The following is a 56347-nucleotide window of genomic DNA, read 5'->3' as shown; positions in this document are numbered from 1 at the left end:
ATTGCGCGCGATGGCGTCCGAGTCCGCCGCCTCGAGGTTGGACCAGGCGTATCGGGACGATTCGATCCGATCCGATGCACTGCAATTGGGCGAGCTGGTGCTGGTCGAACAGGACGGCGTGCTGCGCTTTCGGCCGGCCCCGCAACCCGCGCGCCGCAGACGCGGCCACGAACAGATACGCTCGTGAAGAACACGCTCGTGAAGAACACGCTCGTAAAGAAGCAGGCTGTGGTGCCGGCGAAACCCGTCAGGCACCGAACAACTTCGCCGCACCCACATTGAGCGCGTAACCGCCGACCGTCAGCACGCCGAACAAGATCGCCGCCAGCAGCATCGGCTTCGCCCCGGCCTGCTTGATCGCGCCGACATGCGTGCGCAGCCCCAACGCCGCCATCGCCATCGCCAGCATCACCGTGTCGATCTGCACGATCGCGGCCTTCCACGCGGCCGGCAGCAGATGCAGCGAGTTGAAACCGCTGACCACGACGAACAACAACGCGAACCACGGGATCACGATCTTCGCCTTGCCCGCGGCGCCCTCGCCGCCCGCGCCGATGCGCGAGGACAGGATCAGCAGGAACGGCGCCAGCAGCATCACCCGCAGCATTTTCTCGATCACCGCCGCCGAGGCGGCCGATTCGCCGATCGCGCGGCCGGCGACCACGACCTGGGCGACCTCGTGGATGGTCGAGCCGGCATACACGCCATACGCGTGTTCGCTCATGCCCAGATACGGATACAGCCACGGGTACACGAACATCCCGAGCGTCCCGAACACCACCACCGTGGCGACCGCGACCGAGACCTTGTGCGCCTGTCCGCGCACCACCGGCTCGGTGGCCATGACCGCGGCCGCGCCGCAGATCGCGCTGCCGGCGCCGATCAGCATCGAGGTTTCGCGGTCGAGCTTGAGCCAGCGCGTGCCGATCCAGGTCGCCAAGCCGAACACCGTCGCCACCACCACCACGTCGATCGCCAGCCCGGCCCAGCCGACCCCGGCGATTTCCTGGAAGGTGACGCGAAAGCCGTACAGCACGATGCCGGCGCGCAGCAGCGTGCTCTTGCAGAAGTCCACGCCCGGGCCGGCCTGGGCGGCAAGGGCCGGGAACACCGTGTTGCCGACCGCGATGCCGAGCACGATGGCCAGGGTCAGCGCGCTCAGGCCGAAGGATTGCAGCGCCGGCAGCGAGGCCAGCCCCATCGCCGCCGCGGCGATCGCCGCCGCCAGACCCAGCCCCGGCCAGAACCCGCGCTGCCGATGGGCGCCCTGCGGGGCGGCGGCGGGAACGGGCGAAGTCGGATTCAGGGCGGACACGGCGGCGGACTCGGTTGAGGAAGCGGCGCCAAGGTAGGCCCGCCCACTACGGGAGTCCAATACATATAATTCAACTATCCATGAGGTGAGCTCATAGCATGAACCTGCACCTGTTGCGCGTGTTCCTGACCGTGGTCGAGCAACAAGGCTTCTCACGTGCGGCCGAAACCTTGTTCGTCAGCCAGTCGGCGGTGTCCAAGGCGGTGCGCGAACTCGAGCTTCAGCTGGACCTGCCGCTGATCGAGCGCACCGGCGCCGACGGCAAGGCCGTGCGCGGCATCCAGCTGACCGACCACGGCCGCGCCGTGTTCGAGCACGCGCGCGCGATCTTCGCCCTGGAACGGATCGCGATCGAGGACGTGCGCGACCGGGTCGAACTGCGCCAGGGCCGGCTGCGCATCGGCGCCAGCACCACCATCGCCGCCTATTGGTTGCCGCAGCAGTTGGGCCCGTTCGTGCGCCGTCATCCCACCCTGGCGACCGAACTGGTGGTCGGCAACACCGAACAGATCAGCCATGCGGTGATCGATTGCGCGGTCGATGTCGGCTTCGTCGAAGGCTCGGTCGACGACCCGCGCATCGAGGCGACGTTGTGGCGCAGCGAGCCGCTGCGGCTGATCGCCGCGACCGAAAACGCCGTGGGCGCCAGGCGCCGCGCGTCGATCGCCGAACTGAGCCGCCAGACCTGGCTACTGCGCGAACACGGCTCGGGCACGCGCCAGGTCGCGCAGTCGCTGTTCGCCGCGCGCGGCATCGAACCGGCGCGGGTGATCGAGATCGGCAGCAACGAGGCGATCGCGCGCGCCGTGGTCGCCGGCGCCGGCATCGCCCTGCTGCCGGCGACCGTGGTCGCCGACCTGATCACCATGCAGCGCGTGCGCGCGGTCGCGCTCGGCGACGACGACGGCCTGACCCGGCCGCTGTATCGGCTGGAATTGCGCAACCGGCCGCGCGCACCGGCGTTGCAGGCGTTCTTGCTCGATGAGGTTTAGAAGCGAGGAACGACTGCACAGCAGTGAGGAACGGGTCCAGCGGCGAAGCTGCGCAGCGCTCGAGCCATGCGGCTCGACTCGCTGCTCACTCCTCCCAACGCTTTACTCGCTTTAAAGCGCGTCGCCGTCCAGCTCGCCGGTGCGGATGCGCACCGCGCGCTCCAGGTCCCACACGAAGATCTTGCCGTCGCCGATCTTGCCGGTGCCGGCCGCCTTCATGATCGCCTCGACCACGGTATCGACCTGATCGTCGGTGATCGCCACTTCCAGCTTGATCTTGGGCAGGAAGTCGACCACGTACTCGGCGCCGCGGTACAACTCGGTATGCCCCTTCTGGCGGCCGAAGCCCTTGACCTCGGTGGCGGTGATGCCGGCCACGCCGGCCTCGGCCAGCGCCTCGCGCACATCGTCGAGCTTGAACGGCTTGATCACCGCCATGACCATCTTCATTCGTCTGTCTCCGCACCGCCGATTCGATTCGCGCGCAGGATAGCGCGCCGCCGCCGTCGCGACCTAGCCGGCGCCCCAGGCCCGGCGGTCGCCGGACCGTCCGTCCGGCGACGTTCACACCGCCTGCGCGCGCGGCGTTGGACGATCATGCAACGCCGTCCGAAGACCTGAACGCATGCAGGCCGCAATGCTTGCGGGGCCGGTCGAGGGCGTGATGTAGTGACCGCGTCATCCACTTCGGACTTTTCCGACAGCCCGCCACGGCCCCGGCCGACGGCGCGGTCCCGGTCCGGCGGTCAAGCTGACCCCAACACCGGAGGAGCTTCTTCTACATGATCGACCTGAACACCATCGACGACCTCGCCCGCCGCCTCAGCTCGCTGGTCCCCTCGGGCCTGCGCGAAGGCCGCGAGGAAATGCAACAGAACTTCAAGTCCGTGTTGCAGACCGGGTTGTCCAAGCTCGATCTGGTCACCCGCGAGGAATTCGAAGTCCAGCGCGCCGTGCTGCTGCGCACGCGCGAAAAGCTCGACGAACTGCAACGCGCGGTCGCCGAACTCGAAGCGCAGCTCGATCACGCCGACACGCCCCAGCACTGACTCTGCCGCCATGAATCTGGCACTCGTGCATAGCCGTGCGCGATCGGGCGTCCGTGCGCCCGCGGTCAGGGTCGAGGTGCATCTGGCCGGCGGCCTGCCGAGCATGTCGATCGTCGGCCTGCCCGAGGCCGCGGTGCGCGAAGCCAAGGATCGGGTGCGCGCGGCGATCCAGTGCGCGCAGTTCGAATTCCCGCAGCGGCGCATCACCGTCAATCTGGCCCCGGCCGACCTGCCGAAAGACGGCGGCCGCTACGATCTGGCGATCGCGCTCGGCATCCTCGCCGCGAGCGGGCAGATTCCGCTCGACGCCTTGAACGGCTGCGAGTTTCTCGGCGAACTCGGCCTCACCGGCGAACTGCGCGCGATCGACGGCGTACTGCCGGCGGCGCTGGCCGCGGCCGATGCCGGGCATCGCCTGGTCGTGCCGGCCGGCAACGGCGCCGAAGCCGCGCTCGCCGGCCGGGTCGAGGCGCGCACCGGCCGCACCTTGCTGGAAGTGTGCGCGATGCTCAGCGGGCAAAAGTCACTGCCCGAGGCGGTCGCCTTGCCGGTGGTGCGCGTCGCCGGGCCGGACATGCTCGACGTGCGCGGCCAGGCGCAGGCGCGGCGTGCGCTCGAAATCGCCGCGGCCGGCGGCCACCACCTGCTGCTGATCGGCCCGCCCGGCTGCGGCAAGACCTTGCTCGCATCGCGATTGCCCGGCCTGTTGCCCGAAGCCAGCGAGGCCGAAGCCCTGGAAACCGCGGCGATCGCCTCGGTCAGCGGCGGCGCGCACGGGCGCGGGCTCGATCCGGCGCGCTGGCGCGAGCGGCCGTTCCGATCGCCGCACCACACCGCCAGCGCGGTCGCCTTGGTCGGCGGCGGCGCCGATCCGCGGCCCGGGGAAATTTCGTTGGCCCATCAGGGCGTGCTGTTTCTCGACGAATTGCCCGAATGGGAACGGCGCGCATTGGAAGTGCTGCGCGAACCGCTGGAGTCGGGCATGGTGACGGTGTCGCGCGCGGCGCGCAGCGCCGAGTTCCCGGCGCGGTTCCAGCTGGTCGCGGCGATGAACCCCTGCCCCTGCGGCTGGGCCGGCGACAGCAGCGGCCGCTGCCGTTGCGCCGGCGACGCGATCCGCCGCTACCGCGCGCGCATCTCCGGCCCCCTGCTCGATCGCATCGACCTGCACATCGAAGTGCCGCGCCTGCCGCCCTCGCACCTGCGCCCGGATCAACCCGGCGGCGAATGCTCCGAAGCCATTCGTGCGCGCGTCGTGCTGGCGCGGCAACGGCAGCAAGCGCGCAGCGGCCGCATCAACGCCCAGCTCAATCAAGCCGAGACCACCGCGACCTGCCGCCTGCACGAACGCGATCACGAACTGCTCGAACGCGCGGTCGAAAGCCTGCAACTGTCGGCGCGTTCGATGCACCGGATCCTGCGCGTGGCCCGCACCATCGCCGATCTGGCCGGCAGCGAGGCGATCGCCACCGCGCATCTGACCGAAGCGATCGGCTATCGGCGCGCCGATCGTGGGGTTCAGGCCGCGGCGTGAGCCTCGCGGCGGCGAAGGCGGCCTGGCGGGCGGCCGAGCTGCGATGACGACTCATCTCGCAGGATCGGGACGATCCTCCGAGCGGCAACTGCACGACGAGTCGCCGAGCCGGCTTCGTACGCGAACACACGAGCACGCCGCCTGTTCGCGGCTAACGATCGCCCATCGACACCTCGTGGAACACGCCATGCGGATCGTACTGCTTGCGCAGTGCGCGCAAGCGCACCCAGTTTTCGGCGGAGTAGCACCGGTGCGCACTGCCCGACCGCTCCTCCAGATCGACCTCGTTGATGTAGCTGCCCGACGCCACCGTCGACAGTTCGTCGTACAAGGCCTTGAGCCAACCGCGGTTGACCTCGTCGTCGGCGGCGTCGTTCCATTGCGCATAGGTCGAGAAGAACCAACGTCCCTCAGCCGAATAAGCCGCATCGGGCCAGGACGAAGCCCCGCGCCAGATCAACAGCGGCAACGTGGCCGGCGAGGGCTGGGTCGGCAGATGCGAGGCGAGGATCGCGACCGCGTCTTCGATGCGATCGGTCAGCACGTTGTCGGTGCGGTAACGCCTGGACACCAGCATCGCATCGCCCTGCCGGTAGATGGACTCGAAATCGCTGGGCTGATCGCGCTCGATCACATCGACCAGGCCGGGAGGCAGCCGCTGCGCGAGCGAGGCATGCAGCGCCTGCGCATGCGCCGGGCTGTCCGCGAACGCGATCGTGTTCAACATCACCTGCCGGCCGCATTCTTCGGCCGCGCCGTCGTCGGCCCGCGGCACGACCGCCAGCATCACCTGCAACGAAGGATCGGGCTGCGCCTGTTCGATCTGCGCGAGCAGTTGCGGCAGGCGGCTGAACTTCGCAAGGTAGCTGTCGCCGGTGATGCAGCCCGGCAGCGGCCAGCAATCGAGATGGAAGCGGGTCACCGCGAAGAACAGGCCGGGTCCGCCGCCGCGCGCGGCCCACAGCAGTTCGGGATTTTCCTGCGCATCGGCATGCAGCACCTCGCCTTGCGCGGTCACCACATCGATCGCGCGAACATTGAACGTGCTCATGCCGCCCCAGGCGCGGAAGTTGATGCCGAGCCCGCCGCCGAGCAGAAACCCGCTCAGGCCGACGTCGCCACCGTGTCCGGTCGGAAACGCCAGGCCGTGACGGGCAAGCGCGGCGCTCAGCTGCCGGCTGCTCACGCCCGGCTGGACCTGCGCCGATCGCCGGGCCGGATCGATCTGGATGTCCCGCAACGCCGACAGGTCCAGCACGATGCCGGTAGTGCGCAGAAAACAGCCGGCGTAGCTGTGGCCGCTGCCGCGCACGCTGACCGGCAGGCCGTGCCGACGCGCGAAGTCGATGGTATGCACCACGTCGGCGATCGATTCGGCGCGCACGATGTATTCCGGGTAGCGGTCGAAACCGCGCCCGTTCCAGCTCAGGTCGCGATGCCAGCCGGCATACTCGGGGTGATGGCGCGAGCGCGCCTTGCCATCGAGGCTGCGCGGAAAAATGCGGAAGTCGTCGGCGCTGAGGGTTTGATAATGCGATTGCACGGGTTGGCTCCGGCGATGAATCGGTGAGGGAATCAGTGCAACGCGCGACGCGCCGGATCGACGACCGACGAAACGCCCAGGCCCGGGCGCGAATCGAGTACCGCAGGCCGCAGGTCGCGGGCGATGAGCGAATACAGCGGCGTGGGCAGCAGGCCGAGCCGGCGCTTGATCCGCTCATTGAGACGCCCGCCTTCCAGTCGCTTCAGGCCGTGCGCGAAGGCGTAGCGGTAGGCGCTGGCGAAACACAGGGTGTAGGGGCTGAAACTGGAGCGGTCGTAGACGATGCCGGCCGACCACAGCTGGATACGCTCGCCCTGCTCGAAGCAGATGATGCCGCCGACCAGTTCGCCCCCGGACTGGACCACGACCAGCCGAACCAAGGCCCCGCAGCGCCTGACGAACCGCGCCAGCGGGACTGGCGGAAAATACTGCGGGGTTCCCTTCCTGGCGGTGGTCCGGAAACACAGTTCGGTCAGGCGCTCAAGCACCTCGTCGAACGGCGGGGCGATCACCGCGGCCGTCGCACCGCTCGCCTCGAATTTTCGCAGTTGGCGATTCATCTCACAGCGGCCGTCGCCTGGAAGCTCCTTGACGAACTGTTCGAAGCTTGCGAATCGGCCCAGATCGACGTCGTAGCGATCGACCAGATGGCAGCCGCTGAAGCCGTTCCCACGCGCCTGTTCGAGCAACTGCGGGTCCTGAACGCTCAACAGGCCCGCGTGCCGCGCGCCTTCGTCGCGGGCCAGCTGCTTGAACGCCCGCAGCAATGCGGTCCGCGCATCGGGGCGGCCGGCGAGCGCGGGCACGGTGCTGTCCCAGCAATGCATGATGTGGCTGAACAAGCCCAGGTCGCTGCCGCCGTCGCGCACGCCGGCGGTTCGTTCCAACAGCCCCAGCGGGTCGATCGCGGCGACGCGCTGCAGATACGCCGGCAGGAAACCGACCAGCTCGTCGCCGTCGTGCGCGCACAGATAAAAGACCTTCTCCACCGGCAGCAACGGCGAATGCTCGGCGGCGGCCAGAAAACGCCAGTCGTAGAATACCGGCGCCGCGCTCGCGGCATGCAGGGCGCGATACGCCTCCTCGTCGATGGACTGCAGGTAACGATGCACGTCGATGGTCAGTGCCATTGCGACTCCGCTGAACTTCGCGAAGCGGTCGCGCGACGCGACCGCTTCGCCGAGGGTTGGAACCACGCCGCAACCCTCGGCGGCGTATAGCGAGGTTCGCGGCGCTACGGATTCATCCATCTCGTGGTTCGCGAGCGACCGCGGCCACGAAGCGCGTCCGTACGCCCGATCGCAACTCCGCCGCCATCGATGGCGGCCGCCGAGCCTTTGCGCGCCATCACGCGACTGGCTCCGCGCGCCGGCAGTGCATGCAATCGCTTGCGGACATGCGGCGACTGGAGATCGCCACTCAGCGCAGGGACGTGCACTTGCTCGACACGACGCGGCGCGATGCAAATAACGCCGATAACCCACCTGCCCGGGCGCCCGCCGCCTGACGACAAGCCGATGGCGAAGGCCCGCGACCGGCGCTTTCGCAAACCCCGGCCCGGCAAAATAGTTGGTCCGCGCCGGTTCGAAAAACGTGATCGGCATTGCCGGGTGAGCGAAGGTTATTCCGCGCAGTCGCCAACGGTTCACCCGGGCACAGGCGCTTGATGCCGCGCGTCATGGATTCAGGCCGAGCCGCATTCATCGCCGGCCGTTCGCCGCCGCATTCATGCGCGTACTCAAGCGTTGCCGCGACGAACGTTGCGGCGATCGAAACCCCGCGCCTGGCGAAGCGAAGCGCTAAGCTAGGCCGTCGCATCCATTGGCGCGATCATTGCCGCGACAGCGGCGTTCGGCCCGGCCGCCACCCTCCACCGCACTGAGCCACCGGCAAGGGCATGTCCGAACTCACCGTCCACCACCTGCTGCAGACCCCGACCGTCACCGTTCGCGATGTGTATTGCGCCGGCACCTGCCGGGCGCAGAGCGAGGAGGAATGCGCCGACGCCACCCATCTGGTGTTTCCGTATCGCGGGGTGTACGTGCGCCATGTGGGCGAGGACCTGACCGTGGCCGAGTCCAGCCAGGTTTTGTTCTTCAATGCCGGCGAACGCTATCGGATCAGCCATCCGATCGAAGGCGGCGATGCCAGCCTGGCGGTCTGGGTCGAGCAAGCGATGCTGCGCGAACTCGCGCCCAAGGCCTTGCTGCGCGACGAGGATACGCTCGCGTTCCGGCTGCCGCGGCTGCGCATCGACGCGCGCGCGCAGGCGCTGGTCGCAATGGTGCGGCACAGCCTGCGCGAAGGCATCGCCGAGTCGCTGGAAGCCGAAAGCCTGACCCTGACCCTGGTGCAACGCGCGCTCGGCCCGCGCACCGCGCATGCGGCCGGGGCCAGCCTCGGCCGGCAGCGACTGGTCGAACGGACCAAGCTGGTGCTCACCAGCGACCTGTCGCGGCGCTGGAAACTGGCCGAGATCGCCGCCGAAGTCGGCGTGTCGGCGGTGTACCTGACCCAGGTGTTCCAGCAGGTCGAAGGCCTGCCGCTGTATCGCTATCAGCTGCGCCTGCGGCTGGCGCGCGCACTGGACCTGCTGGGCCAGTACGAGGACCTCAGCGCGCTGAGCCAGGACCTGGGCTTCTCCAGCCACAGCCACTTCAGCGCCGCGTTCCAGCAGACCTACGGCCGCTCGCCGTCGGAATTCCGCCAGTCCGCGCTGCAGCGCTGAGGCCCGCCGGGCCGGGTGCTCCGCGAGCTCGGCAACCGATCGCTAAAGATTCTGACAGCGCCGCCATCGCCGCGGTGGCCTACTGTGTTCGCCCGGACGTCGGGCGCACCCCGGAGAAGCCGTCATGACGAACAAAACCTGCGCTGCCTGCGATTGCCCGCTGGACGACAGCGCGTTCCAGGTCCGGATCGGCGGCAAGGCCGTCGAAGTGTGCTGCGACGACTGCGCGCGCAAGTTGAAGGAAGCCTACGACTCGGCGATCACGCCCGGGAATGACTGACATGGACGGCAACGCGCCCACTCTCACCCTGCAGCACGTCGACACGCCGTCGGGCTCGATCACGTACCGCGAACAAGGTCGCGGCCCGGTCGCGCTGTTCGTCCACGGCGTGTTGTTGAACGGCCATCTGTGGCGGCATCAGCTGGCCAAGTTGTCCGACCTGCGCCGCTGCATCGCCGTCGACCTGCTGGCCCACGGCGACACCGCGATCGCGCCGGACCAGGAGGTCTCGGTCACCGCCAATGCCGCGATGCTCGCGCAGTTCCTCGATGCGCTGGGCATCGATCAGATCGATCTGGTCGGCAACGACAGCGGCGGCGGCATCGCCCAGATCTTCGCCGCGCTGCACCCGCAGCGCGTGCGCAGCCTGACCCTGACCAACTGCGACACTCACGACAACTGGCCGCCGGAAGCGTTCAAACCGTTCCTGGCGATGGCCGCGGCCGGCGGCCTGCCCGATGCGCTCGGCGGCATGCTGGCTGACAAGGCCGTGTATCGCTCGCCGCAGGCGCTGGGCCCGGCCTACGAGCATCCCGAGCGCTTGTCCGATGCCAGTATCGAGGTTTACCTGCGTCCGTTCCTGCGCAGCCCGCAACGCACCCGCGATCTGCAGCGGTTTCTCGGCGAATTCGATCCGCGCCATACGCTCGCGATCGAACCGCAGCTCAAAACCCTGCAGGCGCCGACCCTGATCGCCTGGGGCACCGACGATGTCTTCTTCGACACGCGCTGGTCGCATTGGCTGGCCGAAACGATTCCGGGCACCCGGCAGCGGGTGGAACTGGAAGGCGCGCGGATCTTCTTCCCGGAAGAACGCTGGGCGCAGTTCAACGACCTGCTGCGCGCGCACTGGCTGGCGAGCGCCTGAGCACCCGACCTCGCGTCCGGCGAACCCGACTCGCGACGATTCACGACTGACCGCATAGCGGCGGCGCAGCAACCCAACCTTCGATCTTCGACGCGGCGGCAACGCGCGGCGATGGCAGCGTATTGCCGTCGCGTCGGGTCGATCGATCCAAACCGACCCGATTCCACGCCGGCGCGACCGCCGCTTTTAGGAGAATTCGCTCATGAACCGCAGACGTTTCCTGCAATTCGCCGGCGGCAGCCTGGCGACCGGCACCCTGGCCGCCTGCCTGGCGCGGCGTCCCGACCATGCCGCCGCGCCGGTGGTGAGCGGCGAGATGGACGCATCGAGTTTCCACGCCAGCCGTCGCTACGCCAAGCTGCGTTCGGGCGAGATCGCCTATGTCGAGCGCGGCAGCGGCCCGGCCGCGTTGTTCCTGCACGGCTTCCCGCTCAACAGTTTCCAGTGGCGCGGCGCGCTGACCCGGTTGTCGCCGTACCGCCGCTGCATCGCCGCGGATTTCATGGGCATGGGCTACACCCGCGTCGCCGCCACTCAAGACGTCGGGCCGAAGGCGCAGGTCGCGATGCTGATCGAATTGCTCGATCACCTGGGCATTCGCGACGTCGACGTGGTCGCCAACGACAGCGGCTGCACGGTCGCGCAGCTGTTGCTGGTCAATCACCCGCAGCGCGTGCGGACCTTGTTGCTGACCAACGGCGACACCGAACACGACAGCCCGCCGCCCGCGTTGCAGCCGGTGATCGACCTGGCGCGGCAAGGCCGCTTCGTCGACGAATGGCTGGCGCCGTGGTGGCAGGACCCGCAACTCGCGCGCTCGGCCGCGGGCATCGGCGGCATGTGCTTCGCCGATCCCACCCAGCCCACCGACGAGGCCATCGACACCTATTTCGGGCCGCTGCTGTCGAGCGCGCATCGCAAGGCGATGGCGCACGCCTACGCGGTCGGACTGGAACGCAACGTGCTGCTCGACATCGAAGCGCAACTCAAGCGCAGCAAGACGCCGACGCGGATCGTGTGGGGCATGGCCGATACGATCTTCTCCAGGCACAGTCCCGACTACTGGGCCGGCACCTTCGGCGGCTCGCGTGGCGTGCGCAAGCTCGAAAGCAGCAAGTTGTTCTGGCCCGAGGAGCGGCCGGACGTGATCGCCGAGGAAGCGCGGCGTCTTTGGAACGCGTGGGCGGCGCAGGCGGCCGATTGGCGGTGAGGTTCGACGCGACCGTGATGAACGGCGTTCGCTCATCGCGCATCGATGCGTCAGCGCCAATGCATTACAGCGAACGAACGCGTTCGCTCAACCGGCGCGAGTGCCGATCAACGTCAACGCCTCGCGCGCCAAGGCACGCGTCAACTCGTAGGTCGAAAGCTCGCGCCGATACCGCGCCTGCCCCGACCACAGCGGCATGAAATCCGCCGCGCCGGCGGCCTCGGCTTTCGCGCGCAAGGGCGCGAGCGCGCCGCCGGCGAGCGGAAACGCGGGCGCGAGCGGCGACAGCGGCCCGGCTTCGCGCATCAGGCGGTTGACGATGCCGCGCGCCGGCCGGCCGGTGAAGACATTGGTCAACGCGGTTTCGTCTTCGCGCGCATCCAACAAGGCGCGGCGATGCAACGGCGAGATCTTCGCTTCCGGGCAGAACAGATACGCGGTGCCGATCTGCACCGCCGCCGCGCCGAGCGCGAACGCCGCGGCGATGCCGCGCGCGTCGCCGATCGCGCCGGCGGCGATCACCGGCACATCGACCGCGTCGACGATCTGCGGCAGCAAGGCGAACAGCCCGACCTGGGTGGATACGTCATCGCCGAGAAACACGCCGCGATGGCCGCCGGCCTCGGCGCCCTGGGCGATGATCGCGTCGCAGCCGCGCTGCTGGAGCCAACGCGCCTCGGCCACCGTGGTCGCCGACGAGATCACCCGCGCGCCGGTGGCGCGCACGCGCTGCAGCAAGGCGGCGTTGGGCAGGCCGAAATGGAAACTCACCACCTGCGGCCGCTGCTGTTCGACCAGTTCGCACCACTGTGCATCGAACGGCGCGCGGTTCGACGGCGACACCGGCATCGCCGGATCGAGATCGTACTCGCGGTAATACGGCGCGAGCCGTTCGCGCCAGGCCGCTTCGCGCGCCGGATCGGGCGCGGGCGGGCGGTGGCAGAAGAAATTCAGATTGAGCGGCCGATCGGTGGCTTCGCGGATCAGGCGGCATTGTTCGTGCGCCTGCTCCAGGCTCAGCAACGCGCAAGGCAGCGATCCCAGGGCGCCGGCGCGGGCCGCGCCGATCACCATCTCGGCCAAGGTCGGCCCCGCCATCGGCGCCTGCACGATCGGCAGATCGATGCCGAACAATTCCTGGATACGACGATCGGGCCACATGCGGGTCGACCTCTCTCGGTGGATGCCGTGAGGATGGCATTGGCGCGCCGGCCGTGTCTTGATCCGGGTTGGCATGCTGCGTTGCGCCGGTGGGTTGAGGAATTGCGTGAAGGGCTGGCGTGTTTTGCGGTGCGGAGGAGCGGCGCGCGGTGAGGCCGGCTTCGTCTCACGGTTTTTTTGGCGTTGGGGTCCAGACTTCGTGGGAGGTCTAGAGTGTTGTTGCAGGGCGGAGGAACGGCGCGCGGTGAGGTTTGTCTCGTCTCACTGTTTTTCGGGCGTTGGGGTCCAGACTTCTTGGGAGGTCTGGCGTGTTATTGCCGCTCAGAGGAACAGCGCGCGGTGAGGTTTGCCTCGTCTCACTGTTTTTCGGGCGTTGGGGTCCAGACCTCTTCGTTTGGATCGAACTCCGTGGTTTCCATGCGCTGCGCGCGCCAGCCGAAACCGCACACCGCCAACGGCCCTTCGACCAGCGGGTCCAGGCCGAACCCGCGTTCGATATCGATCTCGTTGATCGCCGAGGTCACGAACGCGGCCAGGCCGAGTTCGGTCGCGCTCAGGTACAGCGTCTGCGACAGATGGCCGCTGTCGAGCACCAGCGCGCGATAGGCCTTCGGATGATTGCGGTACTTCCAGAAGCAGCGCGCGTAACGCGGCGCCAGCACCGCGAGCACCGGCGCGTTGGAGAACCAGTGCTGGCCGGCGAGCGCGCGGCGGGCGAAGGTCTCCAGCGCTTCGTCCGGCGCGGGCAAGGGCTGCAATGCGTGGTCGGCGGCGTGGTAGTGGTACAAACCGGGCGCGACGCCGTCGACGCGCTGCACGATCAGATAGGCCTCGGTCGGATGCAGGCCGCCGCCGGACGGCGTGTGTTTCTTCAGGAACACCGTGTCGTCGTCGATCCGCACCTGCGCCTGCGCGGCGAACACGCGTTGCAGCATGTGCGCGAACACCTCGAACGACAGCGAACGTTCGCCGTCGAAATTGCGGCAGGTCGCGCGCCGCGCCAGCAGCGCGTCGAAGTCGTTGCCGTCGGTGCGCGGCAGCGCCACTCGGCCGTGCGCGTCGCCGCGTTGCGGCGCATGCACCGGCGGCGGGCCGAGCTTGCGCCGCAGTTCGGCGGCGGTGGTCATTTCGTTGGCTTCCATGGCGCTGACGCTGTCGAGCCCCTGCCAGCGCGCGAGCCGGTGCATCATCGCCGCCGCCGGCCACCAGTGGCCGGCGCGCAGGGTGTCGTCGCGTTCGCGGTGGACCGCGTGGCCTTCGTCTTCGGCCACGATCAAGCCGTGCTCGAGCAGCCGCGGCAGCAACGGCGCGAAACGCGCGTCGAGCGTCGCGCTGTCGATCCAGAAACCGGGACTGAGCGCGCCGAGCAGTTCGCGCTCATCGCCGTCGACCTCGACTTCCGCGTCCAGATGCGCGGCCAAGCCCAGCCAGCGCAGCTCGCGGTGCAGGCCGGGGCCGCCGCTGAGCAGCGAATTGAGATCGAAGCCGATCTGTTCGCGCGGCTCGAAGAAGAGCACGGCGCAGCGGCGTATGCGCATGGAACGGTCCTGTGTCGTAGGCAAAGCCGGCGTGCGAGCGAGCGCGAGCCGCCCATCGCGGCTCGGGTCAGGACGTTATCACGCGATTGCGCCGTTCAGCGCCGACGCCGCGGAGCCGAGGCGATGCGTCCGTGTCGGCGCAATGCCGGTCGCCTGTCGATGCCTGCGCTGCAAGCTGAATTGGCATAACGAGACAGCTCGCGCCACGCTGCGGTCACACCCGCACGTTAGAAAACGCCGTCATCGAACGCACGCAACGCATGCGGCCAGGCATGGTTGACCTGTTCGCGCGGGTTGTCGCGTTGTTCCTACGGGGTTAGATTCGGCGCTCAGTACGCCCTTAACGGGCATCATTAGTGGGGAAATGGGGAAACTATGGCTACCAGAAAACCACCCGGCGGCGAGCACAAGCCGTTCGATCCGGCCGTCGCCGACAAGCTGCTGGAACTGCTCAGCACCGACAACGACTTCCGCGATCTGTTCGCGAAAGACCCTGAAGCGGCAGTGCGCAAGGCCGGCCACGACATCCCCGAGGGCGCCGCGATGGCGTGCATGAGCACGGTCCAGGTCGCGCCCAAGGAAGAGATCGCCCAAGCCCGCGCCTTGATCAAGGCCTTCCTGACCTCAGCGGCGGCCTACAACAACCCTCACTGCTTCGAAGCGGGCAGGATCGTCTCGACCCTCGAGAGCAAGTAAGCCGGCAACAACTTGGGAGGGCAGGCGGCCAAGAACGCCTGCGCCTCCTTGCGTGCGTCCTCGCTGCGGCCGAGCTGGTTCAGGAATTCGGCCGCGCGCAGCTGCGCCAGGCGCGAATCGGCGACGTTCAACGGCTGCAGCGACTGCGCGCCGACCGGTTCGATATAGGCCAGGCCGCGATGGCTGGCCAACCAACGCGCCTGGACCAACGCCTGCTCGTGCTGGTCGGCGGCGGCATAGGCCTCCATCAGCGCGGCGTGGCTCTGGTACAGCTCGTGCCCGGTCAGCAGGGCGCGCAGGCGGCGGATCGCCGCTTCGGGCTTGCCAGACAGGCGTTCCTGGCCGGCCAATACGATTTCGCGCAGTTCCGACAGCTTCGGCGTCGCCCACAGCTGCGGGCGGTCCTTGAGCGCGTCGAGCACCGACTGGGCCAGGCTCGAATCGCCCTGGCGCTGGGCCAGATAGGCCGAGGCCAGGGCGAAATATACGTAATCGACTTCGTCGTAGGCCGCATCGGCCGCGGCCGCGTCGAGCGCGCGCTTGGCCGACGCGCCCAGGCGTTCGCGGGCGTGAGCGCGGTCGCCGTTGAGCGAGGTCACGCTGCCGGCGGCGACGCCGAGCACGTGCTGCAGCAGTTCGTTGCCTTCCACCGGCAGGCGCGCGGCCGCGTCGATGTGGCGTTCGGCCTCGGCCCAGCGGCCCTGGTCGAGCAGCACCGAGGTCTTGTCCAGGTCCTGCACCCGCGCATAGCCCTGCTTGCCGCCGTCGGCCTTGCTCTCCAGCCGGCGCATCGCATCGGCGTAACCGCCCTGCGCCGCCGAGACATTGGCGCGGCGGCGCGCGGCGTCGGAGATATTGAGCTTGAGCGCCTGGTCGAAGGCGTTGCGCGCGGCGGCGAAATCCTCCTGGCCCAGTTCGCTGCGGCCGAGCTGATCGTAGCCGTGGCCGCGAAGCGGGTTCTGCGGCAGGGTGGTGCGCTCGGCGTAGGCCTGCGCTTCCTTGTAGCGGTTTTCCTGCATCAGGTTGAAGGCGTAGTTGGCCGCGCCGGCGAAGTAGTCCGGGTACAGGTCGGCCAGCAGTTTCCACTTGCTCGCGGCCTGATGGCCGGTGACGAACTCGGCCGACCACGCATCCAGGTACAGCGCGTCGCGCGGCGGCAGGCGGTCGCGGTGCTCGATCGCGCGGGCCAGGAACGGCTTGGCGTGGGTCGCGTTGACCGAGGCCACGCCGGTACGCACGCTGCCCAGGTAGGCCAGGGCGAAGTTCGGGTCCAGCGCGGTGGCGCGCTGGTAGAAATTGGCCGCGTCGTCGTAGCGGCCGGCGCCGAAGGCCTTTTGACCGAGCGCGTAGGAACGCAGCGCGTCGAGGTTCTTGGTCGCGACCTTCGGCAGCGGCTCGGAATCGCGTTCGATCGACTTCATCGCCTCGCCGAGCTTCTCGCGCAGCCCGGCGGTGACCGTGTCGATCGAGCCCAGCGCCGAGTCGGCGCCGGCGCCGTCGGCCGATTGCGCGTAGACCGTGGTCTGGGTATGCGGGTCGATCACTTCGGCGCTGATCCGCACCCGCCCGCCGACTTCGGCCACGGTCGGCAGGATCACCGCGCGCGCGCCGTCGCGCAGCGCGATCTCCGAGGCGACCGCGCGATCGAGCGTGGTGTCGGGCTGGCGCTGCATGCGTTCGAGGGTATCGCGCGCCTTCAGGTCGGATAGCACGTTGACGTAGCGCGACTGCTCCAGGCTGATGCGGAAGGCCTGTTCGAGCGAATCGTCGAGCACGCTTTGGCCGGTGAGGTTGCGCAGGTCGCCGACCACCACCCAGTCGCGCTGGTTGAACGCGATCGCCGGCTGCGGCCGGGTCGCGAACCACACGCCGGTGCCGATCACCGCCAGCACCGCGATCTCGGCGGCCAACGCGGCCGGACGCCGCCACAGCGGGATGTCGCGCCAGGCTTTCGGGCCGTTCGGCGGCGCGCGCAGCGGGGCGATGCCGGGCTCGCCGACCTCGTAGATTTCCTGCGGCTCGGGCACGCCCTTGAACCGCCAGCGCCCGTGCGATTTCCACAGCAGTTGCTGGCCGCGTTCGCCCAGTTCGCGCGCGGCGCGATGCGCCAGCGGCTCGGCCACCGCCGACAACAGGATCTGGCCCGGACGCGCGGTCGCCATCAGCCGGCCGGCCATCGGCTTGGCCAGGCCTTCGACTTCCACCGGCTTGGCCCCGACCTGCACCGCCTCGTCGCTGTTGCGCCAGGTCAGCACTTCGCCGACATGCAGGCCGGCGCGCGCCTTCAGCTCGAGCTTGCGCGCCGCGCCGAGTTCGCGCAGGCCGCGCGCGTAATCCAGGGCGAAGCCCAGGCCGTCGATCGGGCGCTCGAACAACAGCAGCAGGCCGTCGGAGCGGTCGATCAAGCGGCCGCGCCAGCGTTGCTGCAAGGCCAGCACCAGCCGGTCGTGGGCGCGGAACAGCTCCGCCGCCGGACCATCGCCCAAGCGCTCGACCAGGGTGGTCGAATCGCACAGGTCGGTCAGCAGCAAGGTACGCAGTTGCGGACCTTCGGCCAGAGGGCGGTGGGCATCGTTCATCGCGGCATCCTTGTCGGCGGAACTCACGCCGGCGTCAGTTCGGCGTCCTGCCAATGCACGCGATTGCCGCCCAGGCGCTTGGCCTGGTAGAGCGCGGTATCGGCGTGTGCGTACCAGTCGTTCCACTCGTGCTTGGCGCTGACCAGGCAGGCGCCGACGCTGACCGGACAGATGGTCGGCGGCGACTGCGGGATCAGCAGCAGGCCATGCACGGTGTGAACGATGAAGTCGGCGAAGCGCATCACGTCCTGGCGGGTGCGCGCGGCGACCAACAGACAGAACTCGTCGCCGCCCAGACGGCAGGCGATGTCCTCGGGCCCGGCGACCGAGCGCAGGATGTTGGCCACGCTCTGCAGCACGCGGTCGCCGGCCAGATGGCCGTGATCGTCGTTGACCTGCTTGAAGCGGTCGCAATCGATCAGCACCAGGCCCATGGTCTCGGCGATCCCGGCCGCGCGCGCGTCCTGCAGGTGCAAGGTCAGGCCGCGGCGGTTGTACAGGCCGGTGAGGTCGTCGGTGCGGATCAGTTCTTCGGTCTGGTTGAGCTGATGGGTGGTCGCGTACAGGCTGTCGAGCGCGGCTTCCAGATCCTGGTTGCGACGGCGCAGGCGCCGGATCAGGCTTTGTTCGTTGAGCACCACGCGCATGATCGCGCGGCGCAGGAAATACGAAACGAGCGAGGGGTCGCGATCGACCAGCCGCTGGAACTCCTCGTGGCGCAGCTCCACCAGCAGGCCGTCGGTGGCCGCGATCGCGTCCGCGCTGCGCGCGTGATCGCCAATCAGCAGGCCGAGCTCGCCGAAGAATTCGCGTACGCCCAGGCGCTTGGTGACCAGGTCGTCGCCGAAGTCCAGGGTGATCGCGCCGCGCGCGATCACGAACATGGTGGTGCCCAGTTCGCCGCGGCGGAACAGCACCTGGCCGGCTTCGATCCGACGCGGCCGTCCGATCTCGGCGAACAGTTCGAATTCGCCCGGGGTAAGCACCGCCATCGCCACATCCGTCGGCGCCGCGGTCACAGTCGAATTGTCGGTCTCGCGGCCCAACGAAGGCGCCGCCGTGTCGCGATTCATCCCGATCTCCCCGCGCCCCACGTCCTGTGGAGCCTTACCAGCAGGATAGCACCTGGTCTGAACTGCTAACGCCGCAAGAGGGCTGAAACGGCCAGTCAGCGAGGCGATGGTACGCGCTACCGCGTGCAGGGACGAGGTGCGTTTCGCCTTCGCAACATCGATGCCGGACCGCACCGCGGCGCGATGAATGCCAGGACATGCCGGCCGCCCCGTCCTGCGGCCTCTACCGCCGCCGCGCACGGGCTGTTCATACTCGGCTTCGCGCCATCCGATCGTCCCGTACCGCCACGTCGTCCCGTCTGTCACTGGAGCCCGTCATGTCGTCACGAACCCTCGCGCCCGTCGCCGCCGCCCTGCTCGCCGGCCTGTGCAGCCCCGCCTTCGCCGTGCGCCCGTCGGTCGAAGCCGAACTGATCCCGCGCTCGGCGCTGTTCGGCAACCCCGATCGGATCAACGCGCAGATCAGCCCGGACGGCCGCTACCTGGGCTGGCTCGCTCCGCTCGACGGGGTAATGAACGTGTGGATCGCGCCGATCGACCAGCCGACGAAGGCGCGCGCGGTCACCGACGACAAGGCACGCGGCATCCGCCAGTTCGTCTGGAGTTACCGCGACAGCACCTTGCTGTACCTGCGCGACCAAGGCGGCGACGAGAACTTCCATCTGTACGCGGTCGACCTGTCCAGGCCCGGCCCGGCGCGCGACCTGACCCCGTACCCCAAGACCCGCGCCAGCCTGGTGCGGCTGGCGCACCGCCATCGCGACAGCGTGCTGGTCGCGATGAACGACCGCGACGGCAAGTGGCACGACCTGTACCGGGTCGACCTGGCCAGCGGCGAACGCACCCTGGTGCATCGCAACGAGGAACGCATCGCCTCGTACTACGCCGACGGCGACCTGCGGGTCGGCCGGGTCAGCCGCGCGCGCGACGACGGCGGCATCGAACTGCTCGCGCCCGACGGCGACACCGGCTGGAAGGTGGTCGACACGATCGGGTTCGAAGACACCCAGACCACCGCGATCCAAGGCTACAGCGACGACGGCAAGACCCTGTACGCGACCGACTCGCGCGGCCGCGACACCTCGGCGCTGTACGCGATCGACCGCGACGGCAGCAAGACCCTGCTGTCGGACGACCCGCGCGCCGACATCGGCGAGCTGTTGTCCGATCCGCTCAGCGACGAGCCGCAGGCGGTCTCGGTGAACTACCTGCGCCGTCAGTGGCGGCCGCTGGACCCGGCGATCGCGGCCGAACTCGCTCGGCTGGAGTCGAAACTGGGCCAGGGCGAATACGCCATCACCTCGCGCACCCTCGACGACAAGACCTGGATCGTCGACTACAGCTCGGCCGAACAACCCTCGACCATCTACCGCTACGACGGCGGCGGCAACGGCACGCTGACCAAGCTGTTCTCGTCGCGCCCGGCCCTGGACGGCGCCGCGCTGGTGCCGATGTGGCCGCGGGAAATTCCCGCGCGCGACGGCAAGACCCTGGTCAGCTACCTGACCCTGCCGGCCGGCGCCGAACGCGACGGCACGATCCAGCGGCCCGTGCCGCTGATCCTGACCGTGCATGGCGGGCCGTGGGCGCGCGACGTGTACGGCTACAACGCCACCGCGCAATGGCTGGCCAACCGCGGCTACGCCTCGCTCAAGGTCAACTACCGCGGCTCGACCGGTTTCGGCAAGAACTTCATCAACGCCGCCGACGGCGAATGGGCCGGCAAGATGCACGACGACTTGATCGACGCGGTCGACTGGGCGGTCAAGCAAGGCATCACCACGCCCGACCAGGTCGCGATCATGGGCGGCAGCTACGGCGGCTACGCCACCCTGGTCGGCATGACCTTCACCCCGGACACCTTCAAGTGCGGCGTCGACATCGTCGGCCCGTCCAACCTGGAGACCCTGCTCAAGACGATCCCGCCGTACTGGGCCAGCCTCTTCGAGCAGTTCACCCGGCGCATGGGCGACCCGCGCACGCCCGCGGGCCGCAAGCTGCTGGCCGAGCGTTCGCCGATCACCCGGGTCGACCAGATCCGCAAGCCGTTGTTGATCGGCCAGGGCGCGAACGACCCGCGGGTGAACCAGGCCGAGAGCGACCAGATCGTCGAAGCGATGCAGGCCAAGAAGATCCCGGTGACCTATGTGTTGTTCCCCGACGAGGGGCACGGCTTCGCCCGGCCGGAGAATGCGATGGCGTTTAACGCGGTGGCCGAGGGGTTTTTGTCGCAGTGCCTGGGTGGGCGGGCGCAGGCGATCGGGGCGGATTTCAAGGGGTCCAGCATCACGGTGCCGGCGGGGGCGGATGGGGTGAAGGGGTTGGCGGATGCGTTGAAGGCGCATCGGCAGGAAGTGAAGAAGTAGGTTTATGCGCGCGACTGTGGGGCGCGTGCGCGGATGAAGACGCATGCCCGCATACACGGGAGCGCAGGAGCGCAGGAGCGCGGGAGCGCGGGAGCGCGTCTGCACGTCTGCACGTCTGCACGTCTGCACGAAGCCTAGTCCCTGTCGCGTCCCTCACTGCCCCCTTTGACAAAGGGGGCAAGCGCCTCGCGAATTCCGAAGTAGTTGGTGCACTCCAGCGCGGGGGATTTGCTGTTGCTGTTGCTGTTGCTGTTGCTGTTGCTGTTGCTGTTGCTGTTGCTGAGCTTGGCTCGCCCTCCACCCCAGTCAACGCTTCCAGCGCTGCGAAGCCTGTAACTCGCGAGAACAAAAGCACACCCGGAGGGCGGCGCGCAGGATGCGCGTCGCGCGCCACCGGGACATGGATGTCCCGTGTGGCGCGTGCCTGCGTCTGCTCCGCACTTGCGGGCCCTTGATTCAAAGAAAAGCGTTTTTCTTTGGTTACCTTTCTTTTGTCGCTTTTGACAAAAGAAAGTAACTCGGCCGCTTGCGGACGAAAGCTGTTGATCTTGCCTTAGGCTTCAAAAGCTCTAGAGCTTTAAAGCCTTTTAGGAGCTGCAAGCAGGATCAAAAGCTTCCGCCACTAAAGCGGCGGGTAACTTTCTTTTGTCCAGAGCCACAAAAGAAAGTCACCAAAGAAAAAGGCGTTCCTGTTTCGAATCAAGAGCCGCACGATCGATGCCGACGCGGGCATGCGCCACACGAGACATCCTGTCTCGGTGGCGCACGGCGCACATCCATGTGCGCCGCCCTCCGGGTGTGCTTTTGTTCTCGTGAGTTAGCGGCCTCGCAGCGCTGGATGAACTGCGCGGCTTCAAGCGTAAGCCCGCATGGCCTACCTGTAGGAGCGGCGCAAGCCGCGACCGCGCCAATACGGCAACGATGCAACGTTCGTCGTAGCTGCATTCCCGCGGTCGCGGCTTGCGCCGCTCCTACAGGGCTGCGATGTCGCCACCTCGAAACTCCGAGATCAGAAATCAGAGCATCGATTGAAAATGACAGGCCAGGCAACCTCAAACCATTCAAGCAACGAAGGGCCCCTCGCGGAGCCCTTCGCCTTACCCAACCTCGAAGACCGTCGTAATCAAATCACGCCGCAGCCTTCTTCGAATCGTGGAACTGCTCCTCCTCCGTCGACCCCTTCAACGCTACCGTCGACGACTGCCCACCCTGGATCGTCTGCGTCACCGCATCGAAATACCCGGTACCCACCTCGCGCTGATGCTTGACCGCGGTGAACCCCTTCTCCGCCGCCGCGAACTCGGCCTCCTGCAACTCCACGAACGCGCTCATCTGGCGGCGCGCGTAACCGTGCGCCAGGTTGAACATGCCGTAGTTGAGGCTGTGGAAACCGGCCAGGGTGATGAACTGGAACTTGTAGCCGTAGGTCGCGATTTCCTTCTGGAACTTGGCGATGGTCGCGTCGTCCAGGTTCTTCTTCCAGTTGAAGCTCGGCGAACAGTTGTAGGCCAGCAGCTTGCCCGGGAACTTGGCGTGGATCGCCTCGGCGAACTTGCGCGCGAATTCCAGGTCCGGCTTGCCGGTCTCGCACCACACCAGATCGGCGTACGGTGCGTAGGCCAGGCCGCGGCTGATCGCCTGGTCCAGGCCGTTGCGGGTCTTGTAGAAACCTTCGTTGGTGCGCTCGCCGGTGGTGAAGGGCTGATCGTTCGGATCGATGTCGGCGGTCAACAGGTCGGCGGCTTCGGCGTCGGTGCGCGCGACGATCAGGGTCGGCACGCCCATGACATCGGCGGCCAGGCGCGCGGCGACCAGCTTCTCGACCGCTTCGCGGGTCGGCACCAGCACCTTGCCGCCCATGTGGCCGCACTTCTTGACCGAAGCGAGCTGGTCTTCGAAATGCACGCCCGAGGCGCCGGCCTCGATCATGCCCTTCATCAGTTCGAAGGCGTTGAGCACGCCGCCGAAACCGGCTTCGGCGTCGGCCACGATCGGCTGCAGGAAGTCGATGTCGCCGGTGCCTTCGGCGCACTGGATCTGATCGGCGCGCAGCAGGGTGTTGTTGATGCGGCGCACGACCTGCGGCACCGAGTTGGCCGGGTACAGCGACTGGTCGGGGTACATCTCGCCGGCGATGTTGGCGTCGGCCGCGACCTGCCAGCCCGACAGATAGATCGCCTTCAGGCCGGCCTTGACCTGCTGCATGGCCTGGTTGCCGGTCAGCGCGCCGAGCGCGTTGACGAAGTCTTCCGTGTGCAGCGAAGCCCACAGCTTGTTGGCGCCGAGCTTGGCGATGGTGTGTTCGACCGGCACCGTGCCGCGCAGGCGCACCACGTCTTCGGCCGAGTACGGACGGGTGATGCCGTCCCAGCGCGGGTTGCTGGCCCAATCCTGGCGGAGTTGATCGGCGGTCGGCAGCGTGTGGCTCATGACTTCGATTCCTTGCGTTTGGGTCGTTGTGACGTGGGATGTCGTATGGATCGTTTCCGACTGTAGGAGCGGCGCGAGCCGCGACCGCGAAACCACGCTTGCCGCGTATGTGCGATGTCGCGGTCGCGGCTTGCGCCGCTCCTACAGGTAGTCAGTCGATGCGTTCGTAGGCCGGGAGGGTCAGGAACTCGGCCAGCGTCGGGGAATGGGTCAGCTCGTCGAGCATGGCGATGGCTTCATCGAGCTTTCCGCTGCCCGGCAACTTCGCGTCGCCGGCGAGCTTGCTAGGCAGGCCGATCAGCGCGCGTTCGAGCAGGGCGAAATCCACCGGCGTGCCGTCGTCGAGGAACAGCGACGGCGCGTGCAGCCACTGCCACAGCTGGGTGCGCGCGATCTCGGCGGTGGCGGCGTCTTCCATCAGCCAGTGGATCGGCACGCAGCCATTGCCTTCCAGCCACGCGGCGAGATAGCGCACGCAGACTTCGACGTTGCCCTCGAAACCGGCGCGGGTGACGGTGCCGAACGAGGGCTTGATCAGATCGTCGCGGATGATCAGCACGTCCTCGCGCAGCACGTGCTGCTGGTGCGGGGTCGGCATGCGTTCGTCGAAGATGCGCATCGCCAGCGGGATCAGCGCCGGATGCGCGACCCAGGTGCCGTCGTGGCCGGCGGTGACTTCGCGCAACTTGTCGGCGCGGACCTTGGCCAGCGCGGCCTCGTTGGCGGCTTCGTCGCCGCTGATCGGGATCTGCGCGGCCATGCCGCCCATCGCATGCGCGCCGCGCTTGTGGCAGGTCTGGATCAGCAGTTCCGAGTAGGCGCGCAGGAACGGCTGGGTCATGGTCACCTGGCCGCGTTCGGGCAGGACCTTGTCGCGGTGCGCGCGGAAGGTCTTGATGTACGAGAACACGTAGTCCCAGCGGCCGCAGTTGAGGCCGGCGATGCGGCTGCGCAGCGCGTGCAGGATTTCGTCCATCTCGAACACGGCCGGCAAGGTCTCGATCAGCACGGTGACCTTCATCTGCCCGGGCTCCAGGCCCAGTTCGGTCTCGACGTGCTCGAGCACCTCGTTCCACAGCGCCGCCTCTTCCATCGACTGCAGCTTGGGCAGGTAGAAGTACGGGCCGCGGCCCAGGGCGGCGAGCGCCTTGGCGTTGTGGAAGGCGAACAGGCCCAGGTCGAACAGGCTGGCGGAGATCGCCGCGCCGTCGACGCGCAGGTGCTTCTCGTCCAGGTGCCAGCCGCGCGGGCGCACCATCAGCACCGCCTGCTGTTCGAACGGCTTGAGCGCGTAGTGCTTGCCGCTGTCGGGCGCGGTCCAGTCCAGGCGTCCGGCGACGGCGTCGCGCAGCGCGCGCTGGCCGGTCAGCAGGTTGGCCCAGGTCGGCGCGGTGCTGTCCTCGAAATCGGCCATGTACACCTTCGCGCCGGAGTTCAGCGCGTTGATGACCATCTTCGGGTCGGTCGGACCGGTGATCTCGACCCGGCGGTCGAGCAGCGCGGCCGGCAGCGGCGCGACGCGCCAGGCGGAATTGCGGATCGCGGCGGTGTCGTCGCGGAAATCGGGTAGGCCGCCGGCGTCGAAGAACGCCTGGCGCTCGCGGCGCGCGGCCAGCCGGGCCTGGCGGGTGGGTTCGAAACGGCGGTGCAGGCCGGCGAGGAAGCTCAGGGCGGCCGGGGTCAGCAACGGCTCCTGTCCGGCCAAGGTGGCCGTGAGCTCGATGCCGTCACCCGGCGGACGTTGCGGCTCGGGTTGCGGGTCCTGCCATTGCTTGATCACTGCCGACATGCTGCGACTCCTGTGGGGATGGGGCGGCCCGCTACGAGCGCGTCCCTTGCCCCAGACCATGCGGCGCCGTGTTGTATTTGACAATCAAGTTTTTTCAATGCATATCATTTGGAAAACTTATATATGGCTTTCACGTGACATCCACGCGTGTGCTAAGTCCCCGATTTGCTTACAAAGGCGACCGCCTCAAGCCGCTGCGGGCGTTCTGCCAGACCGCCCGATTGGGCTCGGTCTCACGTGCGGCTGAGGCGCTGTACCTGAGCCAGCCGGCGGTAACCCTTCAGCTTCAGGCGCTGGAGCGCGAAATGGGGGTGCGCCTGCTTGAGCGCAGCGGCCGCCGTCTGAGCCTCACCCGCGAGGGCCAGGAGCTGTACGAACTGGCCCGGCCGCTGGTCGAGGGCCTGGACGGGCTGGACGGCGCCTTCCGCGAGCGCATCCGCGGCCTGGACGCGGGCGATCTCAATGTCGCCGCCGGCAGTTCGACCATCCTGTACCTGCTGCCGAAGATCGTCGAAGCCTTCCGCACGGCCCACCCTGAGGTGCGGCTGACCCTGCACAACGTCACCGGCGCCGGCGGCCTGGACTTGCTGCGTTCCGACGGGGTGGACCTGGCGGTCGGGTCGATGCTGGATGTGCCCGGCGACCTGAGCTACGCGCCGGTGTATCGGTTCGAGCCGATGCTGATCACGCCGCGCGACCATCCGCTGGCGAAGCTAGAACGAGTGACATTGCAGGATCTGAGTCCCTTCGGCCTGATTTTGCCGCCGCAGCGACTTACGACTTACCGCATGGTCGACTTGGTGTTCCAGCAGAACCGGGTGCCGTACACGGTCGCGCTGGAAGTCGGCGGCTGGGAGGTGATCAAGCAGTACGTGGCGATGGGGCTGGGGATCAGCATCGTCACCGCGATCTGCCTGACCGACGCCGACCGCGCGCGGCTGTCGGCGCGTTCGCTGGCCGACTATTTCCCCTCGCGCAGTTACGGCGTGGTGGTGCGCAAGGGCAAATACCTGTCGCCGCAGGCGCGTGCGTTCACCGAGTTGATCCAGCCGGATCTGTTCGTGCGTGGGGATTATTACGCGACCGGGCAGTCCGATCGCTGAGGATTTCGTCCGCAGCCCCTGTAGGAGCGGCGCGAGCCGCGACCGCGACACCACGGTTACGGCGCCTGCATCGCAGTGGCGTCGTTTTCACCCGTGGCGTTGTCGGTTTTACCGAAGTGACGACGTATCTGTGGTTTCGCGGTCGCGGCTCGCGCCGCTCCTGCAGGGGCAAACGTGGCTTCGGGCGATCTGCGGCACAACGGAAACGACGTCTGTATCGAATCGGCGACGTTCTTGCCCCTAGCGGTGTCGGCTTTACCACGGTGGCGTCGTATTCGTGATGTCGCGATCGCGGCTCACGCCGCTCCTACAGGGGCGTCCGAAGTGCTCTGGAAGCCCCTCTCCCGTGTACGGGAGAGGGGTTGGGATGAGGGCCGATCAGTACCGCGCCGTCACCCGCACGCCACTGAACGCACTCGCGCCATACAAGCTGACGTACACATACCCGGCCTGCGGCTGCGAGATCGTCACCGACTCGCCATTGCCGGCATTGGTCGAACGGTACTGGTACGACTCGCGCGTCGCCCAGTTGCGCATGCTCGCATACAGGTCGGCGTTGCCGCTGCCGCCGCTGCTGGCGAAACTCAACTGCGTGGTGCCGGCCGGCAGGTACAGATAGAAGTAAGCGTAGTTGCCCGCGCTCGCCGCGACATTGCTGCGCGCGCAGTTCTTGCCGAGCACCCGCACATCGTTGCCCACGCATTCGGGCAGGCCCGGCGCGCTGACCGCGACGGTCTTGCTGAGGCTGTGGCTGGCGCCGCGATCGTCGGTGACGGTCAACTGCACGGTGTAGCTGCCAGCGTTGGCGTAGGTCTTGCTCGGGTTGGTGGCGGTGGACGTGCTGCCGTCGCCGAAACTCCAGCTGCGCGAGACGATGCGGCCGTCGGCGTCGCTGGAGCTGTCGCTGAAGTTCACCGTCAAACCCGTGGCCGCATAACCGAAGCCCGCGACCGGCGGCTGGTTCGGCGTGGTGCCGCAGTTCGGCGAATCGGGCTGCGCGACGCACGGCAGCCAGGCGCGGAACGCCGCGTCGTTGCTGCTGCCCAGACTGCCCATGTAGGTGGCATAGCCGGTGTAATTGCCGGGGCGGAAGTACGCCAGGATCGCGTTCACCTGATCGTGGCGCTGCTCGAACATGAAGCGCACCGCCAGATAGCCCCAGCGATAGACCAGGGTCTGGCCGCTGTTGTAGTCGTTCTGGTAGACCCGGCTGAGCGCATAGGTCGCGCGTGCGGCTTCTTCCTGCGCGCCTTGGTTGGCGACGCCGCGGTAGCTGTAGGACAGGTACTCGGCGAAGCCTTCGATCCACCACACCGTCTTTTGCCTGATCGCGTCTTCGAAGTCGCCCCACATGTTGAAGCGGCCGTCGAGGTAGTGGACGTACTCGTGGGTGAGGTTCCAGATCTCGAAGGTCTGCGGACGCAGCCACTCGGCTTCATAGGCGATGAAACGCGCCTGGTTGCCGGGCAGCGACGGATCGCCTTCCAGGTACATGCCGCCGTTGTTGGTGTCGATGCCGTAGATCGCGCCGGCGTAGATGCCGTAGTCGTCGCTGCTGTCGAACACGGTCATTTCCAGGCTCGCGTTGCCGTCGCCATTGACCGGCACGCCGCCGGTGGCGAGCGCGTTGTGGAAATAGGTTTCCTGCCCGGCCACGGTGGCGCAGGTCGAGGCCAGTTCCGCCGCGCTCATCGATTGCGCGCGCAGCCGCAGGGTCGGGCTGCAGGTGTGGCGGATCGGCAGCGCCGCCGCTTCGACCCGGGCGACGAAACCGCACAGGCCGTAGTACGCGCAATTGGCTTGATCGTAGTAGTCGACCATCTCGCCGACGCCGACCCACAGCCGCGCGGTCGGACCGGTCACCGCCGAGCGATCGATCAAGGCTTTGACCCGCGCCCGCGCCAAGGTCTTCAAGGCGCCGTCGTATTGCAGGAAGCGACTGAGCTCGCGGCCGGCGTTGGCGACCAGGTACGCGTTGTCGCCGCCGAGCAGGCCGAAGTTGCGGTCGGCGAACCCGTACAAGGTCTCGACGATGGAACTGTCCGACTGCACCAGCGCGCGGAACGCCGCGTCCTGATGGCCGCGGAAGGTGATCGTGTAGGCGTTGTTGACCGCCACCTTCATCCAGTAGAACGCGTTGTAGCTGGCGTTGTAGCCGTCGAGCAGGCGCTTGACCACCGGCAGATAGCGCGCGTTCTCGGCCGAGCTGTCGATCAGGGTGACGAACTCGGCCAGCACTTCGCCATGCACGTCGTTGACCAGGCTGAAGCGCGCGTTGCCGGCGAACGCGTCCAGCGCCGAACGGATCGCGTTGCGCAGCGGCGCGCCGTAAGTACCGACGCTGGTGTCGTAGTACTGCACGTAGTAGCCGGCGCGCAGGAACAGCACCAGTTGCAGGGTGCTGTCGGCATTGGTGCCGTCGTAACTACGCGCCGAGGTCGCGAAGGCGTCGGCGATGCTGACCATCTGCGCTTCGCGGAACGTGGCGTAGGCGTTCGGGCCGCTGATGTTGAACAACTGGTTGATGCAATCGGCGCTGGCGGCCTTGACCGCGCTGACCAGCGCCGTGCCGCTGAGCGCGCCGAAGGTGTTGGCGTCGCAGGCGGCGGCCTTCGCGCGTGCCGAGGTGTGCGCGAACGACGGCCTGCGCAGCAGATCGCGACGCGACTGCGCGCCGTCGTAGGCGCTGTCTTCGCGATCGGCCAGGGTCGGCTGCTGCGGCGCGCGGCGCGACGGTGCGAGCGCGCGATCCTGCTGGTGTTCGCCGAACAATTGGCGCTCGGTGGCGGGTTGCCGCGGCAGGCCGATGGACGCGGCGACGCGCGATTGCGGCAACGCGGCCTGCGAGTTCGCTGCCGTCACGGCGCTGCGCGACTGCGTGCTCGCTTGCGCTTGCAGCGGTGCAGGCGCGGCGACGCGCGCCTGCACCGATTCGAGCATGGACGCCCACGGCAGGGCATAACTGAAACAACTCACGACACTGACGGCCAGGCCAAGCATGAGCGCTTGGCGCGTCCGCGGTTTGGGTGCGAAGGACATCGACGATCTCCTTGAAGGAAGACGACGCCCAGGCGGCGCCCGCGCGGATGCGCGGCGTGGCGGCCGGGGGTCGCGGTGACGGGATAACGGGTGGTGCGACGACAGGTGATGCGGGTGCTGCGCAGTGCGGTCGGACGGTTGGATGGCGGGCGGCTCTCCGGCGTCGGAACGGGCGCGTGCGGCGGGCGGCGCGGAAACGCGCAGCCGGCATGGCGATGCAGGGCATCGGGGTCCGGTTCCGCGATCGGTGGCACACGATCCATTGCGCCGGCCGCGGGCATGCGCCGGCCCAGCCATCGAGCGGCCGCGCGTGCGTATCCCGGTAACGGCGACTGCCCCCTCAGGCATGGGTCGCCCGACTGCCGCGGCCTTCCCCCTGCGTGTCATACGGCGGACACGGAAAGCTGCATATCGGTATAACGTATACGTTATATGCCTTATCAGTGCCGCTTCCGTGATCCAGGTCGTGGCTTGATGTGCCCGCGCCTGCCTGAAGTGACACGCCGACGAACGGTTGGAGGCGCTCGATCGGTATGAGTCGGTCGCTGCGGCAGGGCGGGTCGGACGCCATTGGCGTGGTTCGCTCAGTCCCTGTCCGCTCCCGCCATCCGTGTTGAGCTCTGGTCCGGCGCCAGGTAGATCGCAAGCGCGAAGTCTTTTGTGGGAGGGGCTTCAGCCCGATGCTTTTTCGATCCGGCGCGGCATAGGCTCGAAGCGATCTGAGACGAGAGCATCGGGCCTGAAGGCCCTCCCACAAGAGACTTCGGGCTTACGGGCGAACCGGCGGAAATATGGAAGCGCGAGAGCGCCAGTCGATGCCTGCGAACTGCGAGGGCGATGCCTGCCAGTCCGGAAGGCATGAGATCTCCGTGGGAGGGGCTTCAGCCCCGACGCTGTTCGATCCGACGCGGCATAGGCTCGAAGCGATCTGAGACGAGAGCATCGGGCCTGAAGGCCCTCCCACAAGAGACTTCGGGCTTACGGGCGAACCGGCGGGAATTGTGGAAGCGCGAGAGCCCCAGTCGAGGCCTGCGAACTTGGGGGGCGGTGCCTCCAGACCCGAAAGGCACGAAGTCTCTGTGGGAGGGGCTTCAGCCCCGATGCTTTTCGATCCGGCGCGGCATAGGTTCGAAGTGATCTGAGACGAGAGCATCGGGCCTGAAGGCCCTCCCACAAGAGACTTCGGACTTACAGACGATCCGGCGGGGATGCGGGGGATGTGGGGGATGCGAGAACAGTGGCTCCGGGGTCGTTGAAGCCCGCAACCTCGCAAAGCCGGCCCCCCACGAGTCCGAAAGGCACGAGGTCTCTGTGGGAGGGCCTTCAGGCCCGACGCTTTTCTCTCAGCCCAGGCCGTCCTGCGACCATCGCCTCCGGCACCGCCTTCAAGCCACCCGCACTCGCGCCCGCATGCCCCACCCCACACCCGCGAGCCCCCGGCGGTTGGTTAGACTGGCCCTATGAGCATCGTCCCGCGTTCGTTGTCCGACCAAGCCTTCGAAGTGGTCCGCGAACGGATTCTGTCGACCCAGATTCCGCCGCTGGCGCCGATCCGCCAGGAACTGCTGGCCGAGGAACTGGGCATCAGCAAGATTCCGCTGCGCGAGGCGCTGGGCCGGCTCGAACAGCAGGGCTTGCTGTCCTCGCACCCCAACCGCGGTTTCTTCGTGCCGGCGCTGACCTCGACCGAGGCCGAGGAAGTGTTCGCGCTGCGGCTGAAGATCGAACCCGAGGCCGCCGCCGACGCCAGCCTGTGCGCCGACGAGGGCGAACGCGCAGCCGCGCGCGCGGCGCTGACCGCGCTGGAAAACGCCGGCACCGCCGACGCGCACGCCACCGTCCGCTTCAACCGCAGCTTTCACCTGGCGCTGGTGCGGCCGGGCGGCAAGCACATCACCGCGCAACTGGTCGAACGCCTGCAGGTGCTGGCCGAACGCTACGTGCGCAAGCATCTGGAACCGGCCGGGCGCGAAGCGCGCGCGGCCAGCGAACACCGCGCCATCCTCGAGGCCTGGCTCGCGCGCGACGCGGCGCGGGTGAGCCGGCTGTTGTCCGAGCACATCGTCACTACCCTGCACGATCTGCGCGAGCAATTGGAAAACAGCGAACCGGACGAACCGCCCGCGGCCACGCGACGACGGCCGCGGCGGCGGGTTTCCGAGTAAGCCGCCTACAAATCTCAAAGAGCCGGCTTCAGCGGGCTCGCAAACAAGATCCACGCGCGGCGTCGGCACCCCGTCGCCAGCCTGTTGGCGGCCGCGGGTATTCCAGACAGATCCAACCACCCTCGCGCTGGCCGCGCCGAACCTTCGCACGGTTCGACGCAAGCCATGAAACCGCGCAAAGACCGCGTCGGTCCGGGCCTGCCGCAGACTATTTCGCCCAGCGGTTGTTCTTGTTATGCAGGTAGACGAAAACGTTCTCGCTTTTGTCTTTCGCCACGCCCAGGCGTCCGCCTTTGAACTGATCGATTGCAAACTCGATATGGCGTTTGAGCCAGTGGCCGTAGCGAACTTCTCGCTCGCCGACGCTGCGATAGAACTCGTCGGCCGTTTCATGGCGGCCGTCTATTTCATCCACGGTTATGAAACTCGAAACCAACACGCCCTGTTCGAATCGCAACTGCACGTTGACCGCGCCTTCCGCCGACTCTATCCGGGCCACCGCGAACTGGGTGGGCACCGGCTCGCCCAAAACCGAGCATTGGGTTTTTTCGCCGATCACGAAGCAATCGGGCAACTGCGACAGCCTTGTTTCGCTGCCGATTGAAAAACCGGCGGCCCGGATGTCGCCATCCATGCCGATCGCAAGTGATTTCATGACTGCATTCCAGTGGCGGCCCGAGCGGCCGGCCGCTCAAGCCGTACCGTGATGCTTACCCTGCCAGGGCTTGTACCAATCGCGGATGCGGCGCATGTCGGCGTCCATGTCCTCGCCGAGGTGGAACATCTCGCCGATCCCGATGATCTTGTCGGGGTAATGGAAATACGCCGGCACCACCGGCACGTCGGCGGCCTTGGCGATCTTCCAAAAGCCCGCCTTCCAGCGCTCCACCGCCTTGCGCGTGCCCTCCGGCGCGATCCCCAGCCAGAAACGCTCGGCGCCGCGGATCATCGCCACGGCCTGCTCGATCACCCCGTGCGCGGCGTTGCGGTTGATCGGGATCACCCCGAGCCGGCGCAGCAGCATGCCCAGCAGCGGCACCCGGAACAGCGACTCCTTGGCGATGATCTTCACGTCCAGGCCCATCGCGGCCTTGGCCGCGAAGCCCCACACGCCGTCCCAGTTGGACGAATGCGGCGCGCCGATCAGCACCGCGCGCGGGATGTCGGGAAACGCGCCGACCATGCGCCAGCCGCCCAGCCGCAGGATGCTGCGGCCGATCCAGCGGGTCAGGCGATTGCGCCGCACCTGCGGCACCTTCGGCGGCAACGGCAACACGATGGACAACTGTTCGTCGGTCGAATCGGTGTTTCGATCGCTAGACATGCACGCTCCGTCGTCAGTCCCAATCGCGTTGCGCGCGGCCGCGCTTGGTCGCGCCGCGCTCTTTCTTGGCCCCGATCCGGCGCTCCTTGGCGGCGCGGCTGGGTTTGGTGGCGATGCGCGGCTTGGGCACGTGCAGGCCGCTTTCGACGAACGCGGCCAGGCGCACGCGCGCGTCCTCGCGGTTGCGCTCCTGGGTGCGAAAGCGCTGCGCGCTGATCACCAACACGCCCTCCAGGGTCACCCGCCGGTCGCGCTTGGTCAGCAGACGTTCGCGCACGGCTTCGGGCAGCGAAGGCGACTGCGCGATATCGAAGCGCAGTTCCACCGCTGTGGCGACCTTGTTGACGTTCTGCCCGCCCGGGCCGGTCGAACGCACGAAGCGCTCGACCAACTCCTGTTCGGGGATGGTGATTTCCGGTTCCGCCATGCTCTCCTCCGCCGGCGATTGTAGACCGGCGCGCGTTCACGTCCATGACGCGGCCTTGACCGGGTCCGGCGTTTGCGACCCGCGTCGTTGACGCGACCGCCCCCGGGGGCGACCATGCCCGGACCGGTCCATGGAGGAACCCCGCATGCTGCGTCCATCCCGCCCGCTCTTCGCGTCCCTGTTCGCCGCTGGCCTGCTGGCCGTGCCGGCCCTGGCCTGCGCGCAAGGCTACGACCCCGCGCGCGTGCAGTCGATCAGCGATCCGCGCTTCCAGAACCAGATCATGCAGTCCAGCCAGGCCGTGGCCGAGGCGCTGGTCGGCCGCCGCGCGAATTCGACCGATCAGGAAATCCTGCGCAAGTTCGCCGGCCAGCAGAGCACCTTCCTGCGCACCTTGGAAAACGCCGCGCGGGCGATGCCGCAGAACGGCAACGGCGGCTACGGCAACGGTTATGACAGCGGCAACGGCTACGACGGCCGCGGCATGAGTTCGGGCGACCTGCAGGCGATCGCCGAGCTGTCGCGCACGCCCGAAGGCCGGCGCGTGCTCGAGCAGCTGACCAACCAGCGCTACAACAACGGCAACTCGGGTTACGACTCGGGCTACAACGGTTACCAGCAGGGCGGTTACCCGCAGAACAACGCGCAAAGGCCCGCGCAGGTATTGCGCGATGCGCTGCTGCAGGATCTGACCAATGCCGCGTCGAATGCGGCTTATGGGCAGCCGGTGTATCGCGGCAACGGCGTGCATCCCTGAGTTGAGCGGTTGGATCGGAGCGGATGGCTCGCTCCACACGCGTCATAAGGCCACGAGGCTGAGTCCTTCTCCCGCTTGCGGGAGAAGGTGCCCGCAGGGCGGATGAGGGCGCTCGCCATCTGAGTTGCGACGGCAGGCGGCAGCCCGCGCGCCCTCACCCCAGCCCTCTCAGCCTTGCACTCCCTCCGGTCGCCGTAAACGGGAGAGGGAGCAGATCTTCGCGGCGTGCCGCTCGCAGCGGATTGACGACATACGCCCGCGCGCCCGACCATGCGGCTCCACGCAAGGAGCACTTCGCATGAAATCCCCGTACCGCCTGTCCTCCGCCCTGCGGCCGACCGGCCTGCTGTTGACCAGCGCCCTGTCGCTGGCCCTGCTCGCCGCCACGCCGGCCCAGGCCGCGCCGCCGACCGACGCCCAGGTCGACAAGCTCATGCAGACGATGAACTACGAGCGCATGAAGCGCGAGATCGTCCAGCAGATGAACGGGTCCGCCCAGGGCATGGCCGAGGCGATGGCCGGCAACAAGCTCAGCCCGGCCCAGCGCCAGTCGCTGCAGCGCTCGATGGACAAGATCATGGCCCGCGCCGACCAGCTGCTGGCCTGGGAGAACGTCGCGCCGATCTACCACAAGGTCTACCGCGACACCTTCCAGGCCAACGAAGTGCAGGCCATGATCGATTTCTACGGCACGCCCGAAGGCCGCAGCATCCTGGAGAAGATGCCCAAGGCGATGGGCCAGACCATGCAGGAAATGCAGCCGTTGATGAAGAAGATGTTCGAACAGATCCAGCAGGATCTGCAGAAGGACATCCGCCAGATCACCGACGAAGCCCCGCCCGCGCCTCCGGCCCCGCCGGTCCCGGTCTCGGTTCCGGAACCGCCGCCGGTGATCGTCAACCAGGGCCAGTAAACCGGGCTATCGGTTCACGACGACGCGGGCGGTTCGAACAGGGCCAGCGCCTTGGCGAACTGCGCATCCACCGGCGCGACCACCTGCATCCGCTCGCCGCTGCGCGGATGCAGGAACGCCAGCCGCTGCGCATGCAGCAGCATGCGGTGGATGCCCATCATGCGGAAACTGCGGTTGTGGCGGCCGTCGCCGTGGCTGGTGTCGCCGATCAGGTGGTGCGACAGATGCTTGAGATGGCGGCGGATCTGGCGGAACCGCCCGGTCAGCGGCTGCGCGCGCAGCAGCGCGTAGCGCGAGGTCTCGAAGCCCGACGACGGCAGCGCCAGCTCGGCCCGGCCCAGCACCGCGAACCGGGTCTGCGCCGGCTTCTTGAGCGGCTTGCCCGGGCCGCCGTCGAGATCGTGATCGACCTCGAACACCTCCTGCGCCGGCCAGCCGCGGCACACCGCGAGGTAATCCTTCTCGACATCGCGCGACATCAGCACCTTGCCCAGGTCCGACGCGGTCTGCCGGTCGAACGCCAGCAGCAGGCAGCCGCTGGTGGCGCGGTCGAGCCGGTGGACCAGGAAGATCGGCCGGCCGAACTGGGCGCGCAGGCGGTCGGCGGCGAAGTCGGTCTCGCCGCGCGCCAGCGCGCTGTCGTGAACCATCAGCCCCGCCGGCTTGTCGATAACCGCCAGAGCCTCGTCGGCGTACAGCACCGGCAGCTGCGCCGGGACGGCGACGGATGCGTCGTCGCCGTCGAGGGCGTCGTCGGCCAAAGTCAGTTCATGGTTCATGCGGCCGTGGGTCCGAAACGATGGATCGACGGTCATTTTCGTCTATTTGCCGCATCTGCACCCACACTCGCCGCGCTGCTACCTTGATCGCTTCGCGTTTCATCGTTCACCGCTGCCCGCAACTCAGGACCGTTCATGCCCTTACGCCGATCTTCCGCCCTCGCCGCCTCGCTCAGCCTCGCCCTGGCGATCGCGCTGGGCAGCGCCCACGCCGCCACATCGCAGCCGCCCGCCGGCGTCAGCGCCGGGCCCTGCGTCGAAGGCATCTGCGAATACCGGCTGGGCAACGGCCTGCGCGTGCTGCTGTTCCCCGACGCCACCCAGCCCACGGTGACCGTCAACCTGATCTACAACGTCGGCTCGCTGCAGGAGAACTACGGCGAAACCGGCATGGCCCACCTGCTCGAACACATGCTGTTCAAGGGCACGCCGAGCCATCGCGAAATCCCGGCCGAGATGAAGAAGCGCGGCATCAACTACAACGCGCAGACCTCGCAGGACCGCACCAACTACTTCGCCTCGTTCCCGGCCAGCGACGCCACCCTGGACTGGCTGCTGGCGCTGGAAGCCGACCGCATGGTCCATTCCGACATCGCCCGCAAGGACCTCGACAGCGAGATGACGGTGGTCCGCAACGAGATGGAAAGCGGCGAAAACAGCCCGGTGTCGGCGCTGATCGAACGCGTGCGTTCGACCGCCTACCTGTGGCACCACTACGGCAACGACACCATCGGCGCGCGCAGCGACGTCGAGCAGGTGCCGATCGAACGCCTGCAGGCCTATTACCGCGCCTGGTACCGGCCCGACAACGCAACCCTGGTGCTGGCCGGACGGATCGATCCGGACAAGACCCTGGCCGCGATCGCGCAACGCTTCGGACCGCTGGCCAAGCCCGCCGAACCGATGCGCGCGTTCTACACCCGCGAGCCCGCGCAGGACGGCGAACGCGAAGTCACCGTGCGCCGGGTCGGCGACGTGCGCGTGCTGATGAGCGCGTACCACATCCCCGCCGGCACCCACCCCGACGCCGCGCCGCTGGGCGTGCTCGACGACATCCTCGGCCACGTGCCCGGCGGCCGCCTGCACAAGGCGCTGGTCGAAACCGGCCTGGCCGCGAGCATCGGCGCCGGCAGCGAACAACGCCGCGATCCGGGCCTGATGACCGCGCTGGCCGCGTTGCCGAAGGACGCCGACACGGCCAAGGCCGAGCAGGTGCTGATCGATCAGCTCGAACAGATCCAGCGCCAGCCGATCACCGCCGAGGAAGTCGCCAGCGCCAAGCAGCGCATCGCCAACGGTTTCGAACTGGCCTACACCAACGTCTCCGGCGTGGCGATGGGCCTGTCGGACGCGGTCGCCGCCGGCGACTGGCGCTTGTACTTCCACTACCGCGACGCGCTGGAAAAAGTCACCGCCGACGACGTCAACCGGGTCGCGCGCACCTACCTGCAATCGAGCAACCGCACCTTCGGCCGCTTCGAACCCACCCTCGCGCCCAAGCGCGTGGACATCGCACCCGCGCCGAGCGCGGCGAGCGTGTTGCATGGCTACACCGGCAAGGCCGCGTTGCAGGCCGGCGAACACTTCGACCCGACCCCGGCCAACATCGACGCGCGCACCCAGACCTTCACCCTCGACACCGGCGCCGGCAGCGGCCTGAAGATCGCGCTGCTGCCGAAGAAGACCCGCGGCGGCACGGTCACCGTCGCGGCCTCTTTCAATTTCGCCGACGCCGATGCGCTGACCGGCCACGACGTCGCCGGCAACGTCGCCGGCGCGCTGCTGATGCGCGGCAGCAAGGACCTGAGCCGCGAACAGATCGACGCGCGCTTCGACACGCTGAAGACCGCCGCGCGCATCGGCGGCGGCCTGCAATCGGCGCGCATCGACCTGAGCACCCGACGCGAGCAACTCGCCGACGCGCTCGCGCTGGCCGCGCAGGTGCTGCGCACGCCGAGCTTCCCGGACAAGGAATTCGAACAGTACCGCCTGCAGGCGATCACCGGCCTGGAAGCCTCGCGCCAGGAACCGGGCAGCATCGCCGGCATCGCGATGAGCAAGCACTTCGATCCCTGGCCGGTCGGCCATCCGCTGCATGCATTGGATCTGGACGAATCCTTGGCCGCGATCAAGGCGCTGAAGATCGAGGACGTGCGCGCGTTCCATCGCGATTTCTACGGCACCGCGGAAGGCCAGATCAGCGTGGTCGGCGATTTCGATCCGGTCGCGGTCAAGCAGCAGTTGCAGCGGTTGTTTGCCGACTGGCGCGCGCCCAAGCCGTACGCGCCGATCGCCACCCACTACACCGCGGTGGCGCCGCAACAGCAACGCTTCGAAACCCCGGACAAGGCCAACGGCGTGCTGCTGGCGCGCGCGAATATTTCGCTCAAGGACACCGATGCGGATTTCCCCGCGTTGATCGCGGCCAACTACATCCTCGGCGGCGGCTCGATCAAGTCGCGGCTGGCCGATCGCATCCGCCAGAAGGACGGCCTGAGCTACGGCGTGAGCAGCGATATCGACGCTGACAGCAGCCGCGACGGCCGCGACGATGCCGGCAACTGGTCGATGGAAGCGATCGCCGCGCCGCAGAACCTGGGCAAGGTCGAGACCGCGATGCGCGAGGAACTCGCGCGGCTGATCAAGGACGGCGTCGCCGCCGACGAATTGCGCGACGCGGTGTCGGGCCTGCTGACCCAGCGCGAACAGGCGCGCGCGTCCGACCCGGCGATCGCCGGCGGTCTGGTCAGCAATCTGTTCTACGGCCGCACCATGCAGTTCTCGGCCGAGCTGGACGCCAAGTTCAAGGCCTTGACCGTGGAGTCGGTGAACGCGGCGATCCGCAAGCACCTCAAGCCGGAGCAACTGAGCGTCTACACCGCCGGCGACTTCGCCGCGGCGAAGAACAAGACGGCCAGCCCCTGACGGACGAGACAATCCATGTCGATCATGTCCGATTTCATCGTCGCCACCGCGTCCGATGCCCGCGCGTATGCGCAGTGGACGGCAAGCGGTGAAACCGCCGCATCCAGCCGCTATACCGTCGCCAGCTACAACGGCCTGACCGATCTCGAGGTGAGCAACCTGTGGGCCATCCTCACCGACGAGGAATGGGACATCGACGTCCACGAGTTGCCGGGCGAGCCCGGCGACGAAGACGAGGACTCGATGCTGTCGCAGTTCCCCGCGCCGCTGGTGAATGCACTGGCGGCGTTGCAAGAAACGGCGCTGTCCGACATCGCGGCGCAATGGGCGCAGTCCGAAGAGCTGGATTGGGAACCCGAGGCACTGCTGCCGGTGGTGACCGACCTGCGGCGCCTCGCCGCTCAGGCCAAGGGTGAAGGCAAACACTTGTACCTGTGGTCTTCGACTTGACCGCGGCACGCTGAACCTGCGTGCCCGATCGAGGCGTTGCGGCGATGCACTCGCCGCAACGCTCGACGCGACTCGCGCTTGCCCCGCGGCCACGCCGCCGGCAACGTCCACATGCCGCCCGGCCCTGCGATCCACGACGATGCAGGAATCGACCACAAGCGCGGCCCGCCTGCTTCCAGTCCAGACAACACGGCCGCCACGATCGACAGGCGGCACCGAGAACGCCGCCACCGTGCGGCGTGGCCCACCGCGTCGCGGACAACGTGATCGGTCGCTCGCACCCTCGCGCCGCGAAGCCGCGCCTGCCTCGTCCTGAGCGAGTCTTACCCTCGGTCACAATCGGTCACATTCGGTAACGCTCATCTTCCGATGCGCTTCACCCTGGCATGCGCAGCATGCGACAGCGATCACGTGGTTGGCCGCTCGCGGCTGGATCGGCCCTGCGCGTCTCCGCCTTATGGCGGAGCCCGGCCTATCCGATGGGCCACGCCGCGCCCACCGTCGCACCGTGGCCGAATTCGAGCACGCGGAATGTCCGCAGGATTCCGACATTTTTACGACGAAATTTATTTTTTCCGGCGCCACCGATTAACAAAAAGATGCGACTTCGACTGCCACACTCTCTTCGCTTTCCCGCCCCACCGGGTAACGAGCCTGATGATCCGCCATGCGAATCCTGATCGCCGAAGATGATCCCGCCATCGCCTCGGGTCTGTCCGACTCGTTGATCGAAAGCGGACACGCCGTGGACCGGGTCAATCGCGGCAACGACGCCGACGCGGCGTTGCGCGACGACACCTACGACCTGGTCGTGCTCGACCTCGGCCTGCCGCAACTCGATGGCTTGTCGGTGCTGCGACGCGCGCGTTCGCGCGGCGAAAGCGCCGCGGTGTTGGTGGTGACCGCGCGCGAAGGCGTCGGCGAGCGCGTGCGCGCGCTCGACTCCGGCGCCGACGACTATCTGATCAAGCCGTTCGTCCTGGAAGAGTTCGCCGCCCGCGTGCGCGCCTTGTTGCGGCGGCGAGTGAACCAAGGCATCCCGATGTTGTCCATAGGCAGGCTGCGCATCGATCTTGCCGGGCGCCGCGGGTGGAATGAGGACGTCGCACTCGACCTGACCGGGCGCGAGTTCGCCTTGCTCGACGCGTTGCTGAGCCGCCGCGGCCGCCTGGTCAGCCGCGAACAACTTACCCAAACCCTGTGCAACTGGGAGCAGGACATCACCAACAACGGCCTGGACATCGCCATCCATCGCCTGCGGCGCAAACTCGAAGGCACCGATGTCACCATCAGAACCATTCGCGGACTGGGCTATGTGGTGGAAGAAATCGGCTCCGGCGAGCGCTCGTCCTGACGGACGAGCCGCATGACCGCCACCGCAAACGCCGGTTCGCCGCCTCCTTCGACGCGTCCTCGCCGGGAATTCTTCGCGCGCGAGGGCAACAGCCTGCGCCGGCGCTTGCTGCTGTTTCTATTGGTGCCGGTCAGCGCGACCGTGGTGCTGGTGTCGATCCTGGTGTACGTGATCGCCTCGACCTATTCCGACCGCGTCCACGACGACGGCCTGCTCGAAGACGTCAACGGCATGGCCAAGGTTCTGCGCGCCTCGCGCTCGGACGGGCAGTTCTCGCCGCAGGCGAGCTTCCTGCTCGAATACAGCAGTCGCGGCCATAACCACTACTCGGTGCGCAGCCTCAAGCGCGGCTTGCTCAGCGGCAGCCGCGAGCCGATGCCGGTCGGCCCGGTCCCGCACGACGGCGCGGCGGAGTTCTACGACACCCGTATCGGCGGCGTGAATTCGCGCGCGGTCTCGATCGCGATCCGCGCGCCCACCGACGCCTCCGACACCTTGGTGGTGACGCTGGCCGAAGCCGTGTTCGACCGCCAATTGCGCGCGCGCCAGATCCTGCTGATGTCGATCCTGTTGCAACTGGTGCTGACCGCGGTGTTGCTGGCGCTGATGTGGCGCGGCGTGAGCCGCGGCCTGCGCGCGCTCGACCCGCTGATCCAGCACCTGGCCGAGCACGGTCAGGAACTGGTTCCGATCGGCGATCTGGACGTGCCGTCCGAAATACGCCCGCTGAGCTGGACCATCGATGCGCTGCTCGAACGCATCCGTCGCCTGTTCGTGATCCAGGAGCATTTCATCGCCGACGCCGCGCATCAGATGCGCACGCCGTTGGCCGGCCTGTCGCTGCATGCCGACCGCGCCCGCACCAGCGCCAACGAGAAAGACCGGTCGGCCGCGCTGGCGCAGGTGCAGGTGCTGACGATGCGGCTGGCGCGCACCGCCTCGCAGTTGCTGGCGCTGACCCGCGCGCAGGCGCCGCTGGAGCCGGCCGCACGCATGGCGCCGGTGCGATTGGATCAACTGCTGCCGGAAATTCTCGCCGAGCATGTCGCCCGGGCGCTGAGCGACGGCGTCGACCTGGGCTACGAGGCGCCCGAAGCGGCGGTCACGATCCTCGCCGATGCCTACGCCCTGCACGATGCGATCGACAATCTGATCGACAACGCACTCAACTACGTGCCGCGCGGCGGCACCGTCAGCGTCGGCCTGCGCATCGAGGACGGCAGCGCCATCATCGCCATCGACGACGACGGCCCCGGCGTACCCGACGCGGCGCTTCCGCGCCTGGGCGATCGCTTTTTCCGCGCGCCCGAGGCGATCGACGGCGGCACCGGCCTGGGGCTGGCGATCGTGCGGCGCATCGCCGAGCGCCACGGCGCGCGCGTGCGCTATCTGCGTTCGCGCCTCGGCGGACTATGCGTGGAAATCGACTTTCCCTTGTTTGCGGACCTGTCCTGATGCCCAGTCCCGCCCTGCGCGATACCCGGATGCGGCCTTGTCGCCGCGCGCGAGCGCTGTGTCTTTCGACCTTGTTGCTGACCTTGCCGATCATGACCGGCTGCCTGTCGACGCCGATCGCCGAGCAGACGCCGCCGCTGCCGGCGCAGTGGCGCAACGCCCTGGATGCGACGCCCGCGGCGGCGCCCGATCCGCGCGGCTGGTGGGGGGCGTTCGGCGATCCGCGCCTGGATCGCCTGGTCGATGAAGCCGCGAGCGCCAACCTGGATATCCAACAGGCCAGGCTGCGTCTGCGCGCCGCGCGCACCCTGTACGCCCATGCCGGCGATGCGCTGCGTCCGGAGCTGCATGCGCGCACCAGCAATCCGGTCGATCCCGACGCCAGCGCGTCGTTCTTCGTCGCCGGCCTCGACGCGGTGTGGGAACTGGGCCTGTTCGGCCGCGGCGAAGCGCTCCATCGGCAGGCGCAAGGCGAGGTCGATGCCGCCGACGCCGACCTGCGCGATGCGCGGATCACGATGGTGGCCGAAGTCACGCGCAACTGGATCGAGCTGCGCGACGCGCTCGAACAACAACGCCTGGCGTCCGCCATCGCCGATGCGCGGCGCGAGCAGCTGCGCTTGCAGCAAGTGCGCATCGATCTGCGACTGGCCCCGCGCGACAGCCTGGAACCGCTGCGCGCGGCCGTCGCCCAGGCCGAGGCCGGGTTGAGCGATCCGCGCCAGCGCATCGTCGCCGCCGAGCAGGCGCTGGCGGTGTTGCTCGGGCGCGCCGAGCCCGATCCGGACTGGAGCGGCGGCGAACCGCGCCCGGTCCTGGCGATGCGCGCGATCGAACGCGCGCCGGCCGATCTGCTGCGCACCCGGCCCGACGTCGCCCACGCGCAGGCCCTGGTGCTGCGCGCCGCCGCCGAGGCCGGGCTGGCGCGCGCCGATCGCTACCCGCGCGTGGCCCTGGGCGGCTCGATCCAATGGTCGGCCAACATCACCGCGCACCGCCGCACCGAAACCGAAGGCATCGGCGTGTTCGGACCGATCATCGATATTCCGCTGTTCGACTGGGGCCTGCGCCGCGCCCGCGCCAGCGCCAAGGGCGACGAGCTGCAAGCGGCGACCTACGCCTACCGCAAGGCCGTGCTGACCGGCGTGGCCGAGGTCGAAACCGCGCTGGGCGCGCTCGAACAACAACGCCTGCGCGAACAATCCGATCGCGACGCGTGGCGGGCGCTCGCGCGCGCCGCCGACGGCGAAGCGGCGCGCAAACGCCTGGGCCTGGCCAGCGAAATCGACGTGAACGCCCGCCGGATCGAACGCGACCAGGCAGCGCTGGAATTGAACGCCGCGGCGACCCAACGCGCGATGGCCTACATCGCCGTGTACAAGGCGCTCGGCGCCGCGCCGGGCGAAGCGCCCGGCGAAGACGCCGATGCGCATCGCGCCGCCGTCGCCAGCGAGCGGAGCCGGCCATGACCTCGCTCGCGCGGCAAACCTTGTTGTTCGAATGGCGCCGGTTCCTGCCGGCGGTGCTGGCGATCGGTTTCTCCAGCCTGCTGCTGTTGCTGCAAGCGGCCCTGGTGCTCGGCATCTTCGGCAGCGCCAGCGTCTACGTGTCGGGCTCCTCGGCCGATCTGTGGCTGGGGTATCCGGGCACCCAGAGCGTCGATCAGGGACGGCCGGTCGATCCGGGCCTGGCGTCGCTGCTGCTGATGGACCCGCAGGTCGAACGGGTCGAACCGTTCTATTGGCTCGACGCCGATTGGCGCGGCCCGGCGAAGGACACCGGCGGCGTGTCGGTGTACGTATCGGGCATCGACATCAGCGCGCACGGGCTGATGTTCTCGCGCGCGTTGTCGCCCGAGTTGCGTCGGCGCCTGGCGCTGCCCGACAGCGTGATCGTCGACCGGGCCGAACTCGACAAGCTCGGCGCGAGCGTCGGCAGCGGCGCCTATGTCAACGGCCATCGCGTGCGCGTGGTCGGCACCAGCGCCGGCCTGCGCGCGCTCGGCGGGGTCAATATCGTCGCCTCGCTCGACACCGCGCGGCGTTTGCAGGCCGGCGCCGGCGGCGCGACGTGGCCGGCGTATTTCGTCGCCCGCCTGCGCGATCCGGCGCAAAGCGACGCCGTCGCGCGACGCCTGGGCGGGCAATCGGGCTTCGGCCGTTACGAGGTCTGGACCGCCCGGCAATTCGCCCGGCAATCGATGCTGTTCTGGATGTTCGACACCGGCGCCGGCGCCGGCGTGTTGTTCCTGGCCGGCATCGTGCTGCTGGTCGGCGCGGTCATCACCAGCCAGGCCCTGGTCGCGGCGGTCGCCGGGTCGGTGCGCGAATACGCGACCTTGAACGCGCTGGGCATCAGCATGCGCTCGCTGCGCTGGGTGGTGCTGGAGCAGGCGGTGTGGGTCGGCGCGATCGGCGTCGCGATCGCGACCGGGCTCGGCGCGGTCCTGATCGCGCTGGCGCGCAGCCGCGATGTGCCGGTGATGTTCAACCTGCATGTCACCGCCGTCTGCGTGCTGGTGGTGATGCTGCTGGCATCGGTCTCGGGCATCTCGGCGTTGCGCAGCCTGCGCCGCGCCGATCCGGCGGTGCTGCTGCGATGAATGCCGCCATCGCCCCGATCGAACTCGCCGCGGCCGCGCCGCCGTCGCTGATCGCGCGCAACATCAGCAAATCCTTCGTCTCCGGCAATCTGCGCAGCACCGTGCTCGACGATGTGTCGCTGCAGATCGACGCCGGCGAGCTGACCCTGATCTCCGGGCCTTCGGGCTGCGGCAAGAGCACCCTGCTGTCGGTGCTCAGCGGCCTGCAGCGCCCCGACCAGGGCCATGTGATCGCGCTGGGCGAGCAGCTCGGCGAACTCGGCCTGCGCGCGCTCGAAGCCTTCCGCCTGCACCACACCGGCTTCGTGTTCCAGGGCTTCAATCTGTTTCCGGCGCTGACCGTGGCCGAACAGGTCGAACTGCCGCTGCATTACCTGGGCCTGTCCAGGCGCGAAGCGCAGCAACGCGCGGCCTCGGCGCTGGAAGAAGTCGGCCTGGCGCGACGCATGCGCCTGCGTCCGGCCGAGTTGTCCGGCGGCGAGAAACAGCGCGTCGCCATCGCCCGCGCCCTGGCCAAGCGACCGGCGCTGCTGTTCGCCGACGAACCGACCAGTTCGCTCGACGCCGCCAACGGCCAGACCGTGATCGACATCCTCCACACCATCGCCCGACGCCATCGCACCGTGGTGCTGTGCGTCAGCCACGATCCGCGCTTGATCGGCCACGCCGATCGCCTGCTGACCATGGAAGACGGGCGTATTCTCTCCGACCGGCGCGAGCCGGCGGCCGATCCTCTCCTCAGCGGCCGAACGCAATGACGCCCACTCGCTCACGTTTCATGTTCTGCGCGCTCTCGCTGCTGATCGCGACCGGCAGCGGTTGCGACCGCGGCGGCGAGCAGACCTCCGGCGCGCAAGCCGGCGCCAGCACCGCAGCCTCCACGCCCGCGTACGCCGCGGTGGCGCGCGGGCGCATCGACGTCGAAGGCGGCACGCTCAAGTTGGCGATGGCGGCCGACGGCGTCCTCGCCCGGGTGTCGGTGCGCGAGGGCGACAAGGTCAGGCGCGGTCAGGAACTCGCCGCGCTCGACGCCACCGCCGCGCACGCCGACGACGAGATCGCCCAGGCCCGGCTGGATCAGGCGCGGGCGCAGGAAACGCTGTCGCGGCAACGCCTGCGGCAGGCGCGCACGCGCGCGCAGCGGCTCGGCGCCGCGGCGGTCGCGGGGGTCGGCGACGGCCAGAGCGCCGACGAGGCGCGCGACGCGCTGGCGCAATTGCAGGCCGAACTCGACAGCGCGGCCGCGGCGACCCGAATCGCCGCCGCTCAACGCGAACAATCGGCCTATCTGCTCGACAAGCAGATCCTCAAGACGCCGATGGACGCCGAGATCGCGCACGTCTCGGCGCGACCGGGCATGAGCGTGAGCGCGCGCGACGGCGCCTTGTTCGTGCTGCTGCCGCAGCAGCCTCGCATCGTTCGCGCCGAGCTCAACGCGTCGTATCTGGCCGCAGTGCGACCGGGCATGGCCGCGCAGATCATCGACGACGGCGATTCGCAACGCGAACTCGGCGCGGCGCACGTGCTGCGCCTGTCGCCGCTGTTCGGTCCGTCGACCCAGGAAGACGACCCGGAAGTGCGCGCCAACGAACGCACGGTCGAGTGCGTGCTCGCCTTCGACCGGCCGAGCGCGCTGCGCGTCGGCCAGCGCGTGCTGGTGCGCTTTGTCGACGGCGCGGCGAACACGGCCGCGCAGGTCGCGCCGGCGCGCTGACGGGCGCGAGTGCGCGAACAGGCGATCGGCGATTGGGAATGCCGGAGCGTTGAGCGGATCCGCTGAACCGCGCCCGGGCCGCCGTCCGTCCGCCCAGCCGGCGAAAGGTTGCTGAAACCCGCGCTGGGCAGACTCGGGGCATGTCGAATGCCCCTCGCCCGCCGCACCGTTCCCTTTCGCCGTCGGATGCGTTTTCGTGCGCGACCGCGGTCTCGATCCGGCGCCGCGTCGCCAGGCGCGCCCGCCGATGATCCACGACGCCGATTTCCACTTCGAAGGCGGCCCCCACGGCGTGCTGCTGATCCACGGCCTGACCGGCACGCCGAGCGAAATGCGCTTGCTCGGCAAGGGCCTCAACCGCGCCGGCTTCAGCGTGCATGGCATGCAGCTCGCCGGCCATTGCGGCAACGAGGACGACCTGCTCGCGACCGGCTGGCGCGATTGGTACGCCAGCGTCGAACGCGCCGCCGAAGCGCTGCGCGCACGCGTCGATCATCTGTTCGTCGCCGGGCTGTCGATGGGCGCCCTGCTCTCGCTGCTGCTGGCGGCGGAAAAACCCGACTGGGTCGACGGCGTCGGCGTGCTCGGCGCGACCTTCCGCTACGACGGCTGGAACATGCCGGCCATCGGCCGCCTGTCGTTCCTGTTGCCGACGATCAAGCGCCTCGGCTTCGCCCGCGGTCGCAGCTTCATGGAAGAACCGCCGTACGGCCTGCGCGACGAACGCATCCGTGCCCAGGTCAGCGGCGCCATGCTCGGCGGCGACAGCGCCGCGGCCGGCCTGCCGGGCAATCCCTGGCATTCGCTGGCCGATCTGCAGCTGTTGTCGCGGCATGTGCGGCGGCGCCTGGGCGAAGTGCAGGCGCCGTGCCTGGTCGCGCATGCCGTGCGCGACGACGTCGCCCACCCGCGCAACGCGCGACTGGTGCTCAAGCGCGTCGCCGCGCCGACCCAGATGCTGTGGTTGCCCGATAGCTATCACATGATCACGCTCGACCGCGACCGGCGTCTGCTGATCGACCGAACCGCGGAATTCTTCCAGCGCATCGCCGGCGGCGAAGCGGCGACGATCGCCGCGGCCACCGCGAACACCGTCGCGCCGCTCGCGCGCGCCGCCGGTTGAGATCGCCCATGAACCCGCTGATCTGGACGCTGTGGCTGGTCACCGTCGTGCTGGACACCGGCGGCCAGCTCGCGTTCAAGGCCGCCGCCGGCGATCCCGACGCCGGCGACGGACTCGCGCGCTGGCGCTACATGCTGGGCCGGCCGTGGCTGTGGATCGGCGCGGCCTGCTACGTATTCGAATTCCTGGCCTGGATCGCGTTCCTTTCGTTCGTGCCGCTCGGCCGCGGCGTGTTGCTCGGTTCGATCAACATCGTCGCGATCATGCTCGCCGGGCGCTGGCTGTTCGGCGAAAAACTCACGCCGTTGCGGATCGCCGGCATGGGTCTGATCGGTTTGGGCGTGGCGATGGTCGGAGTCGGCGCATGAAGCGTTTTTATCTGTGGGGATTTTTGCTGCTGATGGCGTTCGACACGCTCGCCCAGATCAGCTTCAAGCTGGCCGGCAGCCACGCGTTTCCGCCGCAGGCCTCGCTCGACTGGGTGCTGCGCCTGCTCGCTCAGCCGTGGCTGTACGGCGCGGTGCTCGGTTACATCGGCGCCTTCTTCACCTGGATGAGCCTGCTCAAGCACGCGCCGATCGGCCCGGCCTTCGCCGCCTCGCATCTGGAAGTGGTCAGCGTGCTGCTGTTGTCGGCGTGGCTGTTCGGCGAACGCTTCGGCTGGATACAGGTCGGCGGCGCGGTGGCGATCGTCGCCGGCATCGCCTGTCTGGCGCTGAGCGAGCGCGATGACGACGCCGTCGCGTGAACTGCCGCCCACCGCCGGCCTGCCCTTGCGCTGGGGCGATTTCCGGCCGGGCTCGCCGCGCACGCTGAGCGACAGCCTGGCCGCGCTGATCGAACTGCCGCCGGATCGCTTGACCCTGACCTGCTCGGGCACCGCCGCGCTGGTGGTCGCCCTGACCGCCTTGCAGCGGCGCGGCCGGCAGCGGCGCGACGTGATCGTACCGGCCTATACCTGCCCGCTGGTGGCGCTCGCGGTCGCCCATTGCGGCCTGCGACTGCGCCTGTGCGACCTGCGCCGCGGCCACTTCGACATGGACGCCGATGCGCTGCGGCGGCTGTGCGGCCCGAACACGCTGGCGATCGTACCGACGCATTTCGGCGGCCGCCTGGCCGATATGGCCGGACCGCTGCGCTGCGCGCGCGCGGTCGGCGCGCGAGTGATCGAGGACGCCGCGCAGGCGCTCGGCGCGCGCCACGCCGACGGCTCGCCGGCCGGCACGCTTGGCGATATCGGCCTGTACAGTCTCGCCGCCGGCAAGGGCCTGAGCATCTACGAAGGCGGCGCGGTGATCGCGCGCGAGGCCATGCTGGCGCAACGCCTGCGCGCGTGCGCGCAGGAACTGCTGCCGCGCCGCTGGCGCTGGGAAATCCGGCGCAGCGCCGAATTGCTCGGTTACGGCCTGTTCTACGGACCGCGCGGCCTGCGCTGGGTGTACGGCCGCAATGTACGCCGCGCGCTCGCACGCGACCAACCGGCCGAAGCGGCGCAGGACGTGTTCCCCAGCGAGATCCCGCTGCATCGCGTCGGCCGCTGGCGGCAAGCGATCGGCGCGCGCGCCTCGGCCAGGCTGCCGGAATTTCTCGACGCCGCGCGCAAGCGCGCGCTGCTGCGTTGCTCGCAGATGCGCGCGATCGAAGGCGTGGAGATCCTGTCCGATCGCACCGGCGAACGCGGCACCTGGCCGGCCCTGCTGTTGCTGCTGTCCGATCCGGCCGCGCGCGACGCGGCGCTGGCGAAACTATGGGGAGCCGGACTCGGCGTCTCGCGCCTGTTCGCGCACGCCCTGCCCGATTACGACTACCTGCGCGGCGTGGTCGCACCGGCGCAGGTGCCCAACGCACGCGATTTCGCCGCGCGCCTGCTCAGCATCGGCAACAGCCAATGGCTCGACGATGTCGCCTTCGCCCGCATCGTCGAAGTGCTCCAGGAAAGCTGCCGTGACGCGCGCGCCTGAGCGCGGCGATCGTTCGACCCCGGGCGGCCGGGCATTCGGCGCCGCCGGTCAAGCGCCGGCGATCGCGCTTCGCAAGCGTTCGTTCAAGGCGTGCTGCTGCGCCTGCCAGGCGCCCAGCGTGCGCGGATCGGGCGGGCTCTGCCCGTCGGCCGCGGCCAGCATCCGCTTCCAGCGCTGCGGATACGCGGCGATCGAAATATCGCCGGTGACGTCGCTGCCGATCAGGCGCGGGCGCAGCGCGGCGATCGCCGCCAGCATCGCATCGGCGCGCATCCGGCCCTGGTCCCAGTTGGTCATCGCGTCCTGCGCACGCAGCACGTCCTTGTCGATACTCAGATACACCGGATCGTCGCCGCTGGACATCTCGTCGAGAAAAGCCGCCAGCAGGCTGTCGACCGAAGCGAAACTGCGGATCGACGGCGCCAGCCCGAACGGCCTGGCCCACGCCACCGACACCGCCGTCGACCAATAGCAAAGGCGCCGCCGGTACAAGGGCGCGAGCCGATTTTCCCAGGCGTGGGCCCAGCCGATGTCGGCGGAGGTGATGCCGACCACATGCACCCGGGCGACCTGCGGCAACGCTGCCACGCGCGCGACCCAGGAACCGCAATGCACCGCGAACGGGAAGCGCATATTGTCGGGATGGTTGTCGAATACCACCACCTGCACGCGCCGCCGCGCGCGCACGGCGCGTTCGATCAGCGGCAGGCTCAGGTGATGGAAGTCGCCGCTGCCCAGGAAGACGGTGCCGTGTCGGCGCGGCAGGCGGGTATCGAGCAGTTCGCCGAATTCGCGCAGCGCGCGCCGCGAGCACGCGAAACGCAGGCGGTCGTGCCAGGCGCGCAGATCGATCCGGTTCGCGCCGGCCAACGCGCCGACCGAGTCGTCGAGGTCAACAATGATCGGCGTCATCGGACGTGTTCTCCGCCAACAGCGAACGATCGGATTCGAAAAGCGGCGCGAGCCGCCGCAACAACGCGCGCAGCGCCGGACTGCGCGCGTACACCGCATGCCGGGTGAAACTGAAACGGGCCCCGAGCGCGCGCTTCGCCTGCGGATCGGTCCAGCCGGCGACATAAGCGTCCAGGCCGCGGCGGCGCGCGTAGTCCAGGTTCTCGAACCAACTCACCGTGTACAGATTGTGCTCGCGCGATTGCGGATAGGCCAGGCCGATGTATTTGTCGATCAGGCGGCCGTCGCATTCGTAACACAGGTTCCATCCGATCATCTCGCCGCGATGGCGGTAGACGAAGACGACGCCGCCGCTGTCGCCGTCGCGCAGCACCGCGCGGAAGTAATCCAGACCGAGCAGATCGAAATGCAGTTCGCTCTGGGCGTAGACGCCCAGGTACAAGGCGTAGAACGCTTCGATCAGCGCGTCGCTGGCGAAGTCGGCGCCGGTCTCGAGCGTCTCGACATCCAGGTCGGCGCGCGAGCGCAGCTTGCGGCGCAGATCGCGGCGGCGGCTGCGCGACTGCCGCGCCAGATACTCGTCGTTCGAGGCGAAGTCGATCGCGACCCAGGCCAGCGCCTGACCTTCGACCACGACGAAGCCCTCGCGCTCGCAGGCGCCGAGAAAATCGCGAGCCAAGGCATTCGCCGCCGCCGACAGCAACGGTGTTTGCGACGGTATGTCCTTGACGATCAACAGCGCGCACGCATCGCCCTCGTCCTCGCGCAGACGCCGTGCCAGCGCCGCCGGATCGGCATCGGGCAGCCACAGGTACTCGGTGTTGGTCGCGCCGATGAAACGCGTGCGCAGGCGCAGCCAGCGGCGCCAGTGCCGGTAACCCGGCCAGCGTTCGAGCCGGCGCAGCAAGGCCGGTTCGGCGGTGGTCAGCAGATCGAACGGCGCGGTGAAGGCCGGCATCGCCTCCACGCTCGTGCCGGCCGCGAAGCCCTGCGGCGGATGGGCGAGGAAGTGCCGGACCAGGGCGTCCGGCTCAAGCCGGGTCACGAAAGGCATATGCAAGATTCACCGGCTAGATTCGGCCCGAGGTACGCCGCGCGCGATCCGGGCCCCGGCATGGGGACCGCGACCGCCGTCGCCGACCCGTCCCCACCGGAAGGAGCGTCACGATGACCCAGACCGTCGAACAACAGGTGTTCGAGATCGTCGCCAGACTGGGCGGCATCGACATCGCCACGATCACCCCCGAATCCACCTTGAAAGACCTCGGCGTCGATTCGCTCGAGGCGATCGAGATCATCTTCGACATCGAAGAACATTTCGGCGTCACCCTGCCCGACCGCGATCCCGATTTCGACAACGGTTCGGTGCAGGGCCTGCTCAACGCGGTGCGCCAGGCCATCGATGCCGCCGCCACGCCCAAAGCCTCCGCCCCCAGCGCCGCCTGAGCGCGCGCGCGGCAGCGAGCCGCGCGATCCAACCCAGTGGAGATCCCGATGCGACGTGTGGTGATTACCGGCATGGGCGCGATCAGCGCCCTCGGCCACGATGCGCCGAGCTGCTGGCGCGAGATGCTCGCCGGACGCAGCGCCATTGGCCCGATCCAGGCCGTCGCGGCCGAGGTGTTGCGCGCGCCGATCGCGGCCGAGGTACGCGGCTACGATCCGCTCGCCCATTTCGACGACAAGCGCCTGGCGTTGCTCGACCGCGTCTCGCAGTTCGCCCTGGTCAGCGCGCGCGAAGCGGTGCGCCAATCGGGCCTGGATTTCGAAACCGACGGCCTGCGCGATCGCACCGCGGTCATCGTCGGTACCGCGGTCGGCGGCGAAACCAGCAACGCCGAAGCCAGCCGGCGCCTGTATGGCGAGAACGGCCGCGTGCATCCGTTCACGATCGTGCGGGTGATGGCGAACGCGCCGGCCTGCCAGCTGAGCATCGAGTACGGCGTGACCGGACCGGCCTTCGCCGTGGTCAGCGCCTGCGCCTCGTCCAATCACGCGCTCGCCCAGGCCCTGCAGATGATCCGCGGCGGCAGCGTCGACGTCGCCCTCAGCGGCGGCGCGGAAGCCTGCATCACCCTGGGCCTGACCAAGGCCTGGGAAGCGATGCGCGTGCTCGCCGAAGACACCTGCCGGCCGTTCTGCCTGCAACGGCGCGGCCTGGTGCTCGGCGAAGGCGCGGCGATCTTCGTGCTGGAAGAATACGAACATGCGCGCCGACGCGGGGCGACGATCCTGGCCGAGTTCGCCGGCGCCGGCATGTCGTCGGACGCCAGCGACATCGTGCTGCCGTCGCAGGCCGGCGCGGCCAACGCGATCCGGCGCGCGCTCGCCGACGCCCGGCTGGCGCCCGAATCGATCGGCTACATCAACGCCCACGGCACCGCCACGCCGCTCAACGATCCGACCGAAAGCCGCGCGATTCGCGAAGTGTTCGGCGCCCACGCCGATACGATCGCGGTGTCCTCGACCAAGGCCGTGCACGGTCATGCGCTGGGCGCCGCCGGCGCGCTGGAACTGATCGCCGCGATCGGCGCGCTGAACGAGCAAGCGGTGCCGCCGACCGCCAACTTCATCGATCCCGACCCGCAATGCGATCTCGACTACGTGCCGAACATCGCACGCGAGCGCCGCGTCGATGCGGCGCTGTCGAACTCGTTCGCGTTCGGTGGGCTCAACGCGGTGCTTGCGATCCGTCGCGCGGAATGAGCCGAAGGCGCGGCTTTCGCCGCGAGCGACGCCGCCGCCGGTCCGGCACGATGCGCCATCCGCGGCATGGCGGCCGTTCGCATCTGTTCGATCCGAAACCCGCTCGCGCCGCGCTGCCGCCAATACCAACGCCGCCGTCGCGCCCGAGGCGAAACGGCGGCGTCGACCACTCGGTGCCGCGCGCACGCGTGGCCCGCGACCGCCGCGGGCGATTTCAGAACCCGCCGCGGCGGGGACGAAACCGCGCGGACGCGGCACGACGATGACGCAGCACGGGTTCGGCGCCATCGTCGGCCGCGCTCACAACGAGTTCTTGGCGCGGGTCAGCAGCTGATCCAGCAGGCTCAGGCTCAGGTCGATTTCCTGCCCGGTGATGTGCAACGACGGCGCCAGGGTGATCACGTTCTTGTAATAGCCGCCGACGTCGAGGACCAGGCCCATCTTCTTGCCGTTGTGATCGAGCTCGCCGGCCAGGCCGATGTCGGCCATGCGGTCGAGCAGCTTCTTGTTCGGGGTGAAGCCGTCGGCTTCGCAGATTTCCGCGCGCAGCGCCAGGCCGAGGCCGTCGACGTCGCCGATTTCCGGATGCCGGCGCTGCAGGTCCTTCAGGCCGGCGAGGAAGTGCGCGCCGCTGGCCATGACCATGCTTTCGTAGTCGGTCTCGGCCAGCATCTTCATCGTCTCCAGTCCGACCGCGGTGCCGAGCGGATTGGAGGCGAAGGTCGAATGGGTTGAGCCCGGCGGGAAGATGGTGGGGTTGATCAGCTCCTCGCGCGCCCAGATGCCGGCAAGCGGATTGAGGCCGTTGGTCAGCGCCTTGCCGAACACCAGCACGTCCGGCTGCACGCCGAAATGCTCGATCGACCACAGCTTGCCGGTGCGGAAGAAGCCCATCTGGATTTCGTCGACGACCAGCAGGATTCCGTACTTGTCCAGCACGCGCTTGAGCCCGACGAAGAAATTCGGCGGCGGAATCACGTAGCCGCCGGTGCCCTGGATCGGCTCGATGTAGAACGCCGCGTACTCGCACTGGCCGACCTTCGGGTCCCACACGCCGTTGTACTCGGTCTCGAACAGGCGCTCGAACTTCGCCACGCAATGCTCGCCGTACTCTTCCTTCGACATGCCCTTGGGGCCACGGAAGTGGTACGGGAATTCGACGAACTGCGCGCGGTCGAAATGACCGTAGCGACGGCGATAGCGATACGAGGAGGTAATCGCCGACGCGCCGAGGGTGCGGCCGTGATAGCCGCCTTCGAAGGCGAACATCAGGCTCTTGCCGCCGCTGGCGTTGCGCACGATCTTGAGCGAATCCTCGACCGACTGCGAACCGCCGACGTTGAAATGCACACGCCCCTTGCGGCCCCACTTCTTCTCGGCGTCCTGGGCGACGATCTTTGCCAGTTCGATCTTGCCCGGATGCAGGTACTGGCTGGCGACCTGCGGCAGGGTATCGATCTGCTGCTTGAGCACATTGTTCAGACGCGGGTTCGAGTAGCCGAAATTGACCGCCGAATACCACATCTGCAGATCGAGGAACTCGGTGCCGGCCGCGTCGTAGAGGTAGCTGCCATCGCAGCGGGTGAAGATTTTCGGCGGATCGCTGTAGTGAACGGTGTCGCCGAAAGAGCAATACCGGGCCTCGTCGGCCAACAGTGAGGCGTCGCTCATGGGGTGCGGACTGGAGTGTTGAGAAGCAATCGGGCCCGCTGCGTGGGAGCTGTCCGGGGCTTGTTCGGCCAACAATGAGGCGTCGTTCATGGAGTACGGACTCGTGTGTTGAGAAGTCGTTCGGCCCGCTGCGTCTGCGCTTCGAACAGCCCATCGAGCAGCGACGGCAGCAACGCCAGCGCCTCGAGAAAACCGCCGATCGGCGCGTGCGGGATATGGTTTTGCCGGCAATGCTCGATCAGCTTGCCCTTGGCGAATACGAAGTCGGCCTCGGTGGCCACGCAGAAATCGGACTGGCCGTCGCCGATCAGCAGCACGCGCTTGCGCGCCGCGGTTTCGCGGCGCGCGCACGAGCATTTGCAGGTGCCGCTGCGGCATTGCGTGCCGGCGTGCGGAAATTCGATCCGCCACTCGCGCGGCGCGGTCTGCAGCAGGCGATTGGCGATCACCGGCAGACCGTCGAGCCCATGCCGGCCGAGAATGCGGTGGATCGCGTAGTCGAGTCCGTCGCTGACCACGCTCATGCCGATCCCGGCACGCTGCGAGGCGCGGACGAAATCGTGAAAGCCCGGATCGATGCGCAGGCCGTCGAGCACTGCATCGACTTCGTCGCGGTCGGCGTCGATCAAGGCGATCTGGCCGCTCATGCATTCGCGCGAACCGATCCGCCCGGCTTTCCAGGCCGCCTCGATCAGCTCCCAGCCGGGACGCGCGAAACGTTCCAGCAAGGTGTCGGTTACATCGTCGAGGGCGATGGTGCCGTCGAAGTCGCACAGGATGTTCCAGCCAGGGTTCATGCGCGGATCGTCGGCAGTGGCGATGAGCGCAGCCTATGCGGGCTTCCTTTCGCACTCCTTTCGGTTCCGCCGCCCGCCGCAATCGGCCGATTGCGATCGTTCAGGCTGGCCCGTGGCGGCGCCATGGCCAGGCGGTTGCCCGGGCAGGTCGGGCGGAGCCGCACCGGCAAGCGCCACGAGCAAAACCCTCCCGCCCCTCCACAAAAGAGGGGATCGTCGTGAGAGCTTGGTTTCGCAGGCCGGCCGGACCGCCGGCGTGGTTCAAGGCGAGCCGCGCTTGCGCCGCGGCCACGCCGCCAGCAACGCCCACAAGCCGCCCAGCCCGGCGATCCACGACGATGCAGGAATCGACCACAGGCGCGGTCCACCGGCCTCCAGTCCGAACAGCACCGCCGCCACGATCAGCAGGCCGGTGCCGAGAATCGCCGCGACGGTGCGGCGCACCGCGTCGCCGATGCTGCGGTTGAGGTCGGTGATGTCGGCCGAACGCATCTTCAGTTCGTGCTGGCCCGAGACCTGCTGGCTCAGCCACGCGTGCAGCAATCGCGGCATCTCCGGCGCGCGGGTCACGAATTCGGGCAGGCGCTTGCGGAACTCGGTCGCCAGCCGCTGCGGGCTGTAGCGCTCGAGCAAGATGCGTTGCAACACCGGCCGCGCCACCGCCCAGATGTCGAGCTTGGGATCGAGCAGGCGGCCCACGCCTTCGATGTTGAGCAGGGTTTTCTGCAGCAGGATCAGCTGCGGCTGCAAGGTCAGCTCGTAACGCTGCGCGGTGCGGAACAGCTTGACCAGCACCTCGGCCAAAGAGATCTCGCTCAGCGGCCGGGTGAAATACGGCTCGCACACCGCGCGCGTGGCCGCTTCGAGTTCGTCGATGCGGATGTGCGCGGGAATCCAGCCGGCCTGCACGTGCAGCTCGGCGATGCGGCGGTAGTCGCGGTTGAAGATCGCCATGAAGTTTTCGGCGAGGTAGTACTGATCCTCGTCCGACAACTGGCCCATGATGCCGAAGTCGAGCG

Annotated in this window: 50 protein-coding genes (2 of these 50 running past the window's edge); 28 read left to right on the top strand and 22 right to left on the bottom strand. The window is 68.3% G+C overall.

What is annotated here, in order from left to right:
* Positions 1-187, top strand: partial view of a hypothetical protein gene (locus KME82_RS01850; protein WP_215497025.1) — the 3' end only. Its footprint begins 323 nt before the window's first position; only the last 187 of its 510 coding nucleotides appear in the window; its start codon lies off the left edge, out of view; the stop codon is at positions 185-187.
* 60 nt (positions 188-247) lie between these two features.
* Here the strand turns inward: KME82_RS01850 and KME82_RS01845 are convergent, their stop codons facing one another.
* Positions 248-1306: a YeiH family protein gene (locus KME82_RS01845; RefSeq protein WP_430538877.1), complete on the bottom strand. Its 1059-nt coding sequence runs from the start codon at positions 1304-1306 to the stop codon at positions 248-250.
* 107 nt (positions 1307-1413) lie between these two features.
* On the opposite strand from KME82_RS01845, the gene KME82_RS01840 reads away from it, so the two are divergent.
* Positions 1414-2307, top strand: a complete 894-nt coding sequence (locus tag KME82_RS01840) for a LysR family transcriptional regulator (protein ID WP_215497024.1) — start codon at positions 1414-1416, stop codon at positions 2305-2307.
* A 111-nt stretch (positions 2308-2418) separates the two neighbouring features.
* On the opposite strand, the gene KME82_RS01835 is transcribed toward KME82_RS01840, so the two are convergent.
* A complete protein-coding gene (locus KME82_RS01835) occupies positions 2419-2757 on the bottom strand; it encodes a P-II family nitrogen regulator (protein WP_036114992.1) in 339 nt (112 codons plus the stop codon).
* A 332-nt stretch (positions 2758-3089) separates the two neighbouring features.
* On the opposite strand from KME82_RS01835, the gene ubiK reads away from it, so the two are divergent.
* Both ubiK and KME82_RS01825 read left to right on the top strand, forming a co-directional pair.
* Complete coding sequence (gene ubiK, locus KME82_RS01830) at positions 3090-3356, top strand: ubiquinone biosynthesis accessory factor UbiK (RefSeq protein ID WP_215497023.1); 267 nt, start codon at positions 3090-3092, stop codon at positions 3354-3356.
* A gap of 10 nt (positions 3357-3366) precedes the next feature.
* On the top strand, positions 3367-4890 hold the full coding sequence (locus tag KME82_RS01825) for a YifB family Mg chelatase-like AAA ATPase (RefSeq protein WP_215497022.1): 1524 nt from the start codon (positions 3367-3369) through the stop codon (positions 4888-4890).
* Positions 4891-5041: 151 nt separating this feature from the next.
* Here KME82_RS01825 and KME82_RS01820 read toward each other — a convergent pair whose 3' ends face one another.
* The gene (locus tag KME82_RS01820) at positions 5042-6433 is read right to left on the bottom strand and encodes an FAD-binding oxidoreductase (protein WP_215497021.1); all 1392 of its coding nucleotides are present in this window, start codon (positions 6431-6433) and stop codon (positions 5042-5044) included.
* A 32-nt stretch (positions 6434-6465) separates the two neighbouring features.
* Positions 6466-8037 carry a GNAT family N-acetyltransferase gene (locus tag KME82_RS01815; protein ID WP_215497020.1) on the bottom strand — a complete coding sequence of 524 codons (1572 nt, stop codon included), beginning with the start codon at positions 8035-8037 and terminating at the stop codon, positions 6466-6468.
* Between the two features lie 293 nt (positions 8038-8330).
* On the opposite strand from KME82_RS01815, the gene KME82_RS01810 reads away from it, so the two are divergent.
* From KME82_RS01810 to KME82_RS01795, 4 genes are all read left to right on the top strand, one after another.
* Positions 8331-9161: a helix-turn-helix transcriptional regulator gene (locus KME82_RS01810; RefSeq protein ID WP_215497019.1), complete on the top strand. Its 831-nt coding sequence runs from the start codon at positions 8331-8333 to the stop codon at positions 9159-9161.
* A 124-nt stretch (positions 9162-9285) separates the two neighbouring features.
* Positions 9286-9441 carry a hypothetical protein gene (locus KME82_RS01805; RefSeq protein ID WP_187313323.1) on the top strand — a complete coding sequence of 52 codons (156 nt, stop codon included), beginning with the start codon at positions 9286-9288 and terminating at the stop codon, positions 9439-9441.
* Between the two features lies 1 nt (position 9442).
* A complete protein-coding gene (locus KME82_RS01800) occupies positions 9443-10309 on the top strand; it encodes an alpha/beta fold hydrolase (RefSeq protein ID WP_215497018.1) in 867 nt (288 codons plus the stop codon).
* A 202-nt stretch (positions 10310-10511) separates the two neighbouring features.
* Complete coding sequence (locus KME82_RS01795; protein WP_215497017.1) at positions 10512-11519, top strand: alpha/beta fold hydrolase; 1008 nt, start codon at positions 10512-10514, stop codon at positions 11517-11519.
* An 87-nt stretch (positions 11520-11606) separates the two neighbouring features.
* On the opposite strand, the gene KME82_RS01790 is transcribed toward KME82_RS01795, so the two are convergent.
* Positions 11607-12680, bottom strand: coding sequence for an NAD(P)H-dependent flavin oxidoreductase (locus tag KME82_RS01790; protein WP_215497016.1), 1074 nt, complete (start codon positions 12678-12680; stop codon positions 11607-11609).
* A 356-nt stretch (positions 12681-13036) separates the two neighbouring features.
* On the bottom strand, positions 13037-14218 hold the full coding sequence (locus KME82_RS01785; RefSeq protein WP_215497015.1) for a putative peptide maturation dehydrogenase: 1182 nt from the start codon (positions 14216-14218) through the stop codon (positions 13037-13039).
* A gap of 375 nt (positions 14219-14593) precedes the next feature.
* On the opposite strand from KME82_RS01785, the gene KME82_RS01780 reads away from it, so the two are divergent.
* Entirely contained in the window at positions 14594-14914 is a 321-nt protein-coding gene (locus tag KME82_RS01780) for an NHLP-related RiPP peptide (RefSeq protein WP_215497014.1), read from the top strand.
* Here KME82_RS01780 and KME82_RS01775 read toward each other — a convergent pair.
* Together KME82_RS01775 and KME82_RS01770 are read right to left on the bottom strand one after the other, a co-directional pair.
* Positions 14866-17493 (bottom strand): putative peptide modification system cyclase, encoded by a 2628-nt coding sequence (locus KME82_RS01775; protein ID WP_215497013.1) that lies wholly within the window; start codon positions 17491-17493, stop codon positions 14866-14868. The two genes, KME82_RS01780 and KME82_RS01775, sit on opposite strands and share 49 nt — an antisense overlap.
* Positions 17494-17516: 23 nt before the next feature.
* The gene (locus tag KME82_RS01770; protein WP_056113533.1) at positions 17517-18566 is read right to left on the bottom strand and encodes a GGDEF domain-containing protein; all 1050 of its coding nucleotides are present in this window, start codon (positions 18564-18566) and stop codon (positions 17517-17519) included.
* Between the two features lie 317 nt (positions 18567-18883).
* Between KME82_RS01770 and KME82_RS01765 the strand changes: the two genes are divergently transcribed.
* Positions 18884-20932 (top strand): alpha/beta hydrolase family protein, encoded by a 2049-nt coding sequence (locus tag KME82_RS01765; protein WP_215497012.1) that lies wholly within the window; start codon positions 18884-18886, stop codon positions 20930-20932.
* Positions 20933-22060: 1128 nt separating this feature from the next.
* Here KME82_RS01765 and aceA read toward each other — a convergent pair.
* Both aceA and aceB read right to left on the bottom strand, forming a co-directional pair.
* Positions 22061-23362 (bottom strand): isocitrate lyase, encoded by a 1302-nt coding sequence (aceA, locus tag KME82_RS01760; RefSeq protein ID WP_215497011.1) that lies wholly within the window; start codon positions 23360-23362, stop codon positions 22061-22063.
* Positions 23363-23513: 151 nt separating this feature from the next.
* The gene (gene aceB, locus KME82_RS01755; protein WP_215497010.1) at positions 23514-25151 is read right to left on the bottom strand and encodes a malate synthase A; all 1638 of its coding nucleotides are present in this window, start codon (positions 25149-25151) and stop codon (positions 23514-23516) included.
* A gap of 134 nt (positions 25152-25285) precedes the next feature.
* On the opposite strand from aceB, the gene KME82_RS01750 reads away from it, so the two are divergent.
* A complete protein-coding gene (locus KME82_RS01750; protein ID WP_430538775.1) occupies positions 25286-26254 on the top strand; it encodes a LysR family transcriptional regulator in 969 nt (322 codons plus the stop codon).
* Between the two features lie 378 nt (positions 26255-26632).
* Here the strand turns inward: KME82_RS01750 and KME82_RS01745 are convergent, their stop codons facing one another.
* The 3 genes from KME82_RS01745 to KME82_RS26945 all read right to left on the bottom strand — a co-directional run bounded on the left by KME82_RS01745 (position 26633) and on the right by KME82_RS26945 (position 30467).
* The gene (locus KME82_RS01745; protein ID WP_215497009.1) at positions 26633-29293 is read right to left on the bottom strand and encodes a collagenase; all 2661 of its coding nucleotides are present in this window, start codon (positions 29291-29293) and stop codon (positions 26633-26635) included.
* A 584-nt stretch (positions 29294-29877) separates the two neighbouring features.
* Positions 29878-30153, bottom strand: a complete 276-nt coding sequence (locus KME82_RS26950; RefSeq protein WP_430538774.1) for a DUF6053 domain-containing protein — start codon at positions 30151-30153, stop codon at positions 29878-29880.
* Positions 30063-30467 carry a DUF6053 domain-containing protein gene (locus KME82_RS26945; RefSeq protein ID WP_430538773.1) on the bottom strand — a complete coding sequence of 135 codons (405 nt, stop codon included), beginning with the start codon at positions 30465-30467 and terminating at the stop codon, positions 30063-30065. The genes KME82_RS26950 and KME82_RS26945 overlap by 91 nt, the downstream gene beginning before the upstream one ends.
* Positions 30468-30753: 286 nt before the next feature.
* Here KME82_RS26945 and KME82_RS01740 point away from each other — a divergent pair, with 286 nt between their 5' ends.
* Complete coding sequence (locus tag KME82_RS01740) at positions 30754-31458, top strand: GntR family transcriptional regulator (RefSeq protein WP_215497008.1); 705 nt, start codon at positions 30754-30756, stop codon at positions 31456-31458.
* 208 nt (positions 31459-31666) lie between these two features.
* Here KME82_RS01740 and KME82_RS01735 read toward each other — a convergent pair whose 3' ends face one another.
* From KME82_RS01735 to arfB, 3 genes are read right to left on the bottom strand one after another with little or no spacing between them, the layout of a single operon-like run.
* The gene (locus tag KME82_RS01735; RefSeq protein WP_215497007.1) at positions 31667-32113 is read right to left on the bottom strand and encodes a hypothetical protein; all 447 of its coding nucleotides are present in this window, start codon (positions 32111-32113) and stop codon (positions 31667-31669) included.
* A 36-nt stretch (positions 32114-32149) separates the two neighbouring features.
* A complete protein-coding gene (locus KME82_RS01730) occupies positions 32150-32782 on the bottom strand; it encodes a 1-acyl-sn-glycerol-3-phosphate acyltransferase (protein WP_215497006.1) in 633 nt (210 codons plus the stop codon).
* Between the two features lie 13 nt (positions 32783-32795).
* Positions 32796-33209 (bottom strand): alternative ribosome rescue aminoacyl-tRNA hydrolase ArfB, encoded by a 414-nt coding sequence (arfB, locus tag KME82_RS01725; protein WP_215497005.1) that lies wholly within the window; start codon positions 33207-33209, stop codon positions 32796-32798.
* 145 nt (positions 33210-33354) lie between these two features.
* Here arfB and KME82_RS01720 point away from each other — a divergent pair, with 145 nt between their 5' ends.
* Entirely contained in the window at positions 33355-33966 is a 612-nt protein-coding gene (locus tag KME82_RS01720; RefSeq protein ID WP_215497004.1) for a hypothetical protein, read from the top strand.
* A 298-nt stretch (positions 33967-34264) separates the two neighbouring features.
* Positions 34265-34879: a DUF2059 domain-containing protein gene (locus KME82_RS01715; protein WP_215497003.1), complete on the top strand. Its 615-nt coding sequence runs from the start codon at positions 34265-34267 to the stop codon at positions 34877-34879.
* A 14-nt stretch (positions 34880-34893) separates the two neighbouring features.
* On the opposite strand, the gene KME82_RS01710 is transcribed toward KME82_RS01715, so the two are convergent.
* Positions 34894-35658 (bottom strand): pseudouridine synthase, encoded by a 765-nt coding sequence (locus tag KME82_RS01710; RefSeq protein ID WP_252255586.1) that lies wholly within the window; start codon positions 35656-35658, stop codon positions 34894-34896.
* Positions 35659-35793: 135 nt separating this feature from the next.
* Between KME82_RS01710 and KME82_RS01705 the strand changes: the two genes are divergently transcribed.
* The 12 genes from KME82_RS01705 (at position 35794) to KME82_RS01650 (ending at position 49242) form a co-directional block, all read left to right on the top strand.
* Positions 35794-38583 (top strand): M16 family metallopeptidase, encoded by a 2790-nt coding sequence (locus KME82_RS01705; RefSeq protein ID WP_215497001.1) that lies wholly within the window; start codon positions 35794-35796, stop codon positions 38581-38583.
* Positions 38584-38598: 15 nt separating this feature from the next.
* A complete protein-coding gene (locus tag KME82_RS01700) occupies positions 38599-39033 on the top strand; it encodes a hypothetical protein (protein WP_215497000.1) in 435 nt (144 codons plus the stop codon).
* 667 nt (positions 39034-39700) lie between these two features.
* Positions 39701-40387: a response regulator gene (locus KME82_RS01695; protein ID WP_215496999.1), complete on the top strand. Its 687-nt coding sequence runs from the start codon at positions 39701-39703 to the stop codon at positions 40385-40387.
* 12 nt (positions 40388-40399) lie between these two features.
* Positions 40400-41842: a sensor histidine kinase gene (locus KME82_RS01690; RefSeq protein ID WP_215496998.1), complete on the top strand. Its 1443-nt coding sequence runs from the start codon at positions 40400-40402 to the stop codon at positions 41840-41842.
* The gene (locus KME82_RS01685) at positions 41842-43311 is read left to right on the top strand and encodes a TolC family protein (RefSeq protein ID WP_252255584.1); all 1470 of its coding nucleotides are present in this window, start codon (positions 41842-41844) and stop codon (positions 43309-43311) included. The genes KME82_RS01690 and KME82_RS01685 overlap by 1 nt, the downstream gene beginning before the upstream one ends.
* A complete protein-coding gene (locus KME82_RS01680) occupies positions 43308-44444 on the top strand; it encodes an ABC transporter permease (RefSeq protein WP_215496997.1) in 1137 nt (378 codons plus the stop codon). The genes KME82_RS01685 and KME82_RS01680 overlap by 4 nt, the downstream gene beginning before the upstream one ends.
* Positions 44441-45202, top strand: coding sequence for an ABC transporter ATP-binding protein (locus tag KME82_RS01675; RefSeq protein WP_215496996.1), 762 nt, complete (start codon positions 44441-44443; stop codon positions 45200-45202). The genes KME82_RS01680 and KME82_RS01675 overlap by 4 nt, the downstream gene beginning before the upstream one ends.
* Positions 45199-46158: an efflux RND transporter periplasmic adaptor subunit gene (locus tag KME82_RS01670; protein WP_215496995.1), complete on the top strand. Its 960-nt coding sequence runs from the start codon at positions 45199-45201 to the stop codon at positions 46156-46158. Before KME82_RS01675 ends, KME82_RS01670 begins: the two co-directional genes overlap by 4 nt.
* Before the next feature lie 247 nt (positions 46159-46405).
* Positions 46406-47281, top strand: a complete 876-nt coding sequence (locus KME82_RS01665; RefSeq protein WP_215498927.1) for an alpha/beta hydrolase — start codon at positions 46406-46408, stop codon at positions 47279-47281.
* 8 nt (positions 47282-47289) lie between these two features.
* Entirely contained in the window at positions 47290-47649 is a 360-nt protein-coding gene (locus KME82_RS01660) for an EamA family transporter (protein ID WP_215496994.1), read from the top strand.
* The gene (locus KME82_RS01655) at positions 47646-48029 is read left to right on the top strand and encodes a DMT family transporter (protein WP_215496993.1); all 384 of its coding nucleotides are present in this window, start codon (positions 47646-47648) and stop codon (positions 48027-48029) included. The genes KME82_RS01660 and KME82_RS01655 overlap by 4 nt, the downstream gene beginning before the upstream one ends.
* The gene (locus KME82_RS01650) at positions 48010-49242 is read left to right on the top strand and encodes a DegT/DnrJ/EryC1/StrS family aminotransferase (protein ID WP_215496992.1); all 1233 of its coding nucleotides are present in this window, start codon (positions 48010-48012) and stop codon (positions 49240-49242) included. The genes KME82_RS01655 and KME82_RS01650 overlap by 20 nt, the downstream gene beginning before the upstream one ends.
* A gap of 48 nt (positions 49243-49290) precedes the next feature.
* On the opposite strand, the gene KME82_RS01645 is transcribed toward KME82_RS01650, so the two are convergent.
* Both KME82_RS01645 and KME82_RS01640 read right to left on the bottom strand, forming a co-directional pair.
* Positions 49291-50154, bottom strand: a complete 864-nt coding sequence (locus KME82_RS01645) for a hypothetical protein (protein WP_215496991.1) — start codon at positions 50152-50154, stop codon at positions 49291-49293.
* Positions 50135-51208, bottom strand: a complete 1074-nt coding sequence (locus KME82_RS01640) for a peptidogalycan biosysnthesis protein (protein ID WP_215496990.1) — start codon at positions 51206-51208, stop codon at positions 50135-50137. The genes KME82_RS01645 and KME82_RS01640 overlap by 20 nt, the downstream gene beginning before the upstream one ends.
* Positions 51209-51321: 113 nt before the next feature.
* Here KME82_RS01640 and KME82_RS01635 point away from each other — a divergent pair, with 113 nt between their 5' ends.
* Positions 51322-51600 (top strand): acyl carrier protein, encoded by a 279-nt coding sequence (locus KME82_RS01635; protein ID WP_215496989.1) that lies wholly within the window; start codon positions 51322-51324, stop codon positions 51598-51600.
* A gap of 48 nt (positions 51601-51648) precedes the next feature.
* Entirely contained in the window at positions 51649-52860 is a 1212-nt protein-coding gene (locus tag KME82_RS01630) for a beta-ketoacyl-[acyl-carrier-protein] synthase family protein (RefSeq protein ID WP_215496988.1), read from the top strand.
* A 300-nt stretch (positions 52861-53160) separates the two neighbouring features.
* Here the strand turns inward: KME82_RS01630 and KME82_RS01625 are convergent, their stop codons facing one another.
* The 3 genes from KME82_RS01625 to ubiB all read right to left on the bottom strand — a co-directional run.
* On the bottom strand, positions 53161-54531 hold the full coding sequence (locus KME82_RS01625) for an aspartate aminotransferase family protein (RefSeq protein WP_215496987.1): 1371 nt from the start codon (positions 54529-54531) through the stop codon (positions 53161-53163).
* A gap of 86 nt (positions 54532-54617) precedes the next feature.
* On the bottom strand, positions 54618-55328 hold the full coding sequence (locus KME82_RS01620; RefSeq protein ID WP_215496986.1) for an MtnX-like HAD-IB family phosphatase: 711 nt from the start codon (positions 55326-55328) through the stop codon (positions 54618-54620).
* Positions 55329-55589: 261 nt separating this feature from the next.
* A protein-coding gene (gene ubiB, locus KME82_RS01615) for a ubiquinone biosynthesis regulatory protein kinase UbiB (protein WP_215496985.1) crosses the window boundary here: on the bottom strand, positions 55590-56347 show its 3' end. 931 nt of this gene lie beyond the right edge of the window; only the last 758 of its 1689 coding nucleotides appear in the window; the start codon falls outside the window, past its right edge; the stop codon is at positions 55590-55592.

This window comes from Lysobacter capsici, from assembly GCF_018732085.1.
GTDB classification, from domain to species: Bacteria; Pseudomonadota; Gammaproteobacteria; order Xanthomonadales; family Xanthomonadaceae; genus Lysobacter; species Lysobacter capsici_A.
Note: the sequence above shows the minus strand (reverse complement) of the source record. Positions and strands in the feature narration are given on the sequence as shown.

Excerpts from the sequence above, each read along its gene's own strand:
- KME82_RS01835 (WP_036114992.1), bottom strand. The coding sequence starts at position 2,757 with ATGAAGATGGTCATGGCGGTGATCAAGCCGTTCAAGCTCGACGATGTG.
- KME82_RS01645 (WP_215496991.1), bottom strand. The coding sequence starts at position 50,154 with ATGACGCCGATCATTGTTGACCTCGACGACTCGGTCGGCGCGTTGGCC.
- KME82_RS01695 (WP_215496999.1), top strand. The coding sequence starts at position 39,701 with ATGCGAATCCTGATCGCCGAAGATGATCCCGCCATCGCCTCGGGTCTG.
- KME82_RS01620 (WP_215496986.1), bottom strand. The coding sequence starts at position 55,328 with ATGAACCCTGGCTGGAACATCCTGTGCGACTTCGACGGCACCATCGCC.
- KME82_RS01805 (WP_187313323.1), top strand. The coding sequence starts at position 9,286 with ATGACGAACAAAACCTGCGCTGCCTGCGATTGCCCGCTGGACGACAGC.
- arfB (WP_215497005.1), bottom strand. The coding sequence starts at position 33,209 with ATGGCGGAACCGGAAATCACCATCCCCGAACAGGAGTTGGTCGAGCGC.
- KME82_RS01745 (WP_215497009.1), bottom strand. The coding sequence starts at position 29,293 with ATGTCCTTCGCACCCAAACCGCGGACGCGCCAAGCGCTCATGCTTGGC.
- KME82_RS01640 (WP_215496990.1), bottom strand. The coding sequence starts at position 51,208 with ATGCCTTTCGTGACCCGGCTTGAGCCGGACGCCCTGGTCCGGCACTTC.
- KME82_RS01630 (WP_215496988.1), top strand. The coding sequence starts at position 51,649 with ATGCGACGTGTGGTGATTACCGGCATGGGCGCGATCAGCGCCCTCGGC.
- KME82_RS01840 (WP_215497024.1), top strand. The coding sequence starts at position 1,414 with ATGAACCTGCACCTGTTGCGCGTGTTCCTGACCGTGGTCGAGCAACAA.
- KME82_RS01650 (WP_215496992.1), top strand. The coding sequence starts at position 48,010 with ATGACGACGCCGTCGCGTGAACTGCCGCCCACCGCCGGCCTGCCCTTG.
- KME82_RS26950 (WP_430538774.1), bottom strand. The coding sequence starts at position 30,153 with ATGCCTTCCGGACTGGCAGGCATCGCCCTCGCAGTTCGCAGGCATCGA.
- KME82_RS01785 (WP_215497015.1), bottom strand. The coding sequence starts at position 14,218 with ATGCGCATACGCCGCTGCGCCGTGCTCTTCTTCGAGCCGCGCGAACAG.
- KME82_RS01770 (WP_056113533.1), bottom strand. The coding sequence starts at position 18,566 with ATGAATCGCGACACGGCGGCGCCTTCGTTGGGCCGCGAGACCGACAAT.
- KME82_RS01735 (WP_215497007.1), bottom strand. The coding sequence starts at position 32,113 with ATGAAATCACTTGCGATCGGCATGGATGGCGACATCCGGGCCGCCGGT.
- KME82_RS01710 (WP_252255586.1), bottom strand. The coding sequence starts at position 35,658 with ATGAACCATGAACTGACTTTGGCCGACGACGCCCTCGACGGCGACGAC.
- KME82_RS01780 (WP_215497014.1), top strand. The coding sequence starts at position 14,594 with ATGGCTACCAGAAAACCACCCGGCGGCGAGCACAAGCCGTTCGATCCG.
- KME82_RS01765 (WP_215497012.1), top strand. The coding sequence starts at position 18,884 with ATGTCGTCACGAACCCTCGCGCCCGTCGCCGCCGCCCTGCTCGCCGGC.
- KME82_RS01690 (WP_215496998.1), top strand. The coding sequence starts at position 40,400 with ATGACCGCCACCGCAAACGCCGGTTCGCCGCCTCCTTCGACGCGTCCT.
- KME82_RS01685 (WP_252255584.1), top strand. The coding sequence starts at position 41,842 with ATGCCCAGTCCCGCCCTGCGCGATACCCGGATGCGGCCTTGTCGCCGC.
- KME82_RS01715 (WP_215497003.1), top strand. The coding sequence starts at position 34,265 with ATGAAATCCCCGTACCGCCTGTCCTCCGCCCTGCGGCCGACCGGCCTG.
- KME82_RS01810 (WP_215497019.1), top strand. The coding sequence starts at position 8,331 with ATGTCCGAACTCACCGTCCACCACCTGCTGCAGACCCCGACCGTCACC.
- KME82_RS01705 (WP_215497001.1), top strand. The coding sequence starts at position 35,794 with ATGCCCTTACGCCGATCTTCCGCCCTCGCCGCCTCGCTCAGCCTCGCC.
- KME82_RS01660 (WP_215496994.1), top strand. The coding sequence starts at position 47,290 with ATGAACCCGCTGATCTGGACGCTGTGGCTGGTCACCGTCGTGCTGGAC.
- KME82_RS01665 (WP_215498927.1), top strand. The coding sequence starts at position 46,406 with ATGATCCACGACGCCGATTTCCACTTCGAAGGCGGCCCCCACGGCGTG.
- KME82_RS01635 (WP_215496989.1), top strand. The coding sequence starts at position 51,322 with ATGACCCAGACCGTCGAACAACAGGTGTTCGAGATCGTCGCCAGACTG.
- KME82_RS01720 (WP_215497004.1), top strand. The coding sequence starts at position 33,355 with ATGCTGCGTCCATCCCGCCCGCTCTTCGCGTCCCTGTTCGCCGCTGGC.
- aceA (WP_215497011.1), bottom strand. The coding sequence starts at position 23,362 with ATGAGCCACACGCTGCCGACCGCCGATCAACTCCGCCAGGATTGGGCC.
- KME82_RS01730 (WP_215497006.1), bottom strand. The coding sequence starts at position 32,782 with ATGTCTAGCGATCGAAACACCGATTCGACCGACGAACAGTTGTCCATC.
- KME82_RS01815 (WP_215497020.1), bottom strand. The coding sequence starts at position 8,037 with ATGCCGATCACGTTTTTCGAACCGGCGCGGACCAACTATTTTGCCGGG.
- ubiK (WP_215497023.1), top strand. The coding sequence starts at position 3,090 with ATGATCGACCTGAACACCATCGACGACCTCGCCCGCCGCCTCAGCTCG.
- KME82_RS01740 (WP_215497008.1), top strand. The coding sequence starts at position 30,754 with ATGAGCATCGTCCCGCGTTCGTTGTCCGACCAAGCCTTCGAAGTGGTC.
- KME82_RS01670 (WP_215496995.1), top strand. The coding sequence starts at position 45,199 with ATGACGCCCACTCGCTCACGTTTCATGTTCTGCGCGCTCTCGCTGCTG.
- KME82_RS01775 (WP_215497013.1), bottom strand. The coding sequence starts at position 17,493 with ATGAACGATGCCCACCGCCCTCTGGCCGAAGGTCCGCAACTGCGTACC.
- KME82_RS01790 (WP_215497016.1), bottom strand. The coding sequence starts at position 12,680 with ATGTGGCCCGATCGTCGTATCCAGGAATTGTTCGGCATCGATCTGCCG.
- KME82_RS01680 (WP_215496997.1), top strand. The coding sequence starts at position 43,308 with ATGACCTCGCTCGCGCGGCAAACCTTGTTGTTCGAATGGCGCCGGTTC.
- KME82_RS01625 (WP_215496987.1), bottom strand. The coding sequence starts at position 54,531 with ATGAGCGACGCCTCACTGTTGGCCGACGAGGCCCGGTATTGCTCTTTC.
- aceB (WP_215497010.1), bottom strand. The coding sequence starts at position 25,151 with ATGTCGGCAGTGATCAAGCAATGGCAGGACCCGCAACCCGAGCCGCAA.
- KME82_RS01800 (WP_215497018.1), top strand. The coding sequence starts at position 9,443 with ATGGACGGCAACGCGCCCACTCTCACCCTGCAGCACGTCGACACGCCG.
- KME82_RS01825 (WP_215497022.1), top strand. The coding sequence starts at position 3,367 with ATGAATCTGGCACTCGTGCATAGCCGTGCGCGATCGGGCGTCCGTGCG.
- KME82_RS01675 (WP_215496996.1), top strand. The coding sequence starts at position 44,441 with ATGAATGCCGCCATCGCCCCGATCGAACTCGCCGCGGCCGCGCCGCCG.
- KME82_RS01700 (WP_215497000.1), top strand. The coding sequence starts at position 38,599 with ATGTCGATCATGTCCGATTTCATCGTCGCCACCGCGTCCGATGCCCGC.
- KME82_RS01795 (WP_215497017.1), top strand. The coding sequence starts at position 10,512 with ATGAACCGCAGACGTTTCCTGCAATTCGCCGGCGGCAGCCTGGCGACC.
- KME82_RS01655 (WP_215496993.1), top strand. The coding sequence starts at position 47,646 with ATGAAGCGTTTTTATCTGTGGGGATTTTTGCTGCTGATGGCGTTCGAC.